Below are 56,678 nucleotides of genomic sequence, written 5' to 3'. Positions count from 1 at the left end.
CAACGGGCAAGGCCGGCGCTGAGGGCGGCGAGCAGGCCGAGCCCGAGCTGCCGCCGCTGCACCAGCTCGCGTACGAGTCGATCGACAAGGGCGACTACGACGGCGCCATCGCCGCGTTCGAGCAGGCACTGACGGAGAACCCGAAGGACGAGGAGGCGCGTCTCGCCCTCGGCCAGGTCAAGCTCATGCAGCGCACGCAAGGCGTCGACCTCCAGGCTGCACGTGACGCCGCCGCGAAGAACCCGGCCGACGTCACCGCGCAGACGCAGGTCGCCGACCTCGATGTCCTCGGTGGCCACGTCGAAGACGCGTTCGCGCGTCTCGTCGACGTCGTCAAGGCGACCTCCGGCGACGAGCGCAACGCCGCGCGTGAGCACCTCATCGGACTGTTCGACGTCGTCGGCGCCACCGACCCGCGCGTCAAGAAGGCACGCACGGCGCTGATGTCGGCGCTGTACTGACAGCCCCGACGGGCCGGGCGACGTCTGGCAACGACGCACTGACCCCGTGCGTGCAAGTGCCCCGGGTGCACTTGCACGCAGGCACGTAGCCGCCCTGCTGTCGGCGGTGGGTGACGGACGCGAAGGGCTCGCTCCACCTGGAGCGAGCCCTTCGTTCGTGTTGTGACGGAACCGAGCCTCAGTTGCCCAGGGCTGCCGCGACGACGTCCTTCGCCTCAGCCTGCACCTGTGCAAGGTGCTCGGGGCCCTGGAACGACTCGGCGTAGATCTTGTAGACGTCCTCGGTCCCCGACGGGCGCGCGGCGAACCAGGCCGAATCAGTGACGACCTTGAGGCCGCCGATTTTCGCGCCGTTGCCGGGCGCCTCCGTGAGCTTGGCGATGATGGGCTCGCCGGCCAACGTGTCCGCCGTGACGGCCTCGGGCGTCAGTGCACCGAGCTTGGCCTTCTCCTCGCGCGTGGCGGGGGCGTCGACGCGCGCGTAGGCGGGTTCGCCGTGCTTCGCCGTCAGCTCGCCGTAGAGCTGTGACGGCGACTTGCCCGTCGTTGCCTTGATCTCCGAGGCGAGCAGCGCGAGCAGGATGCCGTCCTTGTCCGTCGTCCAGACGGAGCCGTCGAAGCGGCAGAACGACGCGCCCGCCGACTCCTCGCCGCCGAACGGGCCCGAACCGTCGAGCAGGCCCGGCACGAACCACTTGAACCCGACGGGCACCTCGACGAGCGTGCGGCCGAGGTCGTCGGCGACGCGGTCGATCATCGAACTGCTGACGAGCGTCTTGCCGATGAACCCGTCCTGGCGCCACTGCGGGCGCGCGCCACCGTAGAGGTACTGGATCGCGACCGACAGGAAGTGGTTGGGGTTCATGAGCCCCGCGTCGGGCGTGACGATGCCGTGACGGTCCGAATCGGCGTCGTTGCCCGTCGCGATGTCGTACTTGTCGCGCTCGCCGATGAGCGACGCCATCGCGTTGGGGGAGGAGCAATCCATGCGGATCTTCTCGTCCCAGTCAAGCGTCATGAAGCGCCACGTCGGGTCGACGAGCGGGTTGACGACGGTGAGGTCGAGCCCGTGACGCTCCGCGATCTCACCCCAGTACGCGACGGCGGCGCCGCCGAGCGGATCGGCGCCGATGCGCACGCCGGCGCGCTTGATCGCGTCGAGGTCGACGACGTTCGGCAGGTCGTCGACGTACGTGCCGAGGAAGTCGTAGCGCTGGACCTTGCCCATCGCCTGCGTCAGCGGCACGCGCTTGACACGCTTGAGCCCGTCACGGATGTGCTCGTTCGCCGCGGCCGCGATGACCTTCGTCGCGTCCGAGTCGGCCGGGCCACCGTGCGGCGGGTTGTACTTGAACCCGCCGTCGGCGGGCGGGTTGTGCGAGGGCGTGACGACGATGCCGTCGGCGAGACCCGAGCCGTTCGTCAGATCCTTGCCCTTGTTCGCGCGCAGGATGGCGTGACTGACGGCGGGCGTAGGCGTGTAACCGTCACGCTCGTCGATGAGGACGGTGACGTCGTTCGCGACGAGTACCTCGATGGCGCTCGCCCATGCAGGCTCGGACAGGGCGTGGGTGTCGCGGCCGAGGAACAACGGCCCGTCGAAGCCCTGCGAGCGGCGGTAGTCGACGATCGCCTGCGTCGTCGCGAGGATGTGCGCCTCGTTGAACGCGGTCTTGAGGCTCGAACCGCGGTGCCCCGACGTGCCGAACGCCACCTGGTGGTCGACGTTCTCAGGGTCGGGCGTCAGCGTGTAGTACGCCGTGACGAGGTGGGGGACGTCGATCAGGTCACGAGGTTCGGCCAATTGGCCCGCGCGGTTGCTCATGCCCTCATCCTGCCCTCTTTGAGCGGCGACGTAAACGCCCGAACCGATGCCTGGAGCGAGGCGGGGCCGACGTGACGAGGCCGGCCGCACCCCTGGCGGGTACGGCCGGCCTCATGCGCTCGATCGAGCGGGTCGTCAGTCGCGCTGACGCGTCTGGCCGGCGGCGTCGCGAGCCTCGTCGTCGGCGCCCCAGCGGCCACCCTCGACGTCCTCGTCGAGGCCGCCACCGGGCGTGCCGGTGATGTCCTTGAGGTGTTCGACGGGCTCGTCACCCGTCTCGTCCTCGCCGGCCGGCGTGAAGGCACGCTCGTGCGCCTTCGACTCGGTCTGCTCGACGTCGAAACCACCCTCGTCCGCGTGGTCGACGGGGTGCGTCGCCGGGACGCCGGTGCGCGAGCGCGCCTGCTGGTCGCCGGCCGCTCCCTGAGCGTCTTCGGCCTGCGCGCAGCCTCGCGAACCGTCGAGCGGCTGATCGAGTGCGCCCGGGTTGCCTGCGGCGTCCTCGAGCGGCGCGCCCGCGATGAGGGCCTCGGACGGCTGCTTGTCGGACGAACTCGTCGCTGCGTTCTGGTCGCTCATCGTGTTCTCCTGTCGTGCCGTTGCGGTGGACGATGAATCGGCGCCACCGGCCTGCTCGGTAGCGGTGTGCGCAGCCACCTGCGTCATGTCGGGGCGCGTCGCCGGCTCGAACCACACGACACCGAGCGGCGGCATCGTGATCTCGGCCGAGTACGGCTGACCGTCCCAGGGGATCTCCTCGGCCTCGACCGAACCCAGGTTACCGACGCCCGAGCCGCCGTACGCCTCGGCGTCGGTGTTGACGATCTCGTTCCACGTACCAAGGTGGGGAAGGCCCACGCGGACGCCGTGGTGCGGGTTGCCGGCGAAGTTCGCGGCGATCGCGACGACGGGGCGGTACCCGTCAGCTTCGGCGGGCGCGAATCGCAGCCACGTGTAGGCGTTGCGGCCCGCGTCGTCGGCGTTGATCCACGAGAAGCCCTCCTCCGAGTGGTCGAGAGCCCACAGGGCCGGGCGCTCGCGGTAGGCGCGGTTGAGGTCCTTCATCATCGCGTGCACGCCGTAGTGCGCGGGCTGGTCGAGCAACCACCAATCGAGGCTGCGACCGTCGGCCCACTCGGCCTCCTGCGCGAACTCCGAACCCATGAAGAGCAGCTGCTTGCCGGGGTGGGCCCACATGTACGCGAGGTAGGCGCGCACGTTGGCGAGCTGCTGCCAGCGATCACCGGGCATCTTGCGCAGCAGGCTGCCCTTGCCGTGCACGACCTCGTCGTGGCTGACGGGCAGCACGAACTGCTCGCTGAACGCGTAGACGAGCGCGAACGTCAGGTCGTGGTGATGATGCTGACGGTAGATCGGCTCACGCGCGACGTAGTCGAGCGAGTCGTGCATCCAGCCCATGTTCCACTTGAGCCCGAAGCCCAGGCCGCCGGTGTCCGTCGAGCGGGTGATGCCCGGCCACGACGTCGACTCCTCGGCGATGATGACGGCACCCGGCGTGCGCTTGTACGCCGTCGCGTTCGTCTCCTGCAGCAGCTGCACGGCTTCGAGGTTCTCCTGGCCGCCGAACTTGTTCGGCACCCATTCGCCGTCCTTGCGGGCGTAGTTGAGGTACAGCATCGAGGCGACACCGTCGACGCGCAGACCGTCGGCGTGGAACTCCTCGAGCCAGTACAGCGCGTTGGCGACGAGGAAGTTGCGCACCTGCGGGCGGCCGTAGTCGAAGATGTTCGAACCCCACTCGGGGTGCCAGCCCTTGCGCGGGTCCGGGTGCTCGTAGAGCGCCTGGCCGTCGAAACGGGCGAGCGCCCACTCGTCGGTGGCGAAGTGGCCGGGAACCCAGTCGAGGATGACGCCGATGCCCTCCTGGTGGAGGCGGTCGACGAGGAACTTGAAGTCGTCCGGGTCGCCGAAGCGGCTGTTCGGAGCGTAGTAGCTCGTGACGTGGTAGCCCCAGCTCGGCGGGTACGGGTGCTCCATCACGGGCATGAACTCGACGTGCGTGAAGCCCAGATCCTTGACGTAGTTGACGAGGTGCTCGGCCATCTCGCGGTAGCTGAGCCCCTGACGCCACGAACCGAGGTGCACCTCGTACGTCGACATCGGGCCGTGGTGCGCGTTCGTCTCGGCGCGCTTCGTCATCCACGCGTCGTCGTTCCACTCGTAGTGCGAGCTCGTCACCTTCGACGCCGTCGCGGGCGCCGTCTCCGCGAGGCGCGCCATCGGGTCGGCCTTCGCGCGACGCACGCCGTCGCTGCACAGGATCTCGAACTTGTACGCGGTGCCCTCGCGCACGTCGGGGACGAACAGCTCCCACACGCCCGACTCCCCGAGCGTGCGCATGCCGTGGCCGACACCGTCCCAGTGGTTGAAGTCGCCGACGACGCGCACGGCCTTGGCATTGGGCGCCCAGACGGCGAACGCGGTGCCCGTGACGTCACCCTTGATGCTCGGGTAGGTGCGCACGTGGGCGCCGAGGACGTTCCACAGCTCTTCGTGGCGCCCCTCGCCGATGAGGTGGAGGTCGATCTCGCCGAGGGTCGGCATGAAGCGGTACGGGTCGTCGCCGCGGTGCTCGCTGCGGTCGTCATACGTCGTGATGACGCGGTAGTCGGGCATGTACTCACCCGCAATCGCGCCGGCCCAGATGCCGTCGTGCTCGTGCGTGAGCTCGAGCACAGTCTCGCCCATGTCGATGACGACGCCACGCGCCATCGGGCGCACGACGCGGAACGTGATGACGCCGTTCTCGACATGCGCGCCGAGCACACGGTGCGGGTCACGGTGCTCACCGGCGACGACGGCGTCGAGTTCGCTCACCTCGACGCGCGACGGCGTGACGGCGGGCGAGGCGGCGCCGAGGGCGCTCGCGTCGGTGGTAGAAGCGTCGCTCGTCTCACCGGCGGCGCTCAGGCCACCGCCAGAACCCGCGTCGCTCGCGGCCGCCTCGGGCTTGTCTCCCGCAGCCGCGACAGTCGTGTCACCCGTCGCGGGTGCGCCCTGCGGCGCGACGAGCGGAGCGGCGCCGGAAGCGTCGGCATCCTGCGTCGAGACGAGGGGAGCGCCGTTCGTGTCGGACGGGCGCATCGAGGCAGGAGTGGGCGTCGTGCTGTCATCGGAGGTCATGGTGCTCCTTTCCGCGGCGCCGGTGGGCGCGGCGTCGTCCTCGTCGGCGGGCGTCATCGTGGGCGCCTCGCCGTGGGTCGCGGACGAGTCGGTGGAGGTGGTGAGGATGCGGCCGACGGCGTCGGCGGGGATGCTCAACCAGTCGGGGCGGTTGCGGGCCTCGTACGAGCACTCGTAGAGCGCTTTGTCGAGCACGAACAGGTCGAGCAGGTCGCGGTCGACGGCGCCGAGTTCGCTCTCGTAACCGGCGAGGAAGGCGTCCTGAGCGGCGCTGACCCACGCGCGGCGGTCGCCGTCGGCGCCGGCGATCTCGTTCTCGATCGTGCCACCGGCGTAGTCGAACGAACGCAGCATGCCCGCGACGTCGCGCACGGCGACGTCTGGTGCCGAGCGCTCCTCGAGCGGACGCAGTGGCTCGCCCTCGAAGTCGAGCAGGACCCACCCACGCCCGCGTACGTCGAGCACCTGGCCGAGGTGGTAGTCGCCGTGGATGCGCTGGAAGCGCGGCCACTGCGCGCTGCGCCCGGCGTCGATGCGGTGGGCGATCTGCGTGGCGCGCTCCGCGAGCTGCGGCGCGTCGTTGAGGGCCGCTGCCGCTCGCTCGTGCATCTCGTCGACGAGGGCATCGACACGGTCGGTGTCGGCCTCGACGCTCGGCAGCACCTCGGCGAGGGTGCGGTGCACCTGCGCCGTCGTACGACCGAGTTCGCGGGCGCCGTCGGTGAAGTCACGGTTCTCGCGAGCCGCGTCGAGGGCCTCACGCCAGGCGTCCCGCACGTCGGGCAGGAACTCCTGCGCGAACGCGAGGTCCGCGACGAGCTGCTCGCGAGAGTGACGCCCCTCCGTGTACGAACCACTGAGAGATGCCAGCAGCGCCGGCACGTGCGTGTTGCCCGCTCTCGTCAGGGCCCCCGTCACCTCGATGTCGGGGTTGGCGCCGACGTTGAGCACACGGAACAGCTTGGCGATGAGCTGCTCGCCGTCGTCGAGGGTGTAGATGATCGACGTGTTCGACTGCTCGCCACGCAGCACCGTGGCGCTGCGCATCGCGGCGAGATCGGCGCTCTGCGGACCGGGCCGGCCTGCGACGCTCATCTCGACGACACCGTCGCTGCGCTCGGCCTGCGTTCCGCCCGACGCCATCGTCGCGAGCAGGACGGCGGCGAACACCGGGTCGTGCGGGCCGTCGTAGACGTAACGCGTGCCGAGCGCGGAGTGCTCGATCGTGCCGATGAAGGCGTGCTCCAGCTCCGGCGCGCGCTCACCACGGTAGGTGACCGGCACCTGGTAGGTGGTCTCGTGCTCGGCGTCGAGATCGCGCAGGAACATCACCTCGAGGCCGACCTCACCTGCCGGGTCCTCGAAGCGGAAGGCACTCACCTTGCGCAGGTGGGGCTCACGGCCCTTGGCCTGGAACCAGCGCTGCGTCGCCACCCACGGCGTGAGCAGTTCGAGCTTGCCGGGTGACAACGTGGCGCCGGAGTGGATCTCGGCGACCATCAGAGGTCCTTTCCCTCAACGTCCGAGGTGGTGTCGTCCTTGAACTCGTCGAGCACCTCGGAGGCGTTGGCCTCCGGGGTACCGGTCGCGGCGGGCAGCGCGTCGTCGGCGCTGACGTCGGACTCGATCGCCAGCCAGTAGAAGCCGCGCGAACCGAGCATGACGGTGACCGTGCCGTCCTCACCGATCTGACCGAAGCCCTGACCGCCGAAGATGTCGGTGAGCTTCGCGCCGGCGAACTTGGCAGCGACCTGCACCCGGGCGCCCTGCGGGCGCGAGCTCAGGTTGTTGATGCACAGCAGGTGCTTCGTCGTCGTGTTCTCGGCCTTCGCGTCCTCGTCCGACATCGAGCGCGTGAACGCGAGGACGGCGTCGTTGTCGGCCGGGGCGACGACGAAGTCGCCCATGCCGAACGCGGGGTAGCGCGAACGCACCGAGAGCATGCCGCGCGTCCAGTGCAGCAACGACGCGCTCGAGGCCATCTGCGCCTCGACGTTGACGTTGTTGTGGTGGTACACGAGGCTCTGGATGACCGGCAGGTACAACTTGCCCGGGTCGGCCGTCGAAAAACCGGCGTTGCGATCCGGCGTCCACTGCATCGGCGTGCGCACAGCGTCACGGTCGTCGAGCCAGATGTTGTCGCCCATGCCGATCTCGTCGCCGTAGTACAGACACGGCGAGCCGGGCAGCGACAGCAGCAGGGCGTTGATCAGCTCGATCTCGGCGCGACTGTTGTCGAGCAGCGGCGCGAGGCGACGACGGATACCGACGTTGGCGCGCATGCGCGGATCGGGGGAGTACCAGCCGTACATCGCGGCGCGCTCCTCCGGCGTCACCATCTCGAGCGTCAGCTCGTCGTGGTTGCGCAGGAAGGTGCCCCACTGGGTGCCCTTGGGGATCGGGGGCGTTTCGGCGAGGACGTCGATGATGGGCGTCGCCTTCTCCTCGCGCAGCGAGTAGTAGATGCGCGGCATGACGGGGAAGTGGAAGCACATGTGGCATTCCGGTTCTTCCTCGGTGCCGAAGTAGTCGACGACCTCGTGCGGCATCTGGTTGGCCTCGGCGAGCAGGACGCGGCCGGGGTACTCCTCGTCGACCATCCGGCGCAGTTCGACGAGGAACTCGTGCGTCTTCGGGTGGTTCTCGCCGTTGTGCCCCTCCTCCTCGAACAGGTACGGCACGGCGTCGAGGCGGAAGCCGTCGATGCCCATGTCCATCCAGTACCGAACGATGTCGAACATCTCCTCCTGCACGGCCGGGTTCTCGAAGTTGAGGTCCGGCTGGTGGGAGAAGAAGCGGTGCCAGAAGAACTGACGACGCACCGGGTCGAAGGTCCAGTTCGACTCCTCGGTGTCGACGAAGATGATGCGCGCGTCCTCGTACTTCTCGTCCGTGTCGGACCAGACGTAGTAGTCGCCGTACGGGCCTTCCGGGTCCTCTCGGCTCGCCTGGAACCACGCGTGCTGGTCGCTCGTGTGGTTCATGACGAAGTCGGTGATGACGCGGATGCCGCGCGCATGCGCCTGCGCGACGAGCTCCTGGAACTCGGGCAGCGTGCCGAAATCGGGCAGCACCTGCTTGTAGTCGGCGATGTCGTATCCACCGTCGCGCAGCGGCGAGGCGTAGAACGGCGGCAGCCACAGGCAGTCGACGCCAAGCCACTGCAGGTAGTCGAGTCGGGCCATGAGGCCCGAGAAGTCGCCGGATCCGTTGCCCGTCGAGTCGCTGAAACCGCGCACGAGGACTTCGTAGAACACGGCCTTACGGAACCACTGCGGGTCGTGCTTCAGACCCGGCTGGTGCAGACCAAGACCTTGCATGCTCAGAACTTCCTCACGTGGATGATGTGGACGTTTTCGGCGTCCGGCCCGAGCCGGACGAAGTTGTGCTCGCCCCAGTGCCAGGTGGCGTCGCTCAGCAGGTCGTGCGCGACGAACCCTTCGTCCCCGCGTAGTCCGAGCGCGCCCATGTCGAGGTGCACCCAGGTCTCGCGCGTCGCGTGCGGGTCTGTGTTGGCGATGACGATGACCGTGTCCTGGCCGCCGTTGGCGCCGTCACCGATGTCGCGGCTCTTGGAGAAGACGATGAAGTTCTCGTCGTCGACGCCGTGCCAGCGCAGGTTGCGCAGGTGCTCGAGCGCCGGGTGGGCGCGACGGATCTCGTTGAGCCGGCGCAGGTACCAGTCGATCGACTGGCCCTCCTTGGGCCCGCCGGGGGCGTAGTCGGCCCAGCGACGGTCCTTGAACTGGTACTTCTCGTTGTCGTTCTGCTCCTGGGCGCCGGGGCGCGCCACCGACTCCATGAGCTCGTACCCGGCGTAGATGCCGTAGGTCGGCACGAGCGTGGCAGCCAGCGCCGCGCGCAGCTTCCAGGCCGCCGGGCCGCCGTACTGCATGTACGGCGTGAGGATGTCGTGCGTCGTCGGCCAGAAGCTCGGACGCATGTAACTCGCCGTGTCGCCGATGAGTTCGTCGAGGTACTCGCGGATCTCCCACGGCTGGTGGCGCCAGGCGTAGTACGTGTAGCTCTGCTGGAAGCCGATGCGGCCGAGGTTGTGCATCATCGCGGGCTTCGTGAAGGCCTCCGCGAGCCAGATCACCTCGGGGTGGTCCTTCGCGACGTCGGCGATCAGCCACTGCCAGAACTCGACGGGCTTCGTGTGCGGGTTGTCGACGCGGAAGATCGTGATGCCGTGGTCGATCCACACCTGGATGACGCGACGCACCTCGGCGTAGATGCCGGCCGGGTCGTTGTCGAAGTTGAGCGGATAGATGTCCTGGTACTTCTTCGGGGGGTTCTCCGCGTAGGCGATCGTGCCGTCGCTGCGCGTGGTGAACCACTCCGGGTGCGAGGTGACCCAGGGGTGGTCGGGCGCGCACTGCAGCGCGATGTCGAGCGCCACCTCGAGGCCCAGTTCGTTCGCGCGGGCGACGAACGCGTCGAGGTCGTCGAAGTCACCGAGCGACGGCTCGATGGCGTCGTGACCGCCGTCCTTCGACCCGATGGCGTACGGCGAACCAGGATCCTCCGGGCCAGCCGTCAACGTGTTGTTCGGGCCCTTGCGGTTGACCTCGCCGATCGGGTGGATCGGGGTGAGGTAGACGACGTCGAAACCCATGTCGGCGACGGCGGGCAGACGCTCGGCGGCGGTGCGCAGCGTGCCCGAGACCCACTTCTGCGTCTCCTCGTCGAAGTGAGCACCCTCGGAGCGGGGGAAGAACTCGTACCACGCGCCCGTCAGCGCCAGCTTGCGCTCGACGAGCCAGGGGTAGTCGCGGCTGGGGGAGACGAAGTCGCGCAGCGGCAGCCGCTCGAGCACGTCCTTGACCTCGGTAGACGTGCCGGCCGCGAGACGCTCGTCGTCGCTGCGCGAGGTGTCGCGCAGGGTCGTGACGGCGTCGCGCAGGACGCGCTCGTCAGCATCGTCGTAGGTGTTGGTCGCACACGCGCGCTCGAGCACACGGGCGCCCTCTTCGAACATGACCTCGACGTCGACACCCGCGGCGACCTTGATCGTCGCGTCGTGATCCCACGTCCTGTACGGGTCGCTCCAGCCCTCGACACGGAAGTGCCAGACGCCCTCGTGGTCGGCTTCGGCCTCGCCCGTCCACAGGTCGAGCCCCGGGTTCACGCACGTCATCGGGACGATCCGCTCGACGCCGTGCGGCGACGTCATGACGAGGGAGGCGTTGACGGCGTCGTGACCCTCGCGGAACACGGTGGCGCGCACCGTGAACGGCTCGTCGACGACCGACTTCGTCGGCAGGTTGCCGCAGTCGACGATCGGCATGACGTCGGTGACGGGGATGCGGCCGATGCCGCGCGGTGCGTCATCCGCGCGCGCGACGGTGGGTGCGTGCGCGTCCGGTTCGGGACGCTTCTCCTCGGTGTCGGGCGTGTAGCGGCCGGTCTCGGGCGAGGAACTCGCCGGGGTGGACGCGGCGGGTGCGCCCAGGTCGTCGTCACTGGCCGACGTGGCAGTGAGATCTGACGTCAGGGGCTCGGAGTCGGGGAACGGGGGCATCTCACCTGGCTGAGAAACTGTCACGTCCGTCACGCTACCCAATGCCACCGACAACCGCCTCCCGGCGGCGATTTCGTGGACAGTGACACGCGCGGCGAGGTGACGGCGACTGCGTCGCAGGGCTGGTACTCATCGGCGGGACTACGATGTTCGGGTGTTTCTGCCGTTGACCGTCGCGCTGCTCGTGACGACGTGCGTCCTCGCCCTGCTGGCCCTCGTCGCCACCGTCCGCGGACGCCCGATCGACAACCCGATGTTCTACCTGACGATCGCCATCGAGGTTCTTCTCGTCATCCAGTTGATCGTCGGCATCGCGACGTCGGGTTCGGCGGATCCGCACATGAACGTCGGCGTCTTCATCGCCTATCTCGTCGGTCTGATCTTCGTGCTGCCCGTCGCCGGGTTCTGGGCCATCGCCGAACGCGAATCGCGCTGGGGTACAGCGGTGCTCCTCGTCGGCGCCGTCGGCCTCGCCGTCATGATCGGCCGCCTCGTGCAACTGTGGAACGGACACGCCTGATGCCTGAAGCCCCTCGCAAGACCACGAACGCACTTCCTGACGGCGCGTCACCCGTCACCCCCGGCGCGGCGTATTCGACGCCGCCGACGCCCGACGAGTCGGGTTCGCGCGGGCGCGTCAACACCGGGCCGGGGCGCATGCTCGTCGCCGTCTACGGGTTGTTCGCGCTCGCCGCGACGGGGCGCTCGATCATGCAGATCGCGCAGTCGTTCGACAAGGCGCCCGTGCCGTACCTGCTGTCGGCGCTTGCCGCCGTCATCTACATCGTCGCGACGGTGGCGCTCGCGCGCGGCAACCACCCGTCCGTGCGCCTCGCACGGGCGACGATCACCTTCGAGCTCGCCGGAGTTCTCATCGTCGGATTGTGGAGTGTCCTGCAGCCCAGCGCCTTCCACGACAAGACGGTGTGGTCGCACTTCGGCCAGGGCTACGGCTTCGTCCCCCTCATCCTGCCGATCGTCGGCCTGTGGTGGCTGCGCCGCAACGCCACCCGCTGAACCTGCGCCATCCCGGTCACGCTGCGTCCGCAGCCGCGTTCCGTGACGGACGAGCGCCCGCAGCCGAATCACTTGTTGCTCGTTGCGTCGTGCAGCGGCTGTGGTTGACGTCGTCGTGACGACAGGTAGGGGTTGTGGAGATTCGCGCTTCTTGGAGCGCGTTTCTCCTCGACCCCTTCCGGGAGCTCAGCCGCGCGACGGCGTGAGCACGAGCATCGAGGGGCCATCGGCGGCGAACGTGCCACCGTCGGCTACAAACTGGCCCTCTGGCGGCGGCGGCGGCTGCGCCGAATCCCACACGACGCTCCAGCCGCCCCCGTCCGGTGACGGCGGCAACGTCACCGATGCAGCGTCGAGCGCCCCGTGCAGGACGAGCAGGACCGACTCGTCGTCCGTGTCACCACCGTCGAACAACGCCTGCAGCGTGCGCGTCGAGGGGCACGTCCACTCGGCGTCACTCAGCCCGACCCCGGCCGCGGAGAACCAGCGCACGTCAGGCTCACCCGCCACGGCGCGGGAACCGGGATAGAAATCGGGATGGCGCAGCACGCCGAAGCGGCGCCGCAGGGCGAGCAGGTGCCGCGTCGTCGCGAGCAGATCACGCTGGGCGGGGGAGTGATTCCAGTCGACCCAGCCGATCGGCGAATCCTGGCAATAGGCGTTGTTGTTGCCATGCTGCGTTCGAGCGAACTCGTCGCCTGCGGTCAGCATCGGCACGCCGGCCGACAGCAGCAACGTGCCGAGCATGTTGCGCATCGAGCGCAGTCGTCGGGCTGCGAGATCCGCTGCCACATCGCCCGCACCACCCGAGCCGCTCCCGGCGGCGGCGTCTGACGTCGGCTCACCACCCGACTCGTCGACCGCGTCACCCGGCCAACCCTCGACACCGTGATTCCACGACCGGTTGTCACTCGTGCCGTCGCGGTTGTCTTCCCCGTTGGCCTCGTTGTGCTTCGTCTCATAGGCCGTCAGGTCGGCGAGCGTGAAACCGTCGTGCGCCGTGACGTAGTTGATCGACGCCTGCGGCCGGCGCAGAGGGCCGCCGACCAGGTCCTGCGACCCGGTCAAACGCGTCGCGAGATCCGCCACCCCGCCGCCGGGGTGCTGCCCGCCGCCACCGTCGCCTCGTGATGCCGCCGCAAGGTCGGCGAGCCAGAAGTCACGCACCGTGTTGCGGAACCGGTCGTTCCACTCGGCGAAGCCGGCGGGAAACTGCCCTGTTCGCCACCCGTGGAGGCCGATGTCCCACGGCTCGGCGATCAGCGTCACCTGCGACAGCACCGGGTCTGCCTGCATCGCCATGAGCAGCGCCGCCCGGGGGTCGAAGTCATCACCGGGCGCTCGCCCGAGCGCGACGGCGAGGTCGAAGCGAAAACCGTCGACGTGATACTCGCTCACCCAGTGCCGCAGGGAATCGAGCACGAGCCGCATGACGGCGGGTTCGCGCACGTCGAGGGTGTTGCCGCAGCCGGTGACGTCGATGTCCTCGCCGTGCTCGCCGAGACGGTAGGAGCTCACATTGTCGAGTCCGCGCAGCGACAACGTCGCGCCCTCGTGGCCGCCCTGCTCGCACGTGTGGTTGTAGACGACGTCGAGGATGACCTCGAGCCCCGCCGTGTGCAGCGACCTCACCATCGACTTGACCTCGTCGACGACCCCCTGCGCATCGCTCGCATGGGCATACGCCGCGTGCGGCGCGAAGAAACCGAGCGTGTTATAACCCCAGTAGTTGTTCAGCCCCAGCTTGACCAGGTGCGGTTCGTCGACGAACGCATGCACCGGCAGCAGTTCGACGCTCGTCACGCCGAGATCGCGCAGGTACGTCGTCATCGACGCGTGCGCGAGCCCCGCGTAGGTGCCGCGCAGTTCTTCGGGGACGTCGGGATGCTGCACCGTCAGACCCTTGACGTGCGCCTCGTAGATGACGCGGTCGGCGTCACGCACCTGGGGGCGGGCGTCGCCGCCCCAGTCGAAATCGTGGCTGACGACGACGCCGCGCGGCACGAACGGCGCGGAATCGCGGTCGTCCCGCACCCGGGCGTCGCCCGCGAACGCGTCGTCGACGACGTGCCCAAACACTTCGGGCAGCCACGTCATCTCGGCGCTGACGGCGCTCGCATAGGGGTCGAGCAGCAGCTTCGCGAAGTTGTGACGCAGGCCCGCCGCGGGCGCCCACGCTCCGTGCGCGCGGTACCCGTATGTCGTCCCGGGGCCGGCCGCCGGAACGAACGCCGCCCAATGGCCGCGGTCGAGGCGCGTCATCGAAACGCGCGACTCGCCCGCCGGGGCATCCTGCGTGCCGAACAGGCACAGTTCGACTGCGCTCGCGTGGGCCGCGACGACGCAGAAGATCGCGCCGTCCCGCTCGAGCGTGACGCCCGGACGAGGGGTGCGGACGAAGACTCGTTGCGGGTCGGCCATGCGAACCAGGATAAGAGTCGGTAGGTTGGCCACATGACTGATCCCACAGCTCTGCCCAACTTCGGCCAGCCCGCTCCGGCGCCCGGCACGGGCGCCGGCGACACCTCCGGCGCGGCCTCCCTCACGGACAAGATCGTCGGCATCCTCGGCGGTTTCGGTTTCAACCCGCAGATCGACTCCGACGGCGACATCATGTACTCCGTCGAGGACCAGAACCTCTTCGTGCGCGTCATGGAGGGTGAGATCGCTCTGATTCGCCTGTTCGGTCAGTGGCAGATCACGGACGACATCACGTCCGACCTGACCAAGCGCCTCAACGCGGCCAACGACGTCACCCTCAGCCTCAACATCGTCAAGGTCGGCATCGCGCGCGACATGGTCGTCGTCTCCGGTGAGCACCTCGTGACGCCGGATCTCGACCTCGAAATGGTGCTGCCGTCGACGACGCAGATGATCCTGCAGGCGACGCAGCTGTGGCACCAGAGCGCCAGCTCCGACGGCCCGCACGCGGCCGAGGGCGGCGTCCCCGCGTTCGCGCAGCCCGGCGAGGGTGACGCGCCCGCCGGCGGGCAGGCCTGAGCCATGGCTGAGCAGGTCGCCTACGGCCAGTGGGTCAAGCTGGATGTGACGGACGGTGTCGCCACCATCCGCATCGATCGACCCAAGATGAACCCGCTCGACGCGGAGATCCAGGATTCGCTCGCGCGTGTCGCGGCCGACCTGCTCGACGACGCCGGCGTGCGCGCCGCCATCATCACCGGTGGAGACAAGGTGTTCGCGGCTGGCGCCGACATCAAGGAGATGCAGCAGCTCGACTACGTCGACATGGTCGAACGTGGCACGAAGCTGCAGAACGCGTTCCGCGCGCTCGCCGAGCTGCCGTTCCCGACGGTCGCCGCCATCGAGGGGTACGCCCTCGGCGGCGGCTGCGAACTCGCCATGACGGCGGACTTCCGCATCGCCGCGAACGACGCGACGCTCGGCCAGCCCGAGATTCTGCTCGGCGTCATCCCGGGTGCGGGCGGCACGCAGCGGCTCGCTCGTCTCGTCGGGCCGTCGAAGGCGAAGGACATCGTCTTCTCCGGTCGCTTCGTCAAGGCTGACGAGGCGCTGGAGATCGGTCTCGTCGACGAACTCGTCGAGCCCGGCACGACGTACGAGGCGGCGCTCGCGAAGGTCAAGCCGTTCGTCAACGGCCCGCGTGTCGCCCTGCGCGCCGCGAAGGAGGCCATCAACCGTGGCCTCGACGGCGACCTCGCGACGGGGCTCGCCATCGAGTCGCAGCTGTTCACCGGCCTGTTCGCCACGAAGGACCGCGAGATCGGCATGCGTTCGTTCGTCGAGCAGGGGCCGGGCAAGGCGCAGTTCGAAGGCCGCTGAGCATGATCAAGCAGTGGAAGGTCGAACCCGATTGGCAGGAGCCGTTCCTGGCGGCTCTCGCCGATCGGGGCGCGACCCCCGCGCAGCGTGACGACGCCCTCGGCGACGTCGACGACGCCTGCATCCGCCAGAACAAGACGGCACGCGAGATCTTCGGAGATCCCGTCGCCTACGGAAAGGACTACCCCGTGTCATCGCCCTTGACCGCCCGCGAGGCGGGCCAGGCGCGCACGCGCGCCATCGTGCTGGCCCTGGCCGGGCTCGTCGGCATGTTCTTCGCCCTGCTGGGCTGGACCGGCATGGTGCGCGACGTCGACAAGGTGTGGGGCGCGAACCCCACGATCTGGTTCGTCGTCGGCCTCGTCATCGCGATCGCGGCCGCGATCGTCGACACGCTCCTCGGCCGCAAGGCCGACTTCACACAGGGGGAGACGGGTGCCGCCTCGACTCTCGTCAACCGTCTGCTGCCCTGGATCATCGTCGCGCTGACGTTGATCGGTCTGCTCGTCGTCAAGCTGACGCACGGCTGATTCACTTCCTCACATCCACGATCCGTGCGAGGGCTCGACGCCGACGTTACCGACGGGTAACGTAATCTCGGACGGACAAGCTCCTACGAAAAGGACGGTAGACGCATGAACATCGTCGTCTGTGTCAAGCACGTGCCCGACGCCCAGGGCGAGCGCGGCTTCTCCGAGGACAACACCACCGACCGCGAGAACGTCGACGGCCTCCTGTCGGAGCTCGACGAGTACGCGGTCGAAGAAGCACTCAAGATCGTCGAGTCCGAAGGCGGCGAGGTGACGGCGCTGACCGTCGGCCCCGCCGACGCAGCCGAAGCAGTCAAGAAGGCGCTGCAGATGGGCGCCGATAAGGGCATCCACATCAGCGACGACGCCATCGCCGGCTCCGACGCCCTCGCGACGTCGCTCGTCATCGCCGAGGCCGTCAAGAAGGTCGGCCAGCCCGACATCGTGATGTTCGGTCTCGCCTCGACCGACGGCGGCATGAGTGTCATCCCGGCCATGGTCGCCGAGCGCCTCGGCCTGCCGCAGCTCACGCAGGTCTCGACCCTCGAGGTCTCCGGCGCTCAGGCGACGGGTCGTCGTGACTCCGACGTCGCCTCCGAGACGGTCGTCGCGTCGCTGCCGGCAGTCGTGTCGGTGACCGACCAGATCAACGAGCCGCGCTACCCGTCCTTCAAGGGCATCATGGCGGCCAAGAAGAAGCCGGTCGAGGAGATGAGCCTCGCCGACCTCGGTGTCGACGCCGGCCAGGTCGGTCTCGACGCCGCGGCCACCAAGGTGCTCGACACGACGAAGCGCCCCCCGCGCGAGCAGGGCGAGATCGTCACCGACGAGGGCGACGGCGGCACGAAGCTCGTCGAATTCCTCTCCGGCGCCAAGCTCATCTGATCGCCACCGACACTTTCTGACTGAGGAGAAACACACCATGGCTGAAGTTCTCGTCCTGGTCGACCACGTCGATGGCCAGGTCCGCAAGGTCACCGCTGAGTTGCTGACGCTCGCGCGCAGCCTCGGCACGCCGTCGGCCGTCTTCGTCGGTTCGAACGTCGACGCCGCACGCCCGCGTCTCGCGCAGTTCGGCGCCGAGAAGGTCTACGTCATCGACTCCGCCGAGGTCGACGGTCACCCGGCCCCGCTCGCCGAGGCGCTCGCCGCCGTCGTCGAGCAGGCCTCGCCGGCCGCCGTCCTGCTGCCCTCGTCGGGCACGAACAACGAGGCCGCGGCGCGCCTCGCCGTCAAGACCAACTCGGGTCTGACGACGGACGCCGTCAACGTCGAGGCCGGCGACGGTGGTGCGCCGGTGACGACGCAGTCCGTGTTCGCCGGTTCCTGGACGCTCAAGGCACAGGCCACGACGCCGATGTCGATCATCACGGTGAAGCCGAACTCGGCGACGCCGCAGGCGTCGCAGTCGCAGGCTGCTCCGGTCGCCGTCACCGTGTCTGTCTCGGACGCGGCGAAGAGCGCCCAGATCACCGACCGCAAGGAGAAGCAGAAGTCGGGTCGTCCCGAGCTCAGCGAGGCGCGCATCGTCGTCTCCGGTGGTCGCGGCACGAACGGTGACTTCTCGCCCGTCGAGGCGTTCGCCGACTCGCTCGGTGCGGCTGTCGGTGCCTCGCGCGCCGCCGTCGACGCTGGCTGGTACCCGCACACCAACCAGGTCGGCCAGACGGGCAAGCAGGTCTCGCCGCAGCTGTACGTCGCCGCCGGCATCTCCGGTGCCATCCAGCACCGCGCCGGTATGCAGACGTCCAAGACGATCGTCGCCGTCAACAAGGACGAGGAGGCGCCGATCTTCGAGCTCGTCGACTTCGGCGTCGTCGGCGACCTGTTCAACGTGCTGCCGCAGGCCACCGAGGCCGTCGCGAAGGCCAAGAACTGACCTGACGCACCTCTCACGCCTCGAAGGCGCCCGGCTTCCCATCAGGGAGGCCGGGCGCCTTCGTCAGACCAACCGTTGCCCGCGAGCCGTTTGGTCCGTCCTGGGCCGCCGGTGCGGCATCATCCGGTGGGTTGCTGATCGCTGTTGGGACATGATCCACCCTCGTCGCCGGGGGAGTACTCGCTGGTCGTCGCTGCACCTTCCAGAACGCGAGGCGCCTGATCGTCGACACGTGCGACACCGGGGGCGTCGAGCGTTGACTCATCCTTGCCGGGGTCTGCCTCGCGCGGCGGGGGTCCGACGATCAGCGAACCGTGCTTCGCTGCCGACCGCGAGTACTGGCTGCCTCATAAAGCGAACTTTGAAAAGTTCTACGAGTATATTCAAGGAAGTCAAGCCTCCCAGAGTTGACATTGTGTAAACTCTGGGAGAGCACCATACAACCGATTGAAATGCAGTCCATCGAGTCCGCGCCGACTGTCGACGCGCTGAAGGGCACCCGAGTAAGACCTGTTTCTCAGTGATCAGCTCGCTTCTGATCCAGACCGAGTCGGATCACTGATTTGGAGCGGTGGGGCTCGCGTCGTGGGGTGGGGTGCCCATGTGGGACTACTGGGGCAGTTCCGAGGGGCTGCCGGCTTCTGGTTGGAAAATACATGTTTCGAGGATCAGAGTGAAGAGAAGATTGTCTGCTCTCTACTTCCGGCAATCCCACCGATCGTTGGCCGGCTCGAGGATGATGTTTTGGACGCCTGTACGCGCCACGTCTCGCGTCGCTTGACTATGTTGAATGTGAGTCAAGACTCACTCCCATCTATCGCTCAGGCAGATGCGCGCAGTCCTCATCTCGTCGAGGGAGCTGCTGGCCTCCTTCTTGCCGCCAAAGCTCTTGAGGTGGGCGGGCGCCGCGTGAGTCACGGTCTGGATATGTTCCGAAATCGTCTTTCTCGACCCGTTTACAGTCACAGTCTCGGGTGGCACGCCGGCTTGGCGGGTTTGCTGAGAACTCTCGATGCGTCGAGCGCGCAGGCGTGGCTCGCCGCCAACCGCGCGCAGCTGGGCCGCCGCTTGGATTTGGGAACGTCCTCCCCTGCGCATACGGCTCGCGGAGTATGGGGGGCTGAGCATGGGCTTGGCGCCCTCGACCTGTCGCTGAGAAGACTGTCGATCGATGTCTGCAAAAGTGTCCTCGGGGAAGCTGTTCTATGACGATTACCAAAGGTCGGTCTGCTTTTTCCCTGTGGTTCGCGGGCGAGACCGTGTCGCAGCTGGGCACGTCTTTGGCGATGCTTGGCTGGACGCTCCTCGCCTACTCCGTGACGCACGACGTCAGGGCCGCGGCGCTGGTGGGTGCATTGCGCACCGCCACTCAGATCGTCACCGTGCTACCGGGCGGGCTGATCTCGGATCGCCTTGACCGTCGCAGCCTGCTCCTCCTCGACGCCGGGGTAGAGGTGCTCCTCTACGGCGTGCTCGCTGCCTTCATCGTCACCGACGTGCTGAGTCTCGGGCTGCTCGCAGCGCTGGCCGTCATCCAAGGCGCGTGCAGTGGGGCACTGGGCTCGGTGCGCCACACCGTTCTGCCTGACCTCGTCGAGGAGGATGAATTAGGAGAGGCCGTCGCGCGCATGCAGACGAGGGACGCGGTGATCGCCACCCTCGGCCCGCCCCTCGGTGGTGTGCTCTACGGCATCGCGCCGGTAGTGCCGTTCATGTCCAACGTGGTGCTCTCGGCAATGGAGTGGGCATTCACGACGCGCTTGCCGCGCCGCCTCGGCACACTCGACCGCGAGCGGCCCACCGAGCCTCTGCATGCCGCGCTGTTCGCAGGGTTCGGGTGGCTGCGTCGTTCGCGCGCGGCCCAGACGCTCCTGCTACTCGGGCTCATCGGGAACTGCGCGGTCATCTCACTCGCCATCGGGCTCAACCTGCACCTGCAGGCAACGGGTCAGGGCGCCTGGCGTGTGGGTGTGGTGGACGGCGTCGCTGGAATCGGCCTCGTGCTGGGCGGGATGCTCGCCCACCGGGTCATGGGACGCTGGCCAGCTCGTGAACTCATAGCAGGAGCCATGCTCACCATGGCGGTGATCGCCAGCGTTCTCGCCGTCACGCATAGTTTCAGGTGGATGGTGGGTCTCGCACTCTTTCTCTTCATGCCCGTGCCCACCGTCGCTGTGGCGGCGCAGCCCTACCTGCTCGGCCTCATTCCGGACGAGCTGCGGGGACGCGTGCTGACGGCCGCGGGCCTCGCTTCTCTCGTGTTCAGCTCCAGCGCGCAAGCATTGTCCGGTCTGGTGCTCGACTGGGCAGGCTTCGAGGCGCTCGCCGGGGGCGTGGCCGTCCTGTTGTTGCTCGCGGCAGCCGTTGGGACGTTCTCAGATGCCGTACGCAACATCCCGGCACCCGATGCTGAGAGCGCAGGGTGATGTCGGGGCGGCGTCACCAGCCGGGCCACCCCGCCGGCGTGAGCCATAGGTGAGCCCCGACTGTCTCGCGGCCGACGCGCAACGCGTTGTGCAGTGACGGTGTGTTGTCGGGGTGGATGGTGCCCCACAGCACGTCGCCGTCGGCGGCCGGCAGCATCTCGAAGAGGTGCTGCATCGCAGCGGGGGCGAGCTTTTGGCCGCGGTGCGGCGCGTCGATGACGTTCTCGGCGACGGTGAATCCCGTCATGCCATGGGCGTTCCAGCGAAAGGCGGCGATGATCCCGACGAGTCGGCCGGCGAGGTGGATGCCGAAGAGCGTTCCCGCCGCGGCGTGTTCGTCGAATTCCTCCGGGGTCTGGGGCGTGGACCACAGACGCGTCTCGGGGTTCTGTTCCGCCAGATCGTCGTGGACCCGCTCCGCGAGCCGCCACGCGCCCGATGCCGAGATGGGCGCGAGGGTCACGTCGTCGAACCTCGTGCTCCGAGGACGCTCTCGCAACTCGCGAATGAGACCGGCCACGAGGTAGGTGTCCACCTCTGTCTGAAACCCGAAGGCTTCAAGGGAAACGCGCGCCGAGTCCGGCGACGACGTGAAGACCTGGAGCCTCCCGGGCGCGAACGGGGCGTAGGCCCGCGCGATCTCGTCGGCCATGGCGTGCCAGTGATCGCCCGACGACGCGTCGCCGACGTCGTGCGCCGCGATCTCCACGAACGGCTTGGTGAGGTCGCGACCTCGAAACCGGATCCCGGTGACGGCCCAGCCACCGCAGGGCAGGGTGAGGAGGCGATTGGCCCAGTCGACGGCATCGGGCACGTCGATGACGGCGACGCCGTCGCGGTAGGCGGCGCCGAACTCCTCGTCTCCGACCCACTCGGCACCTTCGGCGAGGTGGGCCCGCATGTTCGTGGCCAGCGTCGGTTCGTCGTACCAGTCGCGCAATCGGGGGTGGACGTCGCGCAGGGCAGCGGTCGTGATGGCGTCGTGGAGGCCGACTGAGGATTCAGGTGAGGTGGTCATCGCCGTCAGTGTGACCCGTGAGGTCCGCCGCATGCATCCGAATTTCCAGGGACCACACCGGGCCTGCGCGCCAGGCGTTCACCAGGCTCATCGGGCGCGACATGGCGCTGTCGGCGGGCGGGACTAAGCTTGGCGGGTGCCGAATCGCGTGTATCTCGACCATGCTGCCACCTCGCCGATCCACCCCGAGGTGATCGACGCGATGGCGAAACAGATGGCAATCGTGGGCAATGCGTCCAGCCTGCATACGAGTGGCCGCAATGCGCGCGGCGTCGTCGAGGAGTCGCGCGAGCGGATCGCAGCGGCTCTGGGGGCGCGTCCGTCGGAGGTCATCTTCACCTCCGGCGGCACCGAGAGCGACAACATGGCCATCAAGGGCACCTACCGCGCGACGCGCCGCATCGATGACGCGCGGCGCCGGCTCGTCGTCAGTGGCATCGAGCACCACGCCGTCCTCGACGCCGTCGAGGCGCTCGTCGCGCACGAGGGTGCGGCCGTCACCTGGGTCGAACCCACGAGCGACGGTGTCATCACGGCAGCAGCCGTCCGTGCCGCGATCGAGGCTGACGGTGGGCCGCAGACCGTCGCGCTCGTCAGCGTCATGTGGGCGAACAACGAGGTCGGCACCGTGCAGCCCATCGCCGAGATCGGTGCCGTCTGCGCGGAGTTCGCGATCCCGTTCCACACCGACGCGGTGCAGGCGATCGGCCACGTCGACGTCGACTTCGCCGCATCGAACACGACGATGCTCGCGCTCACCGGCCACAAGCTCGGCGGGCCACAAGGCGTCGGAGCGCTGCTGCTCGCCCGCGACGCGAAGCTCGACCCGCTGACCCACGGCGGCGGCCAGGAGCGTCAGGTGCGTAGCGGAACGCTCGACGTCGCCGGCATCCGGGGCTTGGCCATCGCCGTCGAACTCGCCTGTGCCGCACGCGAAGATGAGGCCGCGCGTCTCGTCGGCCTGCGTGACGCCCTCATCGACGGCGCCCTCGCGCTCGACCTCGGTATCGAGATCAGCGGCGCCTGGACGCGCGGCGACAGCACGTCACGGCTCCCCGGCAACGCCCACCTGCGTGTTCCCGGTTGTGACGGCGACTCGATGCTCTACCTGCTCGACGCCGCGGGCGTCGAGTGCTCGACGGGCTCGGCGTGCCAGGCCGGCGTGCCGCGTCCCAGCCACGTCCTGCTCGCCATGGGCATCCCCGAGGAACGAGCGCGCGGCGCATTGCGCCTCACCCTCGGGCATACCTCGACGCAGGCCGACGTTGACGCCTTTCTGGAGGCGCTGCCGGCCGTCGCCGAACGCGCCCGCAGAGCCCAGGAAGCTACCAGGAAGGTGTCGTGATGCGCGTCGTCGCCGCGATGAGCGGTGGAGTCGATTCCGCCGTGGCCGCCTTGCGCATGCTCGAGGCGGGCCACGACGTCGTCGGGGTCCACCTCGCGTTGTCCCAGTCCGCTGCCACGCTGCGCGAGAGCGCTCGCGGCTGCTGCACGATCGAGGACGCCGGTGACGCGCGCCGCGTCGCTGATCGCCTCGGCATCCCGTTCTACGTGTGGGACATGGCCGAGCGGTTCAAGGCCGATGTCGTCGAGGATTTCGTCGCCGAGTACGAAGCCGGACGTACCCCCAACCCGTGTCTGCGCTGCAACGAGAAGATCAAGTTCGCGGCGCTGCTCGACAAGGCGCTCGCGCTCGGTTTCGACGCCGTCGCGACCGGTCACTATGCGCAGATCGTCGAGGGCCCGAACGGCAAGGAGCTGCATCGGGCCGTCGACATGGCGAAGGACCAGTCGTACGTCCTCGGGGTGCTCGACGCCGAGCAGCTCGCGCACTCGTTCTTCCCGCTCGGCGACACGACGAAGCCGCAGATTCGTGAGGAGGCCGCGGCCAAAGGCTTCTACGTGGCGAACAAGCCCGACAGCCACGACATCTGCTTCATCGCCGACGGCGACACCAAGGCGTGGCTGACGAAGCGGCTCGGTGAGAAGCCCGGCGACATCGTCGACACCGACGGTGAGGTCGTCGGCCGGCACGAGGGCGCCTACGCGTACACCGTCGGTCAGCGTCGCGGGCTCGGACTCAAGGTGCCGCGCGACGACCACGCGAAGCGGTACGTCGTCGACGTCCAGCCGAAGACGAACACCGTCGTCGTCGGAACGGCCGATCTGCTCGGCGTCGACGTCATCGAAGGCTCGCACGCCCGCTGGCCCGGCCCGTCGCCCGTCGGTGAGGTGCGGCTCGGCGCGCAGCTTCGGGCGCACGGCGAGGAGTTTCCTGCGACCGTGACCGCTGACGATGACCGCGTCGTCGTGCGGCTCGACGCGCGCACACGCGGCGTGGCGCCGGGGCAGTCGGTCGTGCTGTACGAGGGCACGCGCGTCGTCGGGTCGGCGACGATCACCGCGACGTCACGTGCGCCGCGTCAGTCGAGTTCTGTTGTTACGGTGGGAGATTCGACGACAAGCTCTGACGGTTCCCCGAGCGTCGGGGGCGAGTGAGTAGGCCGTGGCAGATCTTCTCGGGCCTCGCACGAGCGGCGTCGGTTCGCTGCCCGACGTCGGGTCGCGCGACGCCGTGCGGCAGGTGCGCGACCTGCTCGTCGGGGATGTTCCCGACGGCTTCGGCATCCCGTACGTTCCCGAGCAACCGGCGCGTGGGCCGGGCGCCGACATGATCGGCCGAGCTGCCGACCTGCTCGTCGAGATGCCGGTCGACCTGCAGCCTAGTGGCTGGCGCCTCACGCCCCCGGGCTCGGCTCGCGGGCGCGACCTGCGCCGCGCTCAAGGGTTCTTGCAACAGGATCTCGACGAGGTCGCCGAGGCCTACGACGGCTATGTCGGACCGCTCAAGACGCAGGTGTGCGGTCCGTGGACGCTGGCCGCGTCGCTGTGGTTGCCCCGCGGGGAACGCGTCGTCAGCGACGCCGGGGCGTCGCGAGATCTGGCACAGTCGCTGGCCGCGGGCGCCGTCGGCCACGTCGAGCACCTGCGACGTCTCGTGCCCGGCGCCGATGTCGTCGTCCAGCTCGACGAACCGAGCCTGCCCGCCGTGCTCGCCGGCTCGATTCGCTCGCTGTCCGGCATGCGCCGGCTGCATCCCGTCGACGAGGGGCGGGCCGGTGAGGTTCTGCGCGACGTCGTCGACGCGGTCAGGGCGAGCGGGGCGAGCGTGACGGCGCACTGCTGCGCGCCCGACGCGCCGATCGCGCTCCTGCGTCGCGCGGGCCTCGACGGTGTCGCGCTCGACACGACGCTCGTCGCCGAGCCCCAGTTCGACGCCCTGGGTGAGGCGATCGACGGCGGGATGACGCTGTGGGCCGGGCTCGTGCCAACCACGTCGACCGAGCGTCACCCGCGCGCCCACGTCGAGCGGTTTCTCGCGATGTGGAACCGCATCGGATTCGGGGCTGCGGAGTTCGACCGCCTCGTCGTCACCCCCGCGTGTGGTCTGGCGACGCTGCCGCCCAAGGACGCCCTTCGCATTCAGCGCCTCGCGATCGAAGCGGCCACGATGCTGCGAGAAAGCGTCGGCTGACGTCGTCGACGCATCTGGTGCCATAGCTCGTCCTGGCGACGAGAGCGTCGAACCTGACGCAAGCAGCACACCCGCCTCGCGTGGCCTCAGCCGCGGAATTCCGGGGTTGTCGTGCCGGTGGTGCAGGATGGAGCACGTGAGCGAGACGACGCCCAGGAAGGGCCGCCAGGCGAAGGCGGACACGCTGCGCACCGACGTACCCGACGCGGTGCGCCACCGCGCTGCGGAACTGACCGAGCAGATCGACGGCCACCAGTTCGCGTACTACGTGAAGGATGCGCCGACGATCAGCGACGGCGAGTACGACGAGTTGTTGCGCGAACTGCAGGGCATCGAGGAGAGCTACCCCGAGCTGCGTTCGCCGGAGTCGCCGACGCAGCGAGTGGGGGGCACGTACTCGACGGAGTTCACGGCCGTCGACCACGTCGAGCGCATGCTGAGCCTCGACAACGCGTTCAGCCCGGAGGAACTCGCGGAATGGGGCGACCGCGTCGTGCGCGAGGCCAACACGAGCTTCCACTACCTGTGCGAGCTGAAGATCGACGGGCTCGCCATCAACCTGCTCTACGAGAACGGCAAGCTCGTGCGCGGCGTGACGCGCGGCGACGGGCGCACGGGCGAGGACGTCACGCTCAACGTCCGCACGATCCAGGGCATCCCGCTCGAACTGCACGGCGACGACCTACCTCAGCTCGTCGAGATCCGCGGTGAGGTGTTCTTCCCGGTCAAGGAGTTCGAGGCGTTCAACGCCTCGCTCGTCGAAGAAGGCAAGTCGCCGTTCGCCAACCCGCGCAACGCGGCGGCGGGCTCGCTGCGACAGAAGGACCCGGCGAAGACGGCCAAGCGGCCGCTGCGGATGCTGGTCCACGGCATCGGCGCGCGCACCGGGTTCGACATCACCCGCCAGAGCGAGGCCTATGAACTGCTCGCCGACTGGGGGCTGCCGACGTCGCCCTACGCCAAGGTCCTCGACACGATGGACGAGGTGCAAAAGTTCGTCGCCCACTACGGGGAGCACCGGCACTCCGTCACGCACGAGATCGACGGCGTCGTCGTCAAGGTCGACGAGATCGCGGTGCAGCGCGCCCTCGGCGCGACGTCACGCGCGCCCCGCTGGGCCATCGCCTACAAGTACCCGCCCGAAGAGGTCAACACGAAGCTGCTCGACATCGAGGTCAACGTCGGACGTACCGGCCGCGTCACCCCGTTCGGCATGATGCAGCCCGTCAAGGTCGCCGGCTCGACGGTGTCGATGGCGACGCTGCACAACGCGTTCGAGGTAAAGCGCAAGGGCGTGCTGATCGGCGACACCGTGGTGCTGCGCAAGGCGGGCGACGTCATCCCAGAGATCGTCGGGCCCGTCGTCGAGGCGCGCACGGGCGACGAGCGGGAGTTCGTCATGCCGACGCACTGCCCGGCCTGCGGCACTGAGCTCGCCTACGAACGTGAGGGCAACAAGGACATCCGCTGCCCGAACGGCCGCACCTGTCCCTCCCAGTTGCGTGAACGCCTGTTCTCGCTCGCGAGCCGTGGCGCCTTCGACATCGAGGCCCTCGGCTGGGAGGGCGCCATCTCGCTGCTCGAATCGGGGGTGCTGACGGACGAATCCACCCTGTTCGACCTCACCTACGACGACCTCGCCCGGGTGCCCCTCTACACGCGCGTCGCGAAAAAGAGCGACCCGGAGGCCAAGGTGCGCGACGGACGCATCGTCTCGGCGACGGGGGAGAAACTGCTCGCCAACCTCGAAGTCGCCAAGACGCAACCGTTGTGGCGCGTCATCGTCGCCCTGTCGATCCGACACGTCGGCCCGACGGCGGCGCGCGCGCTCGCGACCCAGTTCGGTTCGATCGACGCACTCCGTGACGCCGACGAGGCGACGCTCGCCGCGACCGACGGCGTCGGCGCCGTCATCGCCCACTCGATCAAGGAGTGGTTCGCCGTCGACTGGCACGAGAACATCGTCGCCGGGTGGGCCGCGAGCGGCGTGCGCATGGAGGACGAACGCGACGAGTCGATAGAGCAGACCCTCGCCGGTCTGACGATCGTCGCGACCGGTTCGCTCGAGAACTTCACGCGTGACGGCGTCAAGGAGGCGATCATCGCGCGCGGCGGCAAGGCATCCGGCAGCGTGAGCAAGAAGACCGACTACGTCGTGCTCGGCGAGAACGCGGGGTCGAAGGCGACGAAGGCCGAGGAGCTGGGTCTGCGCATCCTCGACGAGGCCCAGTTCACGCGCCTGCTCGAGGGCGGCGCGGCCGCTCTCGGTGACGGAGTGGGCGACGACGAAGGCGCAGCGGGTGACGAAGTGTCCGAGCTTGCCGTCGACGACGCGCTCGAAGAAGCTCACGCTCCGGTCGATCCGGAGCCCGCCGCCACGGACGATGAAACCACGGACGGTGGAACCGCACCGGCCGACACCACGACGAAGGAACCTGACGATGAGTGACGTGACGATCTACTGGCGGCCGGGTTGCCCGTTCTGCACCCGCCTCGAGCGCGCGCTGGGCGCCGACGGCACGCGCGCGACGTGGCGCAACATCTGGGAGGACGAGGAGGCTCGCGAGTTCGTCGCGATGGTCAATGACGGCAACGAGGTCGTGCCCACCGTCGTCATCGACGGCCGTCCCCACACCAACCCCGACCCGGCCCTGGTCAAGAAGGCGCTCGTGGGCTGAGTGCCCACCCGAGCACGCCGATCCACACACCACATAGGATGACGCCCATGTCTTCTCTCTCCCGCGATGAGGTGGCGCACGTCGCCGGCCTGGCCCGCATCCAGCTCTCGGACGACGAACTGGAGACGTTCGCCGGCCAGCTCGACTCGATCGTCGGCTTCGTGGCCAGCGTCAGCGAGGTCGCGGCCGATGACATCCCGCCGATGTCGCACCCGCTGCCCCTGACGAACGTGACGCGTGCTGACGAGGTGCGAGCGTCGTTGAGCGCCGAGGAGGCGCTCGCGATGGCCCCGGCGAGCGAGCAGCAGCGCTTCGCGGTGCCGCGCATCCTCAGCGAGGACTGATCCATGAGTGCTGACACGACCGACGAGACGAGCAAGGGTTCGACCGTGACCGACATCATCCGCCTCAGCGCCGCCGAGATGGCGAGCAAGCTCGCCAACGGCAGCCTCACCTCCGTCGAGCTGACGCAGGCCCACCTCGACCGCATCGCGGCGGTCGACGGTGACGTCCACGCCTTCCTCCGCGTCAACGCCGAGGAGGCGCTCGCCACGGCCGCGCAGGTCGACGCCGACCGCGCCGCCGGCAAGACGCTGCACCCCCTCGCCGGTGTCCCCGTCGCCGTCAAGGACGTCGTGACGACGAAGGGCCAGCCGACGACGGCCGGTTCGAAGATGCTCGAGGGCTGGATCCCGCCGTACGACGCAACGATCGTCACGAAGCTGCGCGCTGCCGGCATGCCGATCCTCGGCAAGACGAACATGGACGAGTTCGCGATGGGTTCCTCGACCGAGCACAGCGCCTACGGTCCGACGCACAACCCGTGGGATCTCGAGCGCATCCCGGGCGGCTCCGGTGGCGGTTCGGCCGCCGCCGTCGCGGCTTTCGAGGCGCCCCTTGCGGTCGGCACCGACACGGGCGGCTCGATCCGTCAGCCCGCGTCCGTCACCGGCACCGTCGGCACGAAGCCGACGTACGGCGGCATCAGCCGTTACGGCCTCATCGCCATGGCGAGCTCGCTCGACCAGGCCGGCCCGTGCACCCGTTCCGTCCTCGACGCCGCGCTGCTGCACGACGTCATGGGCGGGCACGACGGGATGGACTCGACGTCGATCGACGCCCCCGTCCCGCCCGTCGTCGAGGCGGCGAAGCGCGGCGACGTCTCCGGCATGAAGATCGGCATCATCGAGCAGCTCGACGGTGAGGGTTATCAGAGCGGCGTCAAAGCGCGCTTCGACGAGGCAGTTGCGGCCCTCGTCGACGCCGGCGCTGAGGTCGTGACCGTCTCGTGCCCGAGCTTCGAACAGGCGCTCGCCGCCTACTACCTCGTCATGCCGTCGGAGGTCAGCTCCAACCTCGCGAAGTTCGACGCCATGCGCTACGGCCTGCGCGTCTCGCCCGAGGGCGTCGAGGCTCCGTCGGCCGAGCAGGTCATGGCCGCCAGCCGTGACGCGGGCTTCGGCAGCGAGGTGAAGCGACGCATCATCCTCGGTACCTATGCCCTCTCGAGCGGTTACTACGACGCCTACTACGGCCAGGCGCAGAAGGTGCGCACGCTCATCGCACGCGACTTCGCCAAGGCGTTCGAGACGGCCGACGTCCTCGTCAGTCCGACGTGCCCGACGACGGCGTTCAAGCTCGGCGAGAAGCTCGAGGACCCGATGGCGATGTACCTCAACGACGTCGCGACGATCCCCGCCAACCTCGCCGGTCTGCCCGGCATGTCGCTGCCCGCCGGTCTGTCGGACGACGGGCTTCCCGTCGGCTTCCAGATCCTCGCACCCGCGACGAAGGACGAGCGCATGTACGAGGTCGGGGCCGCGCTGGAGAAGGCACTCGAGAAGACCTGGGGCGGGCCGCTGCTCGCGAAGGCTCCGGCACTGAAGGAGAACAAGTGATGGACGCCGTCCTCGACTACGACGAGGCCCTCGCGACGTACGACCCCGTCATGGGGTTCGAGGTGCACGTCGAGCTGAACACGAACACGAAGATGTTCTGCGGCTGCGCCACCGAGTTCGGCGCCGAGCCCAACACGCAGACGTGCCCCGTCTGCCTCGGTCTGCCGGGCGCGCTGCCTGTCGTGAACGCCAAGGGCGTCGAGTCGGCCATCCGCATCGGTCTCGCGCTCAACTGCGAGATCGCCGAGTGGTGCCGCTTCGCCCGGAAGAACTACTTCTACCCGGACATGCCGAAGAACTTCCAGACGTCGCAGTACGACGAGCCGATCGCGTTCGACGGCTACCTCGACGTGGAGCTCGAGGACGGCACCCCGTGGCGCGTCGAGATCGAGCGCGCGCACATGGAGGAGGACACGGGCAAGTCGCTGCACGTCGGTGGTGCGACCGGTCGCATCCAGGGCGCCGACCACTCGCTGCTCGACTACAACCGCGCGGGCATCCCGCTCATCGAGATCGTGACGAAGCCGCTCGTCGGAGCGGGGGAGCGCGCGCCCGAGATCGCAAAGGCGTACGTCGCCGCGATCCGTGAGCTGATGCGCGCCCTCGACGTCTCGGACGCCCGCATGGAGCAGGGATCGATGCGGTGCGACGCCAACGTCTCGCTCATGCGCAAGGGCGCCGACGAGTTCGGCACCCGCACGGAGACGAAGAACGTCAACTCGTTGCGTTCCGTCGAGCGCGCGGTGCGCTACGAGATCACGCGCCAGGCCGCCATCCTCGACGACGGTGGCTCCATCCTGCAGGAGACGCGCCACTGGCACGAGGACACGGGCGTCACGACCTCCGGGCGCCCGAAGTCGGACGCCGACGACTACCGCTACTTCCCCGAGCCCGACCTCGTCCCCGTCGCGCCGAGCCGCGAATGGGTCGAGGAGCTGCGCGCGACGCTGCCCGAACCGCCCGCGGAGCGCCGCAAGCGTCTGCAGGGCGAGTGGGGTTTCTCCGACCTCGAGATGCGCGACGTCTACAACGCCGGCGCCGTCGAGACGATCGAGGAGACGATCGCTGCCGGCGCGACGCCGGCCGGTGCCCGCAAGTGGTGGACGGGCGAGATCGCCCGCCTGGCCAACAAGGCCGGCCTGCCGTTCGTCGAGTTCGCCACTGAGCGCAACGTGACGCCGGCGACGATCGCCGAGCTCGACGGACTCGTGACGTCGGGGCGCCTCAACGACTCGATGGCCCGTCAGACGCTCGAAGGCGTGCTCGCCGGCGAGGGTCAGCCGACCCAGGTGGCCGATGCCCGCGGCCTCGAACTCGTGCAGGACGACGGCGCGCTCGAGGCCGCGGTCGCCAAGGTCATCGACGCCAACCCAGACGTTGCGCAGAAGGTGCGTGACGGCAAGGTGCAGGCCGCCGGCGCGCTCATCGGCCAGGTGATGAAGGAGATGAAGGGCCAGGCCGACGCGGCCAAGGCCCGTACGATCATCCTGACCCAGCTCGGACAGGCCTGAGCGCGAGCGGGCATGTGACGGACGAAGGGACGCCCATGGATCGTCGAGGATTTCTGACGGTAGCCGGCGCCGCGCTGTTCGGCGCCACGGCGTGCTCATCGGGTGGCTCGGGCGGCTCGTCGTCGGACCACACCGCTTCAGTGCCCACGACGTCCGTGGCGCCGACCGCGAAGGCGTCGAAGGGCGGCGGCAGCGTGCCGGTGAAGCTGACGATCCCGTCGATTGATTTCGACCGCAAGCTCACGGGCATGGGTCTCACGGACGACGGCGAGATCTCGCCGCCCCCCGGCGTGACGCAGTGGTACAACGCCACCGTCAGCCCGGGCCAGAACGGCATCTCGGTCATCGCCGGGCACGTCACCTATGACGGCCCCGACGTGTTCGCCAACCTCGAGAAGGTCAAGGTCGGCGATCAGCTCAGCGTCGGGTTCGCCGATGGTTCGTCGAAGAAGTTCGTCGTGGTGCGGGAGAAGTCGGTCGACAAGCAGGCCCTACGCACCGACCAGAGCGTGTGGGGCTCCTCGAGCACACCCAGCCTCGTGCTCATCACGTGCGACGCCGAATCCAAGCTCGTCGGCCAGCACCACCTCAACAACTTCGTCGTGTGGACGAAACCCGTTTCCGGATGATTCACCTGCATTACTGCGCAGTACCACTGACAATCCTCCCAGCCTGTGCTTAGCTGAATCACAGGCGGGGAGGGGTCAGCGTTCACCGCGATCCCTGCGGGGGCCGCGCAGAGCATGACGCGCCGCCGAGTCCAAAGGAAATCTCGAAAGGTGCCATCATGAAGAAGTTTGCTGGTCTCGCAGCGGTCGGCGTCGGCGCGCTCGCCTTCACAGGTGCAGGCGCATCGCAGGCGGCTGAGACGCACATCAGCGGTAACCTGCAGTACACGTCGATGACCTACTGGTGCGACAAGGGCAAGCCGAACTTCGCATTCGGCTACCGCACGCTGAACAAGACGGAGTCGCAGGTCACGTTCACGGCTTCGGGCTTCAAGCCGCTCGTGACGAAGAACGTCTCGCCCTACACGGCGAGCCGTACCGTCTACGCCGTCGGGGGTTACGCAGGCAAGCCGATCACGGTGACGGCACACGCTGCCTCGACCGGTTCCTCCTTCAGCGTCTCGGGTCGCGTTCCGTCGAGCTGTGCCGGCCTGCCCACTGTCCTTCCGTTCACGGACTGGTCCGCCGCAGGCAAGCCCACCGCGCAGCCGGTGCCGACGAAGCCGGCCCCGACGAAGCCGGCCCCGACCAAGCCCGCGCCGACCAAGCCGGCTCCGACCAAGCCCGCGCCGACGAAGCCGGCTCCCACCACGCCGGCCCCGACCACCACGGGTCAGGGCCCGAAGGTCGAGACGGACCGCGTCGTCACGAACCAGAACGACACGACCGCTGCCGCAGCCGGCCTGGGCGCTCTCGCCCTCGCGGGTGGCGGGCTCGTCGTGGCGCGTCGCGCACGCTGCTGACGAGCGTCTCGCGATGCACGGTGACGCTGGGGTCCTCGACGGATCCCGGCGTCACCGCGTCCAGGGCGACCTAGACTGACGTCATGAAGATCACCTTGGGGAAGTGCGTCGGCGCGGTCTCGGTCGCGCTCTGTCTGAGTGCGTGTGGTAGCGGTGGGGGAAGCTCGGACACGTCCGTCTCCGTCTCAGCATCGTCGACATCGCCGTCGCCCGTCTCGGTCACGTCGCCCAGCTCCGCGCCCTCGGGCACGGCAGCGTCGAGCACGTCGACCGCGTCGTCGTCGGCTGCCCCGGCCCCTCAGACCAGCGGCCCATCGTCAGCCGGGCGTCCCAGTGTCTCGGCCACGCCGCGTGCGAGCGTATCGAGCGGCGTCTCCAAACCCGGCGGAGGAAGCGGTGGGGCGAGCGTCGCCGTGCCGAAGTCCGCCGCGGTCAACATCTCGATCCCGAGCATCGGGCTCGATCACAGCATCGTGCCCGGCGGGCTCAACGGGGGCGTGCTGAACCCGCCGAGCGGCGTCATCCAGCAGTTCACCGGATACGGGCGCGTGACCCCGGGCAAGCCGGGCATCAGTGTGCTCGCGGGCCACGTCACCTACAACGGGCCAGACGTGTTCTACGAGCTGTCGCGCGCCCCGGTCGGTGGCAGGGTCACGATCTCCTACGCCGACGGCACGCACAAGGACTTCGTCATCGCCTCGAAGGCCAGCATCGACAAGAACGCGCTGCAGAACGACTCGCGCGTGTGGGGCGCGAGCGCCGCCCCGGTCCTCGCACTCGTCACCTGCGACTCCTCGAGCGGCTGGGCCAACGCGCAGCACCACACCAACAACTTCGTCGTCTGGGCGAGCCCCGCCTGAGATCGGTCCGGCACGAACCTTCGACCGAAGGCCGAACGGCCGACGCCGATGCGGTCGTCGATGGCCGCGCCGAGCGACGATGGCGGCCAGAACGTCGAGGCCTCATGCGGGCCGCGTGGCCGCGTTTGGCGTGAGGCGTACGCGACGACGAAGATGAGCAGGTGAGTGAAACCACCCGACGTCTCGTACTCCTTCGTCACGCCACCGCCGAACCGGCCGGCCCTGACGGTGACGAAGCGCGCCACCTCAGCGACGGTGGCGTCAGCGAGGCCCGCGCCGTCGGCCGGTGGCTCAAGAACGAGGGGCTGCTCGGCGATGTCGTCGTGTGTTCGCCGGCGCTGCGCACCCGCGAGACGTGGGCCGCCATCCAGGACGAGACGGGCCATGGCGTCATCATCACGATGGAGCCCGCCGTCTACGAAGCCGACACGCAGGCGCTGCTGGCCGTCGTCCACGAACTCGACGCGACGGCGCCCGAGGCGACGAGCGCGATCGTCGTCGGCCACGCGCCGGGTTTGCCGCAGCTTGCCCATGACCTGTGTGGCGGCGAGGGCGCGGACATCGATGTCGTCACGCGCGGGTTCGTGCCGGCCTCGGCTGCCGTGCTCGAGACCACCGGAGCGTGGACCTCGTTCCTGCCCGACGGCGCGAGCCTCACCACCGCTCGCCCTGGGACAGCGGGCTGACGCCGCCAGCGAACGCCACCCTCCGCTGACCGCATCGTGAGATGCGCGTCTCACGATGTTGACCCATGAGTAACCCCGCGACAAAACTATGTGACATGGCACAGGTTCTCGTACTCACGCAGCGTGCGTTCTGATCGGTTCGACCGACACGACGCACGCTGATCCCTCATCGCCGCACAGGCTGGGGGATTTTTTGATGCCAGACCCTCGTGCACGACCTCCAGGTGAAAGTGGTGAGTACTGATGAGCGATACGGCGACGACCGATCGCACACCCACCCCGGGTGACGTCGCGGCGAAGCGCGCAGGCGAGCAGGTGAGCGTCACCGGCGCGCAGAGCCTCGTCCTCGCGCTCGAGGCGCAGGGCGTCGAGACCGTCTTCGGCCTGCCCGGCGGTGCGATCCTGCCGGCCTACGACCCGCTGCTCGACTCGGTCTCCGTCCGCCACATCCTCGTCCGCCACGAGCAGGGCGCCGGTCACGCGGCGCAGGGTTATGCCGCCGCCACCGGCAAGGTCGGCGTCTGCATGGCGACCTCCGGCCCCGGCGCGACGAACCTCGTCACGCCCCTGGCCGACGCGTACATGGACTCCGTGCCGATCGTCGCCATCACCGGCCAGGTCAGCTCCAAGACCATCGGTACGGACGCGTTCCAGGAAGCGGACATCCGCGGCATCACGATGCCGATCACGAAGCACAACTACCTCGTGACGGACCCGGCCGACATCCCGCGCGCCATCGCCGAGGCGTTCCACGTGGCGCGCAGCGGCCGCCCGGGCCCGGTCCTCGTCGACATCACGAAGGACGCGCTCGTGTCGAAGACGACATTCTCGTGGCCGCCGCGCTTCGAACTGCCCGGTTACCGCCCCGTCACGACGCCGCACGCAAAGCAGATCAAGGCGGCCGCCGAGATGATCCGCGCAGCGGAGCGCCCGGTGCTCTACATCGGCGGCGGCGTCATCCGCGCCGAGGCGAGCGAGGAGCTGAAGGCGCTCGCCGAGCAGACGCAGATCCCCGTCGTGACGACGCTCATGGCGCGCGGCGCCTTCCCCGACAGCCACGAGCTGCATCTCGGCATGCCGGGCATGCACGGCAGCGTCCCCGCCGTGACGGCGCTGCAGCGCGCCGACCTGCTCATCACGATCGGCGCCCGCTTCGACGACCGCGTCACCGGTGCGCTCGACAGCTTCGCGCCCGAGGCCAAGGTCATCCACGCCGACATCGACCCGGCCGAGATCAGCAAGAACCGCTACGCCGACGTCCCGATCGTGGGCGACGCGCGCGAGGTGCTGCTCGAGCTGGCGCGTGCGCTCGACGACGTCGACACCTCGCGCTACGCGACGTGGCGTGAGACGACGGCGTCGTGGAAGGAGCAGTTCCCGCTCGGCTACGCGACGCCGGAGGACGACAAGCTCGCGCCGCAGTACGTCATCGAACGCATCTCGGCGCTCACCGGGCCCGAGGGCACGTACGTCGCCGGCGTCGGCCAGCACCAGATGTGGGCGGCCCAGTTCGTCACGTACGACCGTCCGAACGCGTGGATCAACTCCGGCGGCCTCGGCACGATGGGCTACTCGGTGCCCGCCGCGATGGGTGCGAAAGCCGCCGAGCCGGAGCGCACCGTCTGGGCGATCGACGGCGACGGCTGCTTCCAGATGACGAACCAGGAACTCGCGACCTGCGTCATCAACGACATCCCGATCAAGGTCGCCGTCATCAACAACTCGAGCCTCGGCATGGTGCGCCAGTGGCAGACGCTGTTCTACAACGAGCGCTACTCGAACACCGACCTGCACACCTCGCACGGCGGCAGCCGCATCCCCGACTTCGTCAAGCTCGCCGACGCCTACGGCTGCGTGGGCCTGCGCTGCGAGCGGCCCGAGGACGTCGACGCGACGATCAAGCAGGCGCTCGAGATCAACGACCGTCCCGTCGTCATCGACTTCGTCGTCGAGCGCGACGCGATGGTGTGGCCGATGGTGCCCGCCGGCGTGAGCAACGACCTCATCACGATGGCGCGCGACATCACGCCCGTCTGGGATCGCGACGAGGACGACGCCGACGACGTCAACATCCCCGACGAGGACGAGGCGGTCGAGGCGGCCCGCGAGGACGGCGCTGCCACAGCCGACGCCGCGCAGACGAAGGAGCAGCAGCGATGACGACGAACCGCCACATCCTGTCCGTGCTCGTCGAGAACAAGTCGGGTGTGCTCGCGCGCATCTCCGGGCTGATCTCGCGACGCGGGTTCAACATCCACTCCCTCGCCGTGGGGGAGACGGAGGATCCGCACGTCTCGCGCATGACGGTCACCGTCGACGCCGACGACGTCGCGCTCGAGCAGGTCGTCAAGCAGCTCAACAAGCTCGTCGAGGTGCTCAAGGTCGTCGAACTCGACCACGCGAGCGCCATCGAACGTCAGCTCGTGCTGTTCAAGGTGAAGGCTGATGCCGCGACGCGCTCGCAGATCATCGATCTCGTGACGATGTTCCGCGCCAACATCATCGACGTGACCAACGAGTCGGTCGTCATCGAGGCGACGGGCACGCTTGCGAAGCTCGAGGCGCTGCTCACGACGCTCGAGCCGTTCGGGATCCGCGAGCTCGTGCAGTCCGGCGTCGTCGGTCTGGGGCGCGGCTCCAAGGCGATCTCGGCGCGCGACAAGAAGAAGAACTGAACTTTCCGCCCGAGTGAGTGCTCGGGCAGAATCGAACCGAACAGGCCGCCGCTTCGATGCGGCGGACGTGATGAAGAGGAGTTTCTCCCGTGGCTGAAATGTTCTACGACGACGACGCCGACCTGTCGATCATCCAGGGCAAGAAGGTTGCCGTCATCGGCTATGGCTCGCAGGGCCACGCCCACGCGCTCAACCTGCGCGACTCGGGCGTCGACGTGCGCATCGGCCTCGCCGAGGGCAGCAAGTCGAAGCAGAAGGCCGAGAACGAGGGCCTCACGGTTCTCTCGGTCGCCGACGCGGTGAAGGAAGCCGACGTGGTCGTCATCCTCACGCCCGACCAGGTGCAGCGCACGGTCTACGCGAACGACATCAAGCCCAACCTCAAGCCCGGCACGACGCTGCTGTTCGGCCACGGCTTCAACATCCGCTTCGGCTACATCACGCCCGAGTCGGACGCCGACGTCGTCATGGTCGCTCCGAAGGGCCCCGGCCATCTCGTGCGTCGTGAGTACGTCGACGGTCGCGGCGTGCCCGTCATCGTCGCCGTCGAGCAGGACGCCTCGGGTTCGGCCTGGGATCTCGCGAAGGCGTACGCGAAGGCCATCGGCGGCCTGCGTGCCGGCGGCATCAAGACGACGTTCACCGAGGAGACCGAGACGGACCTGTTCGGTGAGCAGGCCGTCCTGTGCGGTGGCGCGAGCCAGCTCGTGATGTACGGCTTCGAGACGCTGACGGAGGCCGGCTACCAGCCGGAGGTCGCGTACTTCGAGTGCCTGCACGAACTCAAGCTCATCGTCGACCTCATGGTCGAAGGTGGCCTCGCGAAGCAGCGTTGGTCGATCTCCGACACGGCCGAGTTCGGCGACTACGTCTCGGGCCCGCGTGTCATCGACGAGCGCGTCAAGGAGAACATGAAGGCCGTTCTCACCGACATCCAGAACGGCAACTTCGCCAAGCGCTTCATCGACGACCAGGACGCCGGTGCGCCGGAGTTCAAGAAGCTGCGCGAGAAGGGCGCCTCGCACCCGATCGAGAAGACGGGCAAAGAACTGCGTGGCCTCATGTCGTGGCTGAAGGACTCGGACACGGATTCGGACTACGTCGAAGGTTCGGCTGGCCGCTGAGGATCGAGCGAGCGGCGGTAGGACCGGAACGTAGTGAGGATCCTGCCGGAGCGAGCGTTGACGAAGCGGCCGAAAGAAGATGGTCGTTGATCCTGAAGCGGTAGCCGCTGCTGAGCCGAGCCCGGCCACCCTTCGAGGTGGCCGGGTTGGGTCATTCTCTGAACGCCTCTCGCACCGCTTGCTCGAACTTGGGAGACTGAACGCATGCCTGAACTTCGCTCACGCACGACGACTCACGGACGCAACATGGCGGGCGCGCGTGCCCTGTGGCGCGCGACCGGCATGGGGGAGGGCGACTTCGGTAAACCGATCGTCGCGATCGCGAACAGCTTCACGCAGTTCGTGCCGGGTCACGTCCACCTCAAGGACATGGGTCAGCTCGTCGCGGGCGCCATCGAGGAGGCCGGCGGCGTCGGGCGTGAGTTCAACACGATCGCCGTCGACGACGGCATCGCGATGGGTCACTCGGGCATGCTGTACTCGCTGCCGAGCCGCGAGGTGATCGCCGACTCCGTCGAGTACATGGTCAACGCGCATCAGGCCGACGCGCTCGTCTGCATCAGCAACTGCGACAAGATCACGCCGGGCATGCTGCTCGCCGCGCTGCGTCTCAACATCCCGACGGTGTTCGTCTCCGGCGGGCCGATGGAGGCGGGCAAGGCCGTCATCGGGGAGGACGGCACGGCTGAGACGCGTCTCGACCTCATCGACGCGATGATCAAGTCGGTCGACGACACGGTCTCCGACGAGGAGATCACGAAGATCGAGCAGAGCGCGTGCCCGACGTGCGGCTCGTGCTCGGGCATGTTCACGGCGAACTCGATGAACTGCCTGACGGAGGCGCTCGGTCTGTCGCTGCCGGGCAACGGTTCGACGCTGGCGACGGCCGCCGCGCGCAAGGAACTCTTCCTCGACGCGGGCCGACTCGTCGTCGACCTGTGCCGCACCTACTACGACGGCGACGACGACTCGGTGCTGCCGCGCGCGATCGCCGCGAAGCCGGCGTTCGAGAACGCGATGCGTCTCGACATCGCGATGGGTGGCTCGACGAACACGATCCTGCACCTGCTGGCCGCGGCGCAGGAGGCGGGTGTCGACTTCGACCAGGAGGACATCGACGAGCTCTCGCGCGTCACGCCGTGCCTCGTCAAGGTCGCGCCGAACAGCAACCAGTTCTACATGGAGGACGTGCATCGCGCCGGTGGCATCCCCGCCATCCTCGGTGAGCTGGATCGCGGTGGCATGCTCCACCGTGACGTCCGTTCGGTGCACAGCCCATCGCTCGAGCAGTGGCTCGCGGACTGGGACATCCGCTCGGGTTCCGCCACCGAGAAGGCCACCGAACTGTTCCACGCCGCGCCGGGCGGGGTGCGCACGACGGAGGCGTTCAGCTCGACGAACCGCTGGAAGAGCCTCGACATCGACCCGGAGAACGGCTGCATCCACTCCGTCGAGCACGCCTACACGAGCGAGGGTGGGCTCGCGGTGCTCAGCGGCAACCTCGCCCCCGACGGGTGCATCGTCAAGACGGCCGGCGTGCCCGAGCACCAGTGGAACTTCTCCGGCCCGGCCAAGGTGGCCGAGAGCCAGGAGCAGGCCGTCGAGATGATTCTCAAGGGCGAGATCGACGCCGGCGACGTCGTCGTCGTGCGTTACGAGGGCCCCAAGGGCGGCCCCGGCATGCAGGAGATGCTGTACCCGACGAGCTACCTCAAGGGCGTCGGGCTCGGCCCGAAGTGTGCCCTCATCACCGACGGTCGTTTCTCAGGGGGCTCCTCGGGTCTGTCCGTCGGGCACGTGTCGCCGGAGGCTGCGGCCGGTGGCGCCATCGGTCTCGTGAAGAACGGTGACGTCATCGAGTTCGACATCCCCAACCGTCGCGTCAACCTGCTCGTCGACGACGCCGAACTCGTGCGCCGTCGCGCCGAACAGGACGAGCGCGGCTGGGAGCCCGTCGACCGTCACCGCCCCGTCTCAGCGGCGCTCAAGATCTTCGCGCGCTTCGCGCAGAGCGCCGACAAGGGCGCCGCGCGCAAGGTGGACTGACCACTTCCCTCCCCGACGACGCCCGTCGCGCCGGACCGAACGGTTCGCCCCGGCGGGCGTCTTCGTCGTCTCCTCGCATGTTCGATCCGGCGCGGACCTGCGTGATGGAAGGACTTCATGAGCGCCACGAGCCTCGCTCTCGTGCTGACCGCAGCATTCCTGCACGCCGTGTGGAACATCGCCGCGAAACGCGTCGTGGGGGATGGATACGTCTTCGTCTGGTTCTACGACGTGCTGTCGGCGATCGTGTGGCTGCCGATCGCGTTGGCCGTCCTCGCCTCCCAGGGGTGGCCGCTGACGTGGTCGCTGCTGTGGGCGCCGATCGTCTCCGGCGTCATCCACATCGCCTACCAGCTGTGGTTGCAGACCGGCTACGACCGGGCCGACCTCGGCGTCGTCTACCCCCTCGCGCGCGGCGTCGGACCGTTGCTGACGATGCTCGTCGCCGTCGTGTTCGGGGGCGAACGGCCCGGGCCGGCCGCGCTGCTCGGCGGGCTCGTCATCATCGCGGGCACCGTCGTCGTCGCGAGCGCGCGGGGTGGCGAGCGGCATCACAGCGTCGCGGACGGGTTGAAGTGGGGCGCGCTGACGGGCGCGGCGATCGCGGGGTACACGCTGTGGGACGACGTGAGCGTCACGCACCTGAGCCTCGACCCGGTCGTCTACTTCGCCCTCGGCACCGCGTGGCAGACGGTCCTGCTGACGCCCGGGCTCGAACGCTCGCGCCGCGCGGGCGCCGAGGTCGCCCCCATCTGTCGGCGCTGGTGGCGGGAGGCCGCCGTCATCGCCGTGCTGTCGCCGCTCGCGTACGTCCTCGTCCTCGTCGCGATGCAGTCGACGCCCGTGGCCCTCGTCGCACCGGCCCGGGAGAGCGGCATCGTCGTCGGTGCGCTGCTCGGGGCGTGGATGTTCAAGGAGAGCGGGGTGGCGCGCAAGCTCGTCGGCGCGCTCGTCGTACTCGCAGGGATTGCGTTGGTGGCGAGCGCCTGACGGTTGCGCCCTGCCGCGCGGTTCGTATCGCGAGACCAGCGTTTCGCATGGCAAGACGAGCAGCTAATCTGCGGGGCATGAGCAACATCGATCTCGCAGTCATCGCAGGCGACGGAATCGGCCCCGAGGTCGTCACCGAAGGCCTCAAGGTTCTCGACGCCGTGACCGACGGCGGGGTGAGCACGACGCAGTACGACCTCGGTGCCAAGCGTTGGCACGCGACGGGGGAGACGCTGCCCGACTCGGTGCTCGAGGAGATCCGCGGCCACGAGGCGATCCTGCTCGGGGCGATCGGTGACCCCAGCGCGCCGAGCGGCCTGCTGGAGCGCGAGCTGCTGCTGCGCATCCGGTTCGAGCTCGACCACTACATCAACCTGCGCCCCAGCAAGCTGATGCCGGGTGTCTCGACGCCGCTTCGTGAGGACATTGCGCGCGGTGGCATCGACTTCGTCGTCGTCCGTGAAGGCACCGAGGGCCCGTACACCGGCAACGGTGGTGCGCTGCGCGTCGGCACGCCGCACGAGATGGCAACCGAGGTGAGCGTCAACAGCCGCTTCGGCATCGAGCGCACCGTCCGCGACGCGTTCGAGCGCGCGAACAAGCGTGAGCGCAAGAAGCTGACGCTGCTGCACAAGCACAACGTGCTCTCGTACGCGGGCCACCTGTGGCGCCGCACCGTCGAGGAGGTCGGTGCCGAATACCCCGACGTCACGCACGACTACGCGCACATCGACGCGGCGATGATCTACCTCGTCACCGATCCCTCGCGCTTCGACGTCATCGTCACCGACAACCTGTTCGGCGACGTCGTCACCGACCTTGCCGCGGCCGTGACCGGCGGCATCGGGCTCGCCGCATCGGGCAACATCAACCCCGAAGGAAATGCGCCGAGCATGTTCGAGCCCGTGCACGGCTCGGCCCCCGACATCGCCGGCCAGGGCAAGGCCGACCCGACCGCGACGATCCTGTCGACCGCGCTGCTGCTCGAACACCTCGGGCGCGGCGACGAGGCACGCCGCGTCGAACAGGCCGTCGCCGAGGATCTCGCGTCACGCGGTGACGCCACCCGCTCGACGTCGCAGATCGGTGACGCGATCGGCGCCCGCCTCTGACATCTTCCCGATGCTGCCCGGGTTTCGCGGCGAGGGTGCCGCGAAACCCGGGCAACATCGTCGACGCTCCGCGCTCGCCCCGGACCCGATGACGCCCGCCGTGCTGCTTCGGCGTTAACCTGGGGCCACACAGTGACGCATCCCACTTTTGTGCCAACTTGGAGAAGACCATGGCCCTGACGTTCCCGATGACGCCGAACCCCGCCCCGCGCGCTGACGCGGAGCGCGCCGAGATCCTGAGCAACCCCGGTTTCGGGCAGAAGTTCAGCGACCACATGGTCGTCTCGATCTGGCGCGAGGGCTCCGGGTGGGGTGACGGCGAGGTCAAGGCGTACGGCCCGTTCCAGCTCGACCCGGCGGCGGCCGTCCTGCACTACGCGCAGGAGATCTTCGAGGGCATGAAGGCCTACCGTCACGAGGACGGCTCGGTCTGGACGTTCCGCCCCGAGAAGAACGCGGCGCGCTTCAACCGTTCGGCGAACCGTCTCGCGCTGCCGGAGATCGACGAGAACGACTTCGTCGAGTCGCTGAAGGCGCTCGTCAAGGCTGACGAGTCGTGGGTGCCCGCGTTCGATGCCGGCGAGGCGAGCCTCTACCTGCGCCCGTTCATGTTCGCGTCCGAGGCGTTCCTCGGGGTGCGTCCGAGCCGCGAGGTGACCTACTGCGTCATCGCCTCGCCCGCGGGTGCGTACTTCAAGGGCGGCGTGAAGCCGGTGTCGCTGTGGCTGTCGCGCGACTACTCGCGTGCCGGCGTCGGTGGCACGGGCGCCGCCAAGTGCGGCGGCAACTACGCGAGCTCGCTCGCCGCACAGATCGAGGCGAACGAGCGCGGCTGCGACCAGAGCGTCTTCCTCGACTCGGTCGAGGGCAAGTACGTCGAGGAGCTCGGCGGCATGAACGTCTTCTTCGTGACCAAGGACGGTGAGCTCGTCACGCCGCAGCTCACCGGCACGATCCTCGAGGGCGTCACGCGCGACTCGATCCTCGAACTCGCGAAGGACCTGGGCCTCACGCCCGTCGAACGTCGCGTGACGATCGAGGAGTGGATCGAGGGCTGCAACGACGGCACGATCAGCGAGATCTTCGCGTGTGGCACGGCCGCCGTCGTCACGCCCGTGGGGCGTCTCGTGTGGACGGACGGTGAGGTGACGTCCGGACCCGAGGGCGAGGCCGGCCCGTACGCGACGAAGATCCGCGAGGCACTCCTCGCGATCCAGAAGGGCACCGCGGAGGACACGCGCGGCTGGATGACGCGCCTCGTCTGACCGCGGGCCACGTCCCATGACATCTGCTGGCCTCGACGGCCCGGCATCCCGCGCGACGGGTGCCGGGCCGATGCCGCGTCTCGTCGCGAGTGACCTCGACGGCACGCTGCTCGACGCCGACGGACGCGTCAGCGAGCGCACCCGCGCGGTGTGGTCGGGGCTCGGTGCGCGCGGCATCGAGACGATCGTCGTCACCGCGCGGCCACCGCGCTGGCTCGATCACCTCGCGGAACTCGTGGGTGCTGCCGGATCGCCGGAGTCGACAGCCGACGATGTCGGCGCCCACACCCTGGCGATCTGCGCGAACGGGGCGTTCGTCTACGACCTCGCGACACGGCGCGTCATCGAGGCCGACGGATTCACCGCGGATGAGGCACTCGCCGTCGTCGAGCATCTGCGGCGACGCTTCCCGGATGCGGGAGCTGCCGTCGAGACCGATCGTGGCATGTTCCGAAGCGCCGCCTACCCGGACGCCCACGCCGGCATGCCGGCGCACGACGCCGGCGTCCGCGACTGTGAGCTGACCGCGCTGCCGCCCGACGTCGTCGTCGGCAAGATTCTGCTGCGCGACGAGGCGTGGCGCGGCGATGCGTTCGTCGAGGCGTTGACGGAGTGCCTCGGTGGGCGTGGAGTGCTGGCATACTCAGGAGCGGCAGGGCTTGCCGAGATCAGCGCCCCGGGCGTGACGAAAGCGGCCCGCCTCGAGGCCTGGTGCGGGGAGCGGGGCATCGACGCGAACGACGCGTGGGCCTTCGGCGACATGCCCAACGACATCCCGATGCTGACATGGGCCGGGCGCGGCGTCGCTGTCGAGAACGCTCACGACGAGGTGCTCGCGATCGCCGACGACACCTGTGGCCCCCACGATGCCGACGGCGTCGCCCGCTACCTCGAACGCCGCCTCACCCTCGATTCCCACCCCTGATCCTCAGCGGCTAATCCTGTTCACGTCGGCGAATCTCGTCCCCCTCTGCGACTTACGTTCACATTCGCGATTCATCGACCAGGCTGAGAACGGTTCCAGAAGTGGACGTAAGTCGCAGATGTGTCAGGGCGCGGGGGCGGCACGGTCCAGCACGTCGAGCAGGCGTCGTCGCAACTCCTGCGAACTCCCGGCGAACTCGCGCTGACGACGAACGTACTCGGCGCGGCCGCGCGGCGTCTCGACGGGGACGATGCCGTAGCCGAGGCCGCGCACGTCGTAGGGGCTGGCCTCCATGTCGAGCGTGCGGATCTCCTTGGCGAGTTCGAACGCGTTGAGCACGAGGTCACTCGGGACGAGAGGCGCGAGTTTGTGCGCCCACTTGTAGACATCCATCCCTGCGTGCAGGCACGCAGGCTGTTCGAACTCGACCTGACGCTCGCGCGTCGGGCGCTCGCGATTCAGTTCGACGGCGTCGGGCGTGAAGAAGCGGTACGCGTCGAAATGCGTGCAGCGGATGTCGGCGGCCTCGACGACGTCGTCCGTCGCGGCCTGGCTCAGGCGCAGCGGCAACTGCTCGTGGCGCTGCTCGCCCGGCGCGAGCTTGTAGACCATCGCCCACTCGTGCATCCCGAAGCACCCCAGGTGCGGTGCGCGCGCGAGCGTCGCGGTGAGCAGCGACCTGACGAACGCGATCGTACGGTCGCGTGCCTCGACGAACGCCTCGAGGTCGAGGACGTCGGCATCTCCCACGGCCGTCGTGATGCGGCGGGTGGACCGGTCGTCGGTGATGGGCGTGCGACCGCGCTCGTCGACGAGCAACGCGACGCCTGCGCCCGGGTGCCAGCGCCGCAGCTTGCCGGGGGAGTAGGAGTAGTAGACGAAGAGGAAATCCTCGACGGGATGCTTGCGGTGCTCCTTACGACGTCCGAGATGCGGTTCGACGTGCGGGGCCACGCGTGCCTCGTGGGCGGCGACCGCCTCGCGCCACTGCGCCGGCGTCATCACCTCGACCTGCTCCATCACCCGTCGATCCTAGAACTCGACCCACGGCGCTGCGATCCACAGCCTGCTGCCGCACCGCACCGCCCCGTCAGCGGACCGGCGACGACGAAATAGGATGGACACATGCGTATCGCGAGGTTCACGACGGGTGATGACCCGATGTTCGGTCTGGTCGACGGGGCGGGCGAGAAGATCGCCGAGATCACGGGCGACCCGCTCTACACGAAGATCGAGCTGACGGGTGCCGTCCACCAGGTCGACGACGTGCGTCTGCTCGCGCCCGTCATCCCGCGCTCCAAGATCGTCGCCATCGGCAAGAACTACGCCGAGCACGCGCGTGAGATGGGCGGCGAGGCGCCGAAGGAACCGCTCATGTTCCTCATCCCGAACACCGCCGTCGTCGGCCCGAACGACCCCGTCGTCATGCCGTCGATCAGCGAGCGCGTCGACTTCGAGGGCGAACTCGCCGTCGTCATCGGGCGCATGTGCAAGAAGGTGAGCGTCGAGGAGGCGAAGAAGGTCGTCTTCGGTTACACGATCGCGAACGATGTCACCGCCCGCGACCTTCAGAAGAGTGACGGCCAGTGGTCGCGCGCCAAGGGCTTCGACACGTTCTGCCCGCTCGGGCCGTGGATCGAGACCGAGCTCGACCCGTCCGCCACGCGCGTGACGACGCGCGTCGACGGCGAGGTGATGCAGGACGGGCCGACGTCCGACATGATCCACGACGTCGCGCAGCTCATCTCGCACGCGTCGCAGGCGTTCACGCTGCTGCCGGGTGACGTCCTCCTCACCGGCACCCCCGAGGGCGTCGGCCAGGTGCGGGCGGGGCAGCGCGTCGAGGTCGAGATCCCCGAGATCGGCGTACTCGCCAACACCTACGTCGCTGACGAGGACGACGCCTGACGGCGCCCATTCCGGGCGGCCGAAGCGATGCGATATGGGCAGCCTCACACCTCCTCAGGTCGCAACCGGTGAGTAGCACCACACGTCACGACTTACCCTGAAAAGCGTGACTGACGCACCGATCGGCATCTTCGACTCCGGCTACGGCGGTTTGACCGTGGCGCGCGCCGTGCTCGACCAGCTGCCGCACGAGAAGATCATCTACCTCGGCGACACCGCCCGCGCGCCCTACGGCCCGCGACCCATCGCCGAGGTGCGGCAGTACGCCATCGAATGCCTGGATTCACTCGTCGAACAGGGCGTCAAGGCCCTCGTCATCGCGTGCAACTCGGCGTCCGCAGCAGTCCTGCACGACGCGCGCGAGCGCTACGACGTGCCCGTCGTCGAGGTCATCCGCCCGGCGACGCGCCGTGCCGCCGCGGCGACGCGCAACAACCGCGTCGGCGTCATCTCGACGGAGGCGACGCACCAGAGTGGTGCCTACACCGACAGCTTCGCCGCCGCGCCGCAGGTCAAGATCTCGAGCGTCCCGTGCCCGCGGTTCGTGGAGTTCGTCGAGGCCGGCATCACCTCCGGCCCGGAGCTGCTGACGGTCGCGCACAAGTACCTCGACGGCCTCGTCGACGAAGGCGTCGACACGCTCATCCTCGGCTGCACGCACTACCCGCTGCTGACCGGTGTCATCAGCTACGTCGTGGGCTCGACGGTGACACTCGTGTCGTCGGCGGAGGAGACGGCGAAGGACGTCTACCGCGTGCTCGCCGACATCGGTCAGCTGCGCGATCCCGAGCTCGGCCCGACGCAGCACCAGTGGATGACGACGGGCGACCCGGCCGCGTTCGAGACCCTCGCGCGGCGCTTCCTCGGCCCCGAGGTGACCGCGGTGACGCGTGAGGCGGCGCTGTGAAACTGACCATCATCGGTTGCTCAGGCTCCTACCCGGGCCCTGAATCGCCCGCCTCCTGCTACCTCGTCGAGGCGGAGGCCGACGGCAGGCGCACCTCGGTGCTGCTCGACTTCGGCAACGGCTCGCTCGGCGCGCTGCAGCGCTACCGCGAGGTCGACGAGATCGACGCCGTCGTCATCAGCCACCTGCATCCGGACCACTGCCTCGATCTGTGCAGCTATTACGTCGTGCGCAACTACGACCCGCTCGGTCGTTTCGACGCCAAGTTGCCGGTGCACGCACCCGCGGGCGCACGCGAGCGCCTGACGCGCGCCTACGCCGTCGACAAGCCCGAAGACCTGGGCACAGCCTTTGACTTCGTCGACCTCGTCGACCGTCAGACGTTCGAGATCGGCCCGCTGCGCATCACGCCGCACCTCGTCAACCACCCCGTCGAGGCGTACGGGCTCCGCGTCGAGGCCGACGGCGCCGTGCTCGCGTACACGGGTGACACGGACGCCTGCCCGGCACTCGTCGAGCTCGAGCGGGACGCCGACCTCGTCCTCACCGACTCGGCCTTCGTCGACGGTCGCGACGACGAGATGTGCGGCGTCCACCTCAGCGGCTCGCGCGCCGCGCAGACGGCCAAGGACGCGGGGGCGAAGCGGCTCATGCTCACCCACATCCCGACGTGGACGCCCGTCGAGGACTGCCTGCGGGATGCTCGCACCGTGTGGGAGGGCGACGTCGAGGTCGCCGTCGCCGGGGAGGCCTACGAGCTCTGACGCGCGCCGCGCGCCGTCGACGGGCGGCGTGCCGTCGCACCAGGATGGCGGATGACTCACAGGTGGGGGTTTGCTGCATGCCTACCTGTGGGTTACGCGCCATCCTCGGGTGGCGCAGTGTCGCGCCGGCAGAACGACATCGGCTGACGGGGGCGCGCACCGGGGGCGGAGCAAATGCGCCCGCGCCTGCTCACGGTCGAATGCCAGGATGACGGCATGTCGACCGAGATTCGCTACCCCCGCCCGCTGCGTCCCGGTGACACGGTTGCCGTGACCGCCCCGTCGGCGCCGGTTCGACCCGAACACGAGGCACGGCTGACTTTCGTCACTGACTGGCTGCGTGGCCGCGGTTTCGAGGTGGTCCTCGGCGAGTGCCTGATCGGTGACGGCATCACGAGCGGCCCCGCGCGTGCACGGGCCGATGAGTTCAACGCGTTCGTCCGCGACCAGGCGGTGCGCGCCGTCGTCCCGCCGTGGGGCGGGGAGCTGGCCATCGACCTCGTCGACCTGCTCGACCACGACGCGCTGCGCGCGGACCCTACCTGGGTCGTCGGGTGGAGCGACATCTCGACGCTGCTGCTCCCGCTGACGCTGCGCTCCGGCGTCGCGACGATGCATGGCCAGAACCTCATGGACGCGCCGTACGGGCTGCCGCATGGCACCACGCACTGGCTCGACGCCGCCACGATGCCGGCCAGGGCGTCCTTCGTCCAGGAGGACCCGCGCGTGCGTCGGCGCGGTGGGTTCGACGACTGGGAGCGTCACCCCTGCGCCGACCGCATGGATCTGAGCGAGCCGACGACGTGGCGTGTGCTCGCGGGGGAGCCGCGCGTCGACGTCTCCGGACGGCTCATCGGCGGGCGCCTCGACGTCGTGTGCCATCTCGCGGGCACCCCGTACGGCGACGTGCGCCACTTCGCTCGCGACCACGAGGATGACGGCGTCATCGTCTACCTCGAGAACTGCGAGGCACCCTCGCTCGATGCTGCGCGCATGCTCCACGGGCTGCGCCTCGCCGGGTGGTTCGAGGGGGCATCAGCGGTGCTCATCGGCCGGACCGGTGCGCCCGAACGAGCAGGTCTGACGCAGGACGACGCGATTCTCGATGCGCTGGGGAGCCTCGACGTGCCGATCGTCGCCGACGTCGACTTCGGTCACGTGCCACCCGGCAACGTCCTCGTCAACGGATCCCTCGCGCACGTCGTCGTCGACGGGGAACGCCACGAGATTCGTCAGACCTTCGTGTGATGCCCGGCGAGCCCGGTGCCGGCACTCACTAGCCGACGTTCACCTGGCGCTCCTAACGTGTCAGCCCCCAACAGGATGGCGGGTAACTCACGCCTCGGCGGAAAACATCTCGCCGACGCGTGAGTTACCCGCCATCGTCGGGTCCACGGCCGTCAGGCGACCGCGAGCGGCATCTCCAGGCTGCGGTGCCGCTCAGCAACCCTCGCCGCGCTCGATAGGCTGACGCCATGACTGACGCAGCCACGCCCACCCCCCGCCACGACGGCCGCACCCCCGATCAGTTGCGCGAGGTGCGCATCACCCGCAACTGGCTCGATCACGCCGAGGGCAGCTGCCTCGTCGAGTTCGGTCGCACGCGCGTGCTGTGCGCTGCGTCGTTCACCGAGGGCGTGCCGCGCTGGCTCAAGGGCCAGGGCACCGGCTGGGTGACGAGCGAGTACGAGATGCTGCCGCGCTCGACGAACACCCGCAGCGACCGCGAGGCGCGCAAGGGCAAGGTCGGTGGCCGTACCCACGAGATCAGCCGCCTCATCGGGCGTAGCCTGCGCGCCGTCATCGACACGAAGGCGCTGGGGGAGAACACGATCGTCATCGACTGCGACGTCCTGCAGGCCGACGGCGGCACGCGCACCGCGTCGATCACCGGCGCCTACGTAGCGCTCGCGGATGCCATCGCCGACGCTCAGGCGCGCGGTCTCATCGCCAAGAAGGCGAAGCCTCTGACGGATTCGGTCGCCGCGATCAGCGTCGGCATCGTCGCCGGTCAGCCGGTGCTCGACCTCGACTACCCCGAGGACTCGACGGCGGAGACCGACATGAACGTCGTCATGACGGGTTCGGGCGGCATCGTCGAGGTGCAGGGCACCGCCGAGGGTGCGCCGTTCAGCCGTGACGAGCTCAACGCCCTGCTCGACCTCGCCGCCGACGGCATCGCCGACCTGACGACGAAGCAGCGCGACGCTCTCGCCGCCGACGCTCGCGAGCGCCTGCAGTGAGCGACGCTCGCCCCGCCGAGGCACGTACCCGCGTCGTGCTCGCCACCCGCAACGCCGGCAAGATCGCGGATTTCCAGCACCTGCTCGACGCAGCGCAGCTGCCCATCGACGTCGTGAGCGTCGGCGAGTTCGCCGACCTGGCCGACACCGTCGAGACGGGTGTGACGTTCGAGGAGAACGCGCGCCTCAAGGCCGATGACGTTGCGCGCGCGACAGGTCTGCCGGCGCTCGCCGACGACTCGGGGCTTGCCGTCGACGTCCTCGGTGGCTGTCCGGGCGTGTTCTCGGCACGCTGGTCGGGCACGCATGGCGCGGATCAGGCGAACATCGACCTGCTGCTCGCCCAGACCGGCGACGTGCCCGCCGACGAGCTCACCGCGCGCTTCATGTGCTGCGTGGCGCTCGCAGTTCCCGACGAGTCGACGCAGGTGGAGTTCGGCCATGTCGAAGGGCGCCTGACGCGCCATCAGCGCGGTACGAACGGGTTCGGCTACGACCCGATCTTCGAACTGCCCGACGGCCGGACCATGGCCGAACTCACCGCGGACGAGAAGGCTGCCATCAGCCATCGCGGGCGAGCTTTCCGCGCGATCCTGCCGCAGGTGGCGGCGCTCGTCTGAGGCTCGGCGAAGCTATTTCGCCGAGGTCGATGCCGTCGCCGACGTCGATGAAACCGACGCGGATCCTGACCGCGCACCAGATGGCGCTGCCTTCCACGGCAGCTGTACGGTCGTGCTCGTGAAGACCGCATCCTGACCCAGTTCTCCCGTGGCCTGAGCGACGTCGAGCCCCCACGTCGTCGGGCGCTTGACGTTCGAGCAGATGATCGTGAACAGCCGTTGCTGTGTCGGCGTCTTCACACCCGGGCGATGTTCGGGCGACAAGGCCGTCGTGCACTCAGGGAACTCATTCGTGTCCTGGGCCTCAGCGACGGCGAGCGTGAGTGCGGCATATTCGGTGGCCCACGCCGTCACCGTCACGTTCTCGCCCTGGTAGTGGGCGGACACGACCTGCGTGTCGACGGGCTGGTCGGCCTGGATCGGCGCGTCCGGATCTGTCTGCGGACTGCCCTGGGCCTTGGCATCGCCGAGCGCGAAGATCGCCGAGGTCGCGCCCGTGTGCGTGGCGTCGCCCCAGAGGCCGGAGATGGCAGGACGCTTCAGCGCGCCGGTGACGTGGCACGTCAGGGTCACGAGGTGGGTGACGTTCTTCAGGGCACCCTTGATCGGTGCAGACAGGGGTTTCTCCGAGGTCTTGCTGCACTGGGGATCAGCGTCACCTCCTTGGATGAGCTGCCCACCGCCCGCGGCTCGCGTGTCCTGAAGAACGAAGTCGGCCTCGGGCGCAGTCGCGAGCGTCAGGGCGTACGAGCCCCGGGTGTAGGTCGCCGAACGAACCCAGATCTGTGTCGGGACGAATTCGGGCGCATCGGTCGAACCTTCGGCGGGGACATCCGGATCCGTCGGGCCCGTGCCCTCGGGCAGATCGATGGTGGGGACGACGGAGGGCCGCGTCATGCGACTCGACGACGGGGACGCCGGGGTGATGGCCTGCGCGGAGCAGCCGGTGAGCGCGAGGAGCGTCGCGACCGCGATCGCGCGACGGGCGCGCTTCACGGCGTCGTGCCGACAGCCAGGGGGGTGGCGACGCTGGCTCCCGAGCCGCCGCCCGCGACGCGCACGATGAGGAGCGTCGCAGCATTCTGCTCGCCCGGGCAGTGCAGCGAGTACGTCGTCAGCATGCCCTGGACGCCCTTGGTTCCCGCAGTGCAGACGCCCCCCGCCGATGCTGACGGTGACATGCCGTTGGCGCCCGGGGAGGTCGGGGCCAGAAAGAACGTGGCGCCGGGGCGCGTCGTGACGACCGCGTCGTACGCACCGTTGGCGTACGTCACGGAGGTGATCTCGACTCTGAACGCGCCGGACGACGACGGCGCCGGGCTGGTCGGGTAGGGGACCGTCGTGCTCGAGGCGCCGGCGCTCGTTGCGCTCGAGGATGCGCCGTTCGTGCCGCTGGCACTCGATGACGGCGCTGCCGACGACGACCCGCTCGCAGGAGCCGAGGCGGTGGACGATGGGGGCGTGGACGCGGCCGACACTGAGGCCGACGTCGACGCTGATGACGAGGCGTCACCGCTCGTCGACGATCCGCCCGAGCACCCGACGAGGGTGGTGAGGGCGCAGAGTGAGACTGCAGCCGTGATGGTGTGTCGCATGGCTTCCTCCGACGACGGGTGCGCCGGCCGGGACGAGCTGGGGCGTTCGTGCTCGGCTGGGGCGTCGTGACGTGCTGGGCTCACAGTAGAGCCGCCGCGACGTCAGGGGAGGGCGTTTTCGGTTGCGAATCGGTCTCGGTTGCCCGCGAGGTGAGGGAGCGGGCCAACCTGGGCGGGTCTTGGATCCGGGCGATGGCCGCTCGCCTGCCGAGTGGGGCCCGTCAACTCGAGCCCACCCGAGCACCGCACTCGACATGCGACGAGGACGGCCCCGCGTCTGCGAGTGCCGCCCTCGTCCTCGGTGCGCCTGGGGAGACTTGAACTCCCACGTCTAAGACACCAGAACCTAAATCTGGCGCGTCTGCCAATTCCGCCACAGGCGCAGCGCCGACGATCCTACGTCACGTCGTCCGAGCCCATGCCGACGCCGACGCTTGCACAGGATGGCAGGTAACTCACGAGGAGGCGAGTCGTGACGGGCTTACACGTGAGTTGTCCGCCATCCTGCGTGGGGCAGAACCGCGGCGGGGCCGCGCCCACCCTGCGTCAGGGCGCGCTCAGGCTTCGAACTTCAGGGCCTTCTTCAGTGACGCGACGTGTCCGGTGGCCTTGACGTTGTAGCGCGCGAGCTCGATGACGCCGTTCTCGTCGATGACGAACGTCGAACGGATGACGCCGACGACGGGCTTTCCGTACAGCTTCTTCTCGCCGTAGGCGCCGTACGCCTCGAGCGTCGTCTTCGACTCGTCCGACAGCAGCGGGTACGTCAGCTGCTCCTTCTCGACGAACGTCGCGAGCTTGGCGGGCGCGTCGGGGCTGATGCCGATGACCTCGTAGCCCGCGGCCTGCAGCGGTGCGAGCGAGTCGCGGAAGTCGCAGGCCTCCGTGGTGCATCCTGGCGTCATCGCGGCGGGGTAGAAGAAGATGATGAGTTTGCGGCCGGCGTAGTCGCCAAGGCAGATCTGGGTGCCGGCGTCACTCGTCAGCGTGAAGTCGGGGGCGCGTGTACCAGCTTCGAGGCGTGCCATGGGTGAAGTCCTCCTGAGCGAATCCGTCTGGTGCGTTAACCTTTGAGTCAAGATCCTAGTTTTCCGCATGTGGCAAGGAGACCCACCATGGCACCCAAGACGGCCAAGCAGATCGAAGCTGAGCTCGCCGCGTCGCGTTCGCGCCTCGCCGGCACGATCGACGAGCTCGCGTTCCGCGCGCAGCCGAAGGAGATCGCCAAGCGTCAGACCGAGAGCGCTCGCCTCGCGCTGACCGACGCGACCCGCACTGCTGACGGCGACCTGCGCTCCGACCGTGTCGCGATGGGTCTCGGCGGCCTCGGTGGGCTGCTCGTGCTCGTCGGCCTCGCGAAGCGCCTTCGCTCCTGACACTGGGCGCTCCACGGCGCCTCCCGACGTGGCCCGTTCGTCCCGCGACGAGCGGGCCACGCGTGTTTCTCCGAGCCGTCGCGTCGGGGGAGGCGCAGGCGCTGACACGAATTTGGCCTCGCACCTGCGGTTCATGTAGTGTTTCTCCTCGTTGCGCCAATAGCTCAATTGGCAGAGCAGCTGACTCTTAATCAGCGGGTTCGGGGTTCGAGTCCCTGTTGGCGCACCACTCCGGAGAAGGTCCACCGTTCACGGTGGGCCTTCTCGCATGCTCGGGTTCGAGTGCCCCGGCTCGTGAGGCGCCTGTGCCGGGTCGGGCATCACCCGCAAGGTGATGGCGGCCCGGGGCGCCCCGTGAAAGGGTTGAGGCGACAGTGAACGCCGTCAACGCAGGGAGGCAACCATGCCCGGTGAGAACGACAAGAACGCCACGTCCGCGAACGAGGAGAACACGACGCGAGACGAGCAGAGCGACGCCGAGAAGGAGATGGGGGTGCCGGCCCACGAGCTGAACTCGCAGGCGGACGTCATCTCCACCGACGACGCCGACTGAGCGTTCCCGTCGCCGATGATCGTCGAACCGACCTGGCGCGACGTCGTGACGCGGTCAAGGCGCACGACGAAGGGCCGGTGCACACGTGTTCACCGGCCCTTCGACACCGCGGCGACGACGTATAACGACGTTCTGCTGCAACGGCTTTTCTGGTGCGCCAACAGGGACTCGAACCCCGAACCCGCTGATTAAGAGTCAGCTGCTCTGCCAATTGAGCTATTGGCGCAACGAGAAAAAACTATAGACGACAGCGGCACTTCGGGCCAACTTCGAGCCGCGCCTCGCGTGCGGCGCAACACGATACGCCTCCGACGCGCCCAGCGGGGGATGGGACGCGGCGCGATCGGGGCGATAGATTCGAGACAGAACAGTTCTGACCACAACACACCGGAGACGACTCATGACGAGCCTTCCTGAAGCCGGAGTGGAGCGCCCGTACGGCGATCCGCCGAAGCTCGACGCCAAACCCGACTACAAGGTCGCGTTCAAGCGCGCTGCGGCCAAGTTCTCGCAGGACCAGTGCACCGACTTGGCAGCGTCGCTCACCTACTACTCGGTGCAGGCGATGTTCCCCGCCATCATTGCGGCGGTCTCGACGATCGGGCTGTTCGGCAACGGGCAGAAGACGACGGACAGCGTCATCGAAGCCATCGCGGAGATCGTCGGCAAGAACAAGGACGACATCCCCGAGGGGTTCACGACCTTCATCAACAACTTGCAGGGCGGCGGCGCCGGCCTCGCCTTCATCCTCGGCATCCTGGTGTCGCTGTGGTCGGCGTCGGGCTACGTCAACGCCTTCTCACGCATGAGCAACCGTATCTACGACGTTGCCGAGGGCCGCCCCGTCTTCAAGCTGCGGCTGTGGCTCTACTTCGTCACGATCGTGGCGTTCGTCCTAGCGATCCTCGCCGCGTTCTCGCTCGTCGTCTCGGGTGGCATCGCGGAGCAGATCTTCGACTCCGTCGGTCTCGGCACGCAGGCTGCGACGGTGTGGGACTGGGCGAAGGTGCCGTTCGTCATCGTCGTCGTCATCTTCATCATCTCGCTGCTGTTCTGGGGTACGCCGAACGTGAAGCGTCCCTTCAAGCAGGCGATGTTCAACCCGGGCGCCGTCCTCGCGTTCGTGATCTGGGCGATCGGGACGATCGCCTTCGCCTGGTACGTGTCCAACATGGGCAACTACGGCAAGACGTACGGCCCGATGGCGACGCCGATCATCCTGCTGCTGTGGCTGTGGATCACGAACCTCGCCATGCTCTTCGGTGCGGAGTTCGACTCCGAGACGTTGCGCACGCGCCAGTTGAAGACCGGCTACCCGGCCGAAGAGCTCATCCTCCTGCCCGTGCGTGACGAGAAGGGCATCGACAAGAAGGCAGAGAAGTACGACGCGCTCGTCGAGCAGGTCCACGCCCTGCGCCTGTCGTCCGGCGTGCCGGACGAGGCCGTCCGCACGATGCTGCCCGAGGCTCCCAAGGAGCGTTCCGACGAGCGCACGATGGCCGCTCAGGCCGGCTCGAGCGAGAAGCGTCCGACGCGTCCGCAGTCGAAGACGCAGGAAGCGGCTCCGGCGCTCGCCGCGGCCACGAAGGACGAGGCCCCCGACCTCGCGGACGGCTCCGGCGCCTCACGCGCGGACGGCGTGACGCGTCGTCGCGCCACGGACGACGCCGCGGAGCGCGAGGCGGCGGAGATCGCCGAGGCGCGCGAGGTGCGTCGCCGTCGTGCGCTCGCCGAGAGCCGCCACAAGCGTGAGGAGCGGGAGCGTCGTGACGCGCAGCGTCACAAGGTCGAGGCCGAGCAGAAGAAGGCGGAGGCCGAGCGCGCGAAGCAGCACAAGAAGGCCGAGGCCGAGCGTCCGCTCGAGGAGAAGTGGGCCGAGGTCGAGAATGCCCGCAACCGCTACGAGCACCCGAACACGCGCGAGTACCGCGCCGTGACGGCGGAGCGCGAGGAGCGCCGTCGCCGTTGGTTCTCGAACACGACGGCGAACTGAGCACCTGCTCAGCGCGATTCGCCGCATGACGTTGCCGCCCCACTCCGCCGAACGCGGGGTGGGGCGGCATCGTCATGGCGGGCGCGAGGCTCGCTAGGTGTGATGACCAGCCAGGTTGTCCAACCGGGTGATGGGCGCGACTCTGCCGATGGCTGAGTGGGGCCGGTGGTGGTTGTACTGGTGGATCCATGGTGCCAGCGCCGCGAGCCGGGCGTCTTCGCTGTCGTAGAACTTCGCGAAGGCCCACCCGTCGGCCAGGGTGCGGTGGAAGCGTTCGATCTTGCCGTTCGTCTGTGGACGGTACGGGCGGGTGCGCTT

General features: G+C 68.7%; 51 protein-coding genes and 3 tRNA genes (1 of these 54 running past the window's edge). 40 read left to right on the top strand and 14 right to left on the bottom strand.

All coding sequences use genetic code 11. From position 1 onward, the window contains the following. Nucleotides 1-461, top strand: the 3' portion of a protein-coding gene (locus J4Z35_RS13395; protein ID WP_074040753.1) for a co-chaperone YbbN. Its footprint begins 637 nt before the window's first position; only the last 461 of its 1,098 coding nucleotides appear in the window; the start codon falls outside the window, past its left edge; the stop codon is at nt 459-461. Between the two features lie 178 nt (nt 462-639). On the opposite strand, the gene pgm is transcribed toward J4Z35_RS13395, so the two are convergent. The 4 genes from pgm to J4Z35_RS13375 all read right to left on the bottom strand — a co-directional run bounded on the left by pgm (nt 640) and on the right by J4Z35_RS13375 (nt 10,954). After that, nucleotides 640-2,286: a phosphoglucomutase (alpha-D-glucose-1,6-bisphosphate-dependent) gene (gene pgm, locus J4Z35_RS13390; RefSeq protein WP_074040754.1), complete on the bottom strand. Its 1,647-nt coding sequence runs from the start codon at nt 2,284-2,286 to the stop codon at nt 640-642. 135 nt (nt 2,287-2,421) lie between these two features. After that, nucleotides 2,422-6,930: a 1,4-alpha-glucan branching protein GlgB gene (gene glgB / locus J4Z35_RS13385; protein WP_074040755.1), complete on the bottom strand. Its 4,509-nt coding sequence runs from the start codon at nt 6,928-6,930 to the stop codon at nt 2,422-2,424. Further along, a complete protein-coding gene (gene treS / locus J4Z35_RS13380) occupies nt 6,930-8,750 on the bottom strand; it encodes a maltose alpha-D-glucosyltransferase (protein ID WP_074040756.1) in 1,821 nt (606 codons plus the stop codon). Before treS ends, glgB begins: the two co-directional genes overlap by 1 nt. 2 nt (nt 8,751-8,752) lie before the next feature. Continuing rightward, entirely contained in the window at nt 8,753-10,954 is a 2,202-nt protein-coding gene (locus tag J4Z35_RS13375; protein WP_260852906.1) for an alpha-1,4-glucan--maltose-1-phosphate maltosyltransferase, read from the bottom strand. A 154-nt stretch (nt 10,955-11,108) separates the two neighbouring features. Here J4Z35_RS13375 and J4Z35_RS13370 point away from each other — a divergent pair, with 154 nt between their 5' ends. Both J4Z35_RS13370 and J4Z35_RS13365 read left to right on the top strand, forming a co-directional pair. Beyond that, complete coding sequence (locus J4Z35_RS13370) at nt 11,109-11,474, top strand: hypothetical protein (RefSeq protein ID WP_074040758.1); 366 nt, start codon at nt 11,109-11,111, stop codon at nt 11,472-11,474. Next, on the top strand, nt 11,474-11,971 hold the full coding sequence (locus J4Z35_RS13365; RefSeq protein ID WP_083603948.1) for a hypothetical protein: 498 nt from the start codon (nt 11,474-11,476) through the stop codon (nt 11,969-11,971). Before J4Z35_RS13370 ends, J4Z35_RS13365 begins: the two co-directional genes overlap by 1 nt. Before the next feature lie 186 nt (nt 11,972-12,157). Here the strand turns inward: J4Z35_RS13365 and glgX are convergent, their stop codons facing one another. After that, complete coding sequence (gene glgX, locus J4Z35_RS13360) at nt 12,158-14,392, bottom strand: glycogen debranching protein GlgX (RefSeq protein ID WP_074040759.1); 2,235 nt, start codon at nt 14,390-14,392, stop codon at nt 12,158-12,160. 33 nt (nt 14,393-14,425) lie between these two features. Between glgX and J4Z35_RS13355 the strand changes: the two genes are divergently transcribed. The 6 genes from J4Z35_RS13355 (at nt 14,426) to J4Z35_RS13330 (ending at nt 20,607) form a co-directional block, all read left to right on the top strand. Next, nucleotides 14,426-14,971: a hypothetical protein gene (locus J4Z35_RS13355; protein WP_006945928.1), complete on the top strand. Its 546-nt coding sequence runs from the start codon at nt 14,426-14,428 to the stop codon at nt 14,969-14,971. Between the two features lie 3 nt (nt 14,972-14,974). Then, entirely contained in the window at nt 14,975-15,772 is a 798-nt protein-coding gene (locus J4Z35_RS13350) for an enoyl-CoA hydratase-related protein (RefSeq protein ID WP_074040760.1), read from the top strand. 2 nt (nt 15,773-15,774) lie between these two features. Then, nucleotides 15,775-16,302, top strand: coding sequence for a hypothetical protein (locus tag J4Z35_RS13345; protein WP_006945992.1), 528 nt, complete (start codon nt 15,775-15,777; stop codon nt 16,300-16,302). A 105-nt stretch (nt 16,303-16,407) separates the two neighbouring features. Beyond that, complete coding sequence (locus J4Z35_RS13340; protein WP_062257725.1) at nt 16,408-17,187, top strand: electron transfer flavoprotein subunit beta/FixA family protein; 780 nt, start codon at nt 16,408-16,410, stop codon at nt 17,185-17,187. A 37-nt stretch (nt 17,188-17,224) separates the two neighbouring features. Further along, complete coding sequence (locus J4Z35_RS13335; RefSeq protein ID WP_074040761.1) at nt 17,225-18,181, top strand: electron transfer flavoprotein subunit alpha/FixB family protein; 957 nt, start codon at nt 17,225-17,227, stop codon at nt 18,179-18,181. 1,205 nt (nt 18,182-19,386) lie between these two features. Further along, nucleotides 19,387-20,607 (top strand): MFS transporter, encoded by a 1,221-nt coding sequence (locus J4Z35_RS13330; protein WP_074040762.1) that lies wholly within the window; start codon nt 19,387-19,389, stop codon nt 20,605-20,607. Between the two features lie 13 nt (nt 20,608-20,620). Here the strand turns inward: J4Z35_RS13330 and J4Z35_RS13325 are convergent, their stop codons facing one another. Next, entirely contained in the window at nt 20,621-21,625 is a 1,005-nt protein-coding gene (locus J4Z35_RS13325) for a GNAT family N-acetyltransferase (protein WP_074040763.1), read from the bottom strand. Nucleotides 21,626-21,761: 136 nt separating this feature from the next. Between J4Z35_RS13325 and J4Z35_RS13320 the strand changes: the two genes are divergently transcribed. The 10 genes from J4Z35_RS13320 to J4Z35_RS13275 all read left to right on the top strand — a co-directional run bounded on the left by J4Z35_RS13320 (nt 21,762) and on the right by J4Z35_RS13275 (nt 32,718). Continuing rightward, complete coding sequence (locus J4Z35_RS13320) at nt 21,762-22,970, top strand: cysteine desulfurase family protein (protein ID WP_074040764.1); 1,209 nt, start codon at nt 21,762-21,764, stop codon at nt 22,968-22,970. Next, nucleotides 22,970-24,124, top strand: a complete 1,155-nt coding sequence (gene mnmA / locus J4Z35_RS13315; protein ID WP_074040777.1) for a tRNA 2-thiouridine(34) synthase MnmA — start codon at nt 22,970-22,972, stop codon at nt 24,122-24,124. The genes J4Z35_RS13320 and mnmA overlap by 1 nt, the downstream gene beginning before the upstream one ends. A gap of 7 nt (nt 24,125-24,131) precedes the next feature. After that, a complete protein-coding gene (locus J4Z35_RS13310; protein ID WP_074040765.1) occupies nt 24,132-25,160 on the top strand; it encodes a methionine synthase in 1,029 nt (342 codons plus the stop codon). Nucleotides 25,161-25,344: 184 nt separating this feature from the next. After that, nucleotides 25,345-27,609: an NAD-dependent DNA ligase LigA gene (gene ligA, locus J4Z35_RS13305; protein WP_243755097.1), complete on the top strand. Its 2,265-nt coding sequence runs from the start codon at nt 25,345-25,347 to the stop codon at nt 27,607-27,609. Then, nucleotides 27,602-27,838, top strand: coding sequence for a glutaredoxin domain-containing protein (locus tag J4Z35_RS13300; protein WP_006945997.1), 237 nt, complete (start codon nt 27,602-27,604; stop codon nt 27,836-27,838). Before ligA ends, J4Z35_RS13300 begins: the two co-directional genes overlap by 8 nt. A 47-nt stretch (nt 27,839-27,885) precedes the next feature. Next, nucleotides 27,886-28,182, top strand: a complete 297-nt coding sequence (gene gatC / locus J4Z35_RS13295; protein ID WP_006946031.1) for an Asp-tRNA(Asn)/Glu-tRNA(Gln) amidotransferase subunit GatC — start codon at nt 27,886-27,888, stop codon at nt 28,180-28,182. 3 nt (nt 28,183-28,185) lie between these two features. Next, entirely contained in the window at nt 28,186-29,736 is a 1,551-nt protein-coding gene (gatA, locus tag J4Z35_RS13290) for an Asp-tRNA(Asn)/Glu-tRNA(Gln) amidotransferase subunit GatA (protein WP_074040767.1), read from the top strand. Then, nucleotides 29,736-31,247, top strand: a complete 1,512-nt coding sequence (gene gatB / locus J4Z35_RS13285; RefSeq protein WP_006945911.1) for an Asp-tRNA(Asn)/Glu-tRNA(Gln) amidotransferase subunit GatB — start codon at nt 29,736-29,738, stop codon at nt 31,245-31,247. Before gatA ends, gatB begins: the two co-directional genes overlap by 1 nt. 35 nt (nt 31,248-31,282) lie before the next feature. Then, a complete protein-coding gene (locus J4Z35_RS13280) occupies nt 31,283-31,876 on the top strand; it encodes a class F sortase (RefSeq protein ID WP_006945996.1) in 594 nt (197 codons plus the stop codon). 158 nt (nt 31,877-32,034) lie between these two features. Further along, nucleotides 32,035-32,718, top strand: a complete 684-nt coding sequence (locus J4Z35_RS13275) for a hypothetical protein (RefSeq protein WP_074040768.1) — start codon at nt 32,035-32,037, stop codon at nt 32,716-32,718. Between the two features lie 70 nt (nt 32,719-32,788). Here J4Z35_RS13275 and J4Z35_RS14890 read toward each other — a convergent pair whose 3' ends face one another. Continuing rightward, nucleotides 32,789-32,983, bottom strand: coding sequence for a hypothetical protein (locus tag J4Z35_RS14890; protein ID WP_083603950.1), 195 nt, complete (start codon nt 32,981-32,983; stop codon nt 32,789-32,791). Nucleotides 32,984-33,131: 148 nt separating this feature from the next. On the opposite strand from J4Z35_RS14890, the gene J4Z35_RS14885 reads away from it, so the two are divergent. The 10 genes from J4Z35_RS14885 (at nt 33,132) to J4Z35_RS13220 (ending at nt 44,401) form a co-directional block, all read left to right on the top strand. Then, a complete protein-coding gene (locus J4Z35_RS14885) occupies nt 33,132-33,578 on the top strand; it encodes a class F sortase (RefSeq protein WP_083603951.1) in 447 nt (148 codons plus the stop codon). A 161-nt stretch (nt 33,579-33,739) separates the two neighbouring features. Then, nucleotides 33,740-34,264, top strand: a complete 525-nt coding sequence (locus J4Z35_RS13260) for a histidine phosphatase family protein (protein WP_074040769.1) — start codon at nt 33,740-33,742, stop codon at nt 34,262-34,264. 243 nt (nt 34,265-34,507) lie between these two features. Beyond that, nucleotides 34,508-36,424, top strand: coding sequence for an acetolactate synthase large subunit (locus J4Z35_RS13255; RefSeq protein ID WP_074040770.1), 1,917 nt, complete (start codon nt 34,508-34,510; stop codon nt 36,422-36,424). Then, complete coding sequence (gene ilvN, locus J4Z35_RS13250) at nt 36,421-36,939, top strand: acetolactate synthase small subunit (RefSeq protein ID WP_038567469.1); 519 nt, start codon at nt 36,421-36,423, stop codon at nt 36,937-36,939. The genes J4Z35_RS13255 and ilvN overlap by 4 nt, the downstream gene beginning before the upstream one ends. An 89-nt stretch (nt 36,940-37,028) precedes the next feature. After that, nucleotides 37,029-38,063: a ketol-acid reductoisomerase gene (gene ilvC, locus J4Z35_RS13245; RefSeq protein ID WP_074040771.1), complete on the top strand. Its 1,035-nt coding sequence runs from the start codon at nt 37,029-37,031 to the stop codon at nt 38,061-38,063. Between the two features lie 204 nt (nt 38,064-38,267). Next, the gene (ilvD, locus tag J4Z35_RS13240; RefSeq protein WP_074040772.1) at nt 38,268-40,109 is read left to right on the top strand and encodes a dihydroxy-acid dehydratase; all 1,842 of its coding nucleotides are present in this window, start codon (nt 38,268-38,270) and stop codon (nt 40,107-40,109) included. 117 nt (nt 40,110-40,226) lie between these two features. Next, nucleotides 40,227-41,099 carry an EamA family transporter gene (locus J4Z35_RS13235; protein WP_144693328.1) on the top strand — a complete coding sequence of 291 codons (873 nt, stop codon included), beginning with the start codon at nt 40,227-40,229 and terminating at the stop codon, nt 41,097-41,099. A 77-nt stretch (nt 41,100-41,176) separates the two neighbouring features. Continuing rightward, nucleotides 41,177-42,211: a 3-isopropylmalate dehydrogenase gene (locus tag J4Z35_RS13230; protein ID WP_006945931.1), complete on the top strand. Its 1,035-nt coding sequence runs from the start codon at nt 41,177-41,179 to the stop codon at nt 42,209-42,211. A 170-nt stretch (nt 42,212-42,381) separates the two neighbouring features. Next, nucleotides 42,382-43,476 carry a branched-chain amino acid aminotransferase gene (locus J4Z35_RS13225; protein ID WP_006945941.1) on the top strand — a complete coding sequence of 365 codons (1,095 nt, stop codon included), beginning with the start codon at nt 42,382-42,384 and terminating at the stop codon, nt 43,474-43,476. A gap of 16 nt (nt 43,477-43,492) precedes the next feature. Further along, the gene (locus tag J4Z35_RS13220) at nt 43,493-44,401 is read left to right on the top strand and encodes an HAD family hydrolase (protein WP_235006119.1); all 909 of its coding nucleotides are present in this window, start codon (nt 43,493-43,495) and stop codon (nt 44,399-44,401) included. 123 nt (nt 44,402-44,524) lie between these two features. On the opposite strand, the gene J4Z35_RS13215 is transcribed toward J4Z35_RS13220, so the two are convergent. Beyond that, the gene (locus J4Z35_RS13215) at nt 44,525-45,421 is read right to left on the bottom strand and encodes a hypothetical protein (protein WP_006946017.1); all 897 of its coding nucleotides are present in this window, start codon (nt 45,419-45,421) and stop codon (nt 44,525-44,527) included. A 105-nt stretch (nt 45,422-45,526) separates the two neighbouring features. Here J4Z35_RS13215 and J4Z35_RS13210 point away from each other — a divergent pair, with 105 nt between their 5' ends. The 6 genes from J4Z35_RS13210 (at nt 45,527) to rdgB (ending at nt 50,843) form a co-directional block, all read left to right on the top strand. Next, a complete protein-coding gene (locus J4Z35_RS13210; protein WP_006945908.1) occupies nt 45,527-46,309 on the top strand; it encodes a fumarylacetoacetate hydrolase family protein in 783 nt (260 codons plus the stop codon). A 106-nt stretch (nt 46,310-46,415) separates the two neighbouring features. Continuing rightward, on the top strand, nt 46,416-47,216 hold the full coding sequence (gene murI / locus J4Z35_RS13205) for a glutamate racemase (RefSeq protein ID WP_006945967.1): 801 nt from the start codon (nt 46,416-46,418) through the stop codon (nt 47,214-47,216). Beyond that, nucleotides 47,213-47,980, top strand: a complete 768-nt coding sequence (locus tag J4Z35_RS13200; RefSeq protein ID WP_006945863.1) for an MBL fold metallo-hydrolase — start codon at nt 47,213-47,215, stop codon at nt 47,978-47,980. The genes murI and J4Z35_RS13200 overlap by 4 nt, the downstream gene beginning before the upstream one ends. A gap of 216 nt (nt 47,981-48,196) precedes the next feature. Continuing rightward, nucleotides 48,197-49,228: a S66 peptidase family protein gene (locus tag J4Z35_RS13195; protein ID WP_040014800.1), complete on the top strand. Its 1,032-nt coding sequence runs from the start codon at nt 48,197-48,199 to the stop codon at nt 49,226-49,228. 227 nt (nt 49,229-49,455) lie between these two features. Beyond that, the gene (gene rph, locus J4Z35_RS13190) at nt 49,456-50,223 is read left to right on the top strand and encodes a ribonuclease PH (RefSeq protein ID WP_006945987.1); all 768 of its coding nucleotides are present in this window, start codon (nt 49,456-49,458) and stop codon (nt 50,221-50,223) included. Then, on the top strand, nt 50,220-50,843 hold the full coding sequence (rdgB, locus tag J4Z35_RS13185; protein WP_062257688.1) for an RdgB/HAM1 family non-canonical purine NTP pyrophosphatase: 624 nt from the start codon (nt 50,220-50,222) through the stop codon (nt 50,841-50,843). The genes rph and rdgB overlap by 4 nt, the downstream gene beginning before the upstream one ends. Before the next feature lie 12 nt (nt 50,844-50,855). Here rdgB and J4Z35_RS13180 read toward each other — a convergent pair whose 3' ends face one another. Together J4Z35_RS13180 and J4Z35_RS13175 are read right to left on the bottom strand one after the other, a co-directional pair. Beyond that, nucleotides 50,856-51,839, bottom strand: coding sequence for a hypothetical protein (locus tag J4Z35_RS13180; RefSeq protein WP_006945933.1), 984 nt, complete (start codon nt 51,837-51,839; stop codon nt 50,856-50,858). After that, complete coding sequence (locus J4Z35_RS13175; protein WP_006945861.1) at nt 51,836-52,117, bottom strand: hypothetical protein; 282 nt, start codon at nt 52,115-52,117, stop codon at nt 51,836-51,838. Before J4Z35_RS13175 ends, J4Z35_RS13180 begins: the two co-directional genes overlap by 4 nt. A 67-nt stretch (nt 52,118-52,184) precedes the next feature. Here J4Z35_RS13175 and J4Z35_RS13170 point away from each other — a divergent pair, with 67 nt between their 5' ends. Next, nucleotides 52,185-52,508: a hypothetical protein gene (locus tag J4Z35_RS13170; protein WP_006945929.1), complete on the top strand. Its 324-nt coding sequence runs from the start codon at nt 52,185-52,187 to the stop codon at nt 52,506-52,508. A 232-nt stretch (nt 52,509-52,740) separates the two neighbouring features. Here J4Z35_RS13170 and J4Z35_RS13165 read toward each other — a convergent pair. Both J4Z35_RS13165 and bcp read right to left on the bottom strand, forming a co-directional pair. Further along, nucleotides 52,741-52,821 (bottom strand) — tRNA-Leu (locus J4Z35_RS13165). A 174-nt stretch (nt 52,822-52,995) separates the two neighbouring features. After that, the gene (gene bcp, locus J4Z35_RS13160; RefSeq protein ID WP_006945970.1) at nt 52,996-53,466 is read right to left on the bottom strand and encodes a thioredoxin-dependent thiol peroxidase; all 471 of its coding nucleotides are present in this window, start codon (nt 53,464-53,466) and stop codon (nt 52,996-52,998) included. An 87-nt stretch (nt 53,467-53,553) separates the two neighbouring features. Between bcp and J4Z35_RS13155 the strand changes: the two genes are divergently transcribed. From J4Z35_RS13155 to J4Z35_RS13145, 3 genes are all read left to right on the top strand, one after another. After that, nucleotides 53,554-53,814 (top strand): DUF3618 domain-containing protein, encoded by a 261-nt coding sequence (locus tag J4Z35_RS13155; protein ID WP_006946019.1) that lies wholly within the window; start codon nt 53,554-53,556, stop codon nt 53,812-53,814. 153 nt (nt 53,815-53,967) lie between these two features. Continuing rightward, nucleotides 53,968-54,043 (top strand) — tRNA-Lys (locus J4Z35_RS13150). A gap of 174 nt (nt 54,044-54,217) precedes the next feature. Further along, the gene (locus J4Z35_RS13145) at nt 54,218-54,367 is read left to right on the top strand and encodes a hypothetical protein (protein WP_156444976.1); all 150 of its coding nucleotides are present in this window, start codon (nt 54,218-54,220) and stop codon (nt 54,365-54,367) included. 150 nt (nt 54,368-54,517) lie between these two features. Here the strand turns inward: J4Z35_RS13145 and J4Z35_RS13140 are convergent. After that, nucleotides 54,518-54,593 (bottom strand) — tRNA-Lys (locus tag J4Z35_RS13140). A 174-nt stretch (nt 54,594-54,767) separates the two neighbouring features. Between J4Z35_RS13140 and J4Z35_RS13135 the strand changes: the two genes are divergently transcribed. After that, on the top strand, nt 54,768-56,360 hold the full coding sequence (locus J4Z35_RS13135; RefSeq protein ID WP_083603953.1) for a YihY/virulence factor BrkB family protein: 1,593 nt from the start codon (nt 54,768-54,770) through the stop codon (nt 56,358-56,360). Between the two features lie 93 nt (nt 56,361-56,453). Here J4Z35_RS13135 and J4Z35_RS13130 read toward each other — a convergent pair. Next, nucleotides 56,454-56,678, bottom strand: a 225-nt coding sequence (locus J4Z35_RS13130; RefSeq protein WP_208065648.1) for an integrase core domain-containing protein, incomplete at its 5' end; no start/stop codon positions are given.

This window comes from Dermacoccus sp. NHGro5, assembly GCF_017565385.1.
Classification (GTDB): Bacteria; Actinomycetota; Actinomycetes; order Actinomycetales; family Dermatophilaceae; genus Dermacoccus; species Dermacoccus nishinomiyaensis.
Note: the sequence above shows the minus strand (reverse complement) of the source record. Positions and strands in the feature narration are given on the sequence as shown.

Excerpts from the sequence above, each read along its gene's own strand:
- J4Z35_RS13280 (WP_006945996.1), top strand. The coding sequence starts at position 31,283 with ATGGATCGTCGAGGATTTCTGACGGTAGCCGGCGCCGCGCTGTTCGGC.
- J4Z35_RS13155 (WP_006946019.1), top strand. The coding sequence starts at position 53,554 with ATGGCACCCAAGACGGCCAAGCAGATCGAAGCTGAGCTCGCCGCGTCG.
- glgB (WP_074040755.1), bottom strand. The coding sequence starts at position 6,930 with ATGGTCGCCGAGATCCACTCCGGCGCCACGTTGTCACCCGGCAAGCTC.
- J4Z35_RS13255 (WP_074040770.1), top strand. The coding sequence starts at position 34,508 with ATGAGCGATACGGCGACGACCGATCGCACACCCACCCCGGGTGACGTC.
- J4Z35_RS13365 (WP_083603948.1), top strand. The coding sequence starts at position 11,474 with ATGCCTGAAGCCCCTCGCAAGACCACGAACGCACTTCCTGACGGCGCG.
- J4Z35_RS13225 (WP_006945941.1), top strand. The coding sequence starts at position 42,382 with ATGGCCCTGACGTTCCCGATGACGCCGAACCCCGCCCCGCGCGCTGAC.
- J4Z35_RS13340 (WP_062257725.1), top strand. The coding sequence starts at position 16,408 with ATGAACATCGTCGTCTGTGTCAAGCACGTGCCCGACGCCCAGGGCGAG.
- gatC (WP_006946031.1), top strand. The coding sequence starts at position 27,886 with ATGTCTTCTCTCTCCCGCGATGAGGTGGCGCACGTCGCCGGCCTGGCC.
- J4Z35_RS13135 (WP_083603953.1), top strand. The coding sequence starts at position 54,768 with ATGACGAGCCTTCCTGAAGCCGGAGTGGAGCGCCCGTACGGCGATCCG.
- glgX (WP_074040759.1), bottom strand. The coding sequence starts at position 14,392 with ATGGCCGACCCGCAACGAGTCTTCGTCCGCACCCCTCGTCCGGGCGTC.
- J4Z35_RS13275 (WP_074040768.1), top strand. The coding sequence starts at position 32,035 with ATGAAGAAGTTTGCTGGTCTCGCAGCGGTCGGCGTCGGCGCGCTCGCC.
- J4Z35_RS13345 (WP_006945992.1), top strand. The coding sequence starts at position 15,775 with ATGATCAAGCAGTGGAAGGTCGAACCCGATTGGCAGGAGCCGTTCCTG.
- gatB (WP_006945911.1), top strand. The coding sequence starts at position 29,736 with ATGGACGCCGTCCTCGACTACGACGAGGCCCTCGCGACGTACGACCCC.
- ilvN (WP_038567469.1), top strand. The coding sequence starts at position 36,421 with ATGACGACGAACCGCCACATCCTGTCCGTGCTCGTCGAGAACAAGTCG.
- J4Z35_RS13145 (WP_156444976.1), top strand. The coding sequence starts at position 54,218 with ATGCCCGGTGAGAACGACAAGAACGCCACGTCCGCGAACGAGGAGAAC.
- J4Z35_RS13235 (WP_144693328.1), top strand. The coding sequence starts at position 40,227 with ATGAGCGCCACGAGCCTCGCTCTCGTGCTGACCGCAGCATTCCTGCAC.
- mnmA (WP_074040777.1), top strand. The coding sequence starts at position 22,970 with ATGCGCGTCGTCGCCGCGATGAGCGGTGGAGTCGATTCCGCCGTGGCC.
- ilvD (WP_074040772.1), top strand. The coding sequence starts at position 38,268 with ATGCCTGAACTTCGCTCACGCACGACGACTCACGGACGCAACATGGCG.
- rph (WP_006945987.1), top strand. The coding sequence starts at position 49,456 with ATGACTGACGCAGCCACGCCCACCCCCCGCCACGACGGCCGCACCCCC.
- J4Z35_RS13210 (WP_006945908.1), top strand. The coding sequence starts at position 45,527 with ATGCGTATCGCGAGGTTCACGACGGGTGATGACCCGATGTTCGGTCTG.
- J4Z35_RS13300 (WP_006945997.1), top strand. The coding sequence starts at position 27,602 with ATGAGTGACGTGACGATCTACTGGCGGCCGGGTTGCCCGTTCTGCACC.
- J4Z35_RS13195 (WP_040014800.1), top strand. The coding sequence starts at position 48,197 with ATGTCGACCGAGATTCGCTACCCCCGCCCGCTGCGTCCCGGTGACACG.
- J4Z35_RS13230 (WP_006945931.1), top strand. The coding sequence starts at position 41,177 with ATGAGCAACATCGATCTCGCAGTCATCGCAGGCGACGGAATCGGCCCC.
- J4Z35_RS13335 (WP_074040761.1), top strand. The coding sequence starts at position 17,225 with ATGGCTGAAGTTCTCGTCCTGGTCGACCACGTCGATGGCCAGGTCCGC.
- J4Z35_RS13355 (WP_006945928.1), top strand. The coding sequence starts at position 14,426 with ATGACTGATCCCACAGCTCTGCCCAACTTCGGCCAGCCCGCTCCGGCG.
- J4Z35_RS13215 (WP_006946017.1), bottom strand. The coding sequence starts at position 45,421 with ATGGAGCAGGTCGAGGTGATGACGCCGGCGCAGTGGCGCGAGGCGGTC.
- J4Z35_RS13220 (WP_235006119.1), top strand. The coding sequence starts at position 43,493 with ATGACATCTGCTGGCCTCGACGGCCCGGCATCCCGCGCGACGGGTGCC.
- gatA (WP_074040767.1), top strand. The coding sequence starts at position 28,186 with ATGAGTGCTGACACGACCGACGAGACGAGCAAGGGTTCGACCGTGACC.
- bcp (WP_006945970.1), bottom strand. The coding sequence starts at position 53,466 with ATGGCACGCCTCGAAGCTGGTACACGCGCCCCCGACTTCACGCTGACG.
- J4Z35_RS13375 (WP_260852906.1), bottom strand. The coding sequence starts at position 10,954 with ATGCCCCCGTTCCCCGACTCCGAGCCCCTGACGTCAGATCTCACTGCC.
- pgm (WP_074040754.1), bottom strand. The coding sequence starts at position 2,286 with ATGAGCAACCGCGCGGGCCAATTGGCCGAACCTCGTGACCTGATCGAC.
- J4Z35_RS13350 (WP_074040760.1), top strand. The coding sequence starts at position 14,975 with ATGGCTGAGCAGGTCGCCTACGGCCAGTGGGTCAAGCTGGATGTGACG.
- J4Z35_RS13325 (WP_074040763.1), bottom strand. The coding sequence starts at position 21,625 with ATGACCACCTCACCTGAATCCTCAGTCGGCCTCCACGACGCCATCACG.
- treS (WP_074040756.1), bottom strand. The coding sequence starts at position 8,750 with ATGCAAGGTCTTGGTCTGCACCAGCCGGGTCTGAAGCACGACCCGCAG.
- J4Z35_RS13330 (WP_074040762.1), top strand. The coding sequence starts at position 19,387 with ATGACGATTACCAAAGGTCGGTCTGCTTTTTCCCTGTGGTTCGCGGGC.